Below are 57,671 nucleotides of genomic sequence, written 5' to 3'. Positions count from 1 at the left end.
TTATGGGGATTTTCACAGAAGATGGTCTCTAAAGAAATAATGGAAGTTAAAAAATTTCAGGAGGAGCTTAATGAAGAATACCTGAATGCAAAAACAACACCTCTTCGCGGAGATAATTTCAAGAATTTTAAAGGCCATCCGTTTTTTCAATATGATCCGAAATACAGAGTTATTGCGAGATTAGTGAAAACAAAAAATGCACAACCTTTTGAGCTGCCTACCTCTTCGGGCAAAACAAAATCCTACAGGGAATATGGAAAAGCAACTTTCAGTCTCAATGATAAACCTTATACGGTAGTTTTGTATCAAAGCCTGGATCTCATCAAACAAGAAAAGTACAAAGACTATCTTTTTCTGCCATTCAGGGATGCCACCAATGAAAAAGAAACCTATGGTGGTGGAAAATATATGGACCTGAAAATTCCTGAAGGAGATTCCATTGTTCTGGATTTTAACCAGTCTTATCATCCCTTTTGTGCATATAACGCCTATGATTACAACTGTCCGATTGTCCCGGAAGAGAATAAGCTTCCGGTAGAGATCCGTGCAGGGGTGATGTACGAAGATATTTATCACCACTGATTATGATAAGCTTACAATTTTTTCAACCACAGGACTTTCCTGGAGTTAATTATATGTTGAACAATGATCAGAAGCGCTTCACTGCTACTGCCGGGCAGGCCTTAGAAAATATTAAAAAAAGAGAGACACAAAATGCTTTTCCGGTGACGATCATGGAAGGTGACCGGCCCGCTGGATTTTTTGTTCTGGATTTTGGAAGTGACAAGCTGGAACTTACCGACAATGAAAATGCCGTTCTGATAAGGTCATTATCCGTAAATCCTGCGATGCAGAGAAAAGGAATTGGAAAAGCCGCCATGATGCAGGTGGACGTTTTTGTAAGGGAGAATTTCATACACTGTGATGAAATTGTACTGGCTGTTAATCAGAAAAATGAGTCCGCCTACCATATTTATCTGCAGGCAGGATATTCTTATGAGGGAAAAACAAGACTCGGAAGAAGCGGGCCCCAATACCTGATGACCAAAAAACTTTAATAAAATTTTAGAATCTTAAATTCTCTTCTGCTGATTTGTTTCCCTAACTTTGAGTAACATCAAATAACAAGCTATGGAAATATCACTTCAAAATCAGGTCGCTATCGTGACCGGCGCTTCCAGTGGAATAGGTTCCGGAATTGCAAAATCCCTGGCGGCAGCGGGTGCTACCGTTGTTGTCAATCATTCTTCAGCAAGATCTCAGGACGAGGCAAAAGCCGTTTTGAAAGAAATAACCGATGCCGGCGGGAAAGGGATGACCTACCAGTGTGATGTTTCTCAGGAAGATCAGGTGATCAGAATGTTTCAGGAGGTCATCGCGGAGTATCAAACCGTAGATATTCTCATCAACAATGCCGGAATTCAAAAGGATGCGAAATTCACTGAAATGACTCTGGAACAATGGAATGCTGTAATAGGGGTCAATCTGACCGGCCAGTTTCTATGCGCCCGGGAAGCCATTAAAGAATTTCTACGCAGGGGAATCGACCCTTCACGTTCTGTAGCATGTGGGAAAATTATCCATATAAGTTCGGTTCATGAAATTATTCCCTGGGCAGGGCATGCCAATTATGCCGCCAGTAAAGGAGCTATCAGAATGCTGATGCAAAGCCTGGCGCAGGAATATGGAGCCGATAAAATCCGTGTCAATTCTATATGTCCGGGTGCCATTCAGACGCCGATTAACCAAAATGCATGGAGTACACCAGACGCCCTTCAGTCACTTCTTACCCTGATCCCTTATAACAGAATCGGGCAGCCTCAGGATATCGGAAATCTGGCAGTATTTCTTGCCAGTGACCTTGCAGACTATATTTCGGGTACCAGTATTTTTGTCGATGGGGGAATGACAACCTTTGAGAGCTTTTCTACCGGAGGCTAGGCTTTCCGGACTTGAAATTTTGGGGTCCATGATCTAAGATTCAGGTGAAGCTTTATGATCAATCGATCGATGATTCCTTTTTTACAATGTACAAACAATCTTATCTATGTCAGAAAAAGAAAGAATTTCAGATGTTTTATGGAAAAAATGGGGACCTTACGTCAGTAACCGGGAATGGGGGCTCGTACGTGAAGATTACAGTGACAATGGCGACGCATGGAATTATACCAGTCATGATACGGCAGAAGCCAAAACCTACCGTTGGGGTGAGGAAGGGCTGTGTGGAATTTGCGATGATCTTCAGAGGCTGGTGTTTTCTGTTGGTTTTTGGAACAAAAAAGATGCTATGGTAAAGGAACGGTTCTTTGGACTTACCAATGGCCAGGGAAATCACGGTGAAGATGTAAAGGAGTATTTCTATTACATTGATTCCACGCCTACCCATTCCTACATGAAGATGCTTTACAAATATCCTCAAAATGAATTCCCGTATGATGATCTGATCAAAACCAATGCTGAAAGAAGTAAAGATGAGCCGGAATATGAGCTCATCGATACCGGAATTTTTGATAAAAATGAATATTTTGACATCTTTATTGAGTATGCTAAAGAAAGCGAGCAGGATATTTTAGTACGCTTATCCATTGTCAACAAGTCTGAAAAAGAAGCCTCCCTGATCATTCTTCCCACCGTGTGGTTCAGAAATACCTGGAATTGGGGCTATGATGATTATCAGCCCAGCCTGGCTGCTGAAGAAGCAGACCGAATCATAGTGAGCCACAAAGATCTTGACATTAAAAACGTATACGCAAAGCACTCTTCAAAAACTTTGTTTTGTAATAATGAAACCAACAACAGGAGACTTTACCTTTCTGCCAATGAATCGAGATACACAAAAGACGGAATCAACAGTTTTGTCACCACCGGAAATTCGCAATCCGTCAATCCTAAAAATACAGGGACAAAAGCTTCATTTTTTATCGATGAGAATTTCGCTGGCAAAGAAACGAAGACCTTCGAATTCAGAATTTCAGATAAAGAATTGAAAGATCCTTTCGGGGGTTTTGATAATTCTTTTAGCGAAAGGAAAAAAGAAGCAGAGGCATTCTATGCGGACATCCAGCAGGGAATATCATCTGAAGATGAAAAGCTGATCCAGAGGCAGGCATTTGCTGGGATGCTTTGGAACAAAATGTTTTATCACTACAATGTTGAGAAATGGCTGAAAGGGGATCCCGCTGAGGTTCCTCCACCCAAATCTAGGGAAACCATAAGGAATTTCGACTGGAAGCATCTTAATAATGAACATATTATTTCAATGCCGGACAAGTGGGAATACCCTTGGTATGCTACCTGGGATCTGGCATTTCACACCATCAGTTTTTCACTCATCGATCCGGATTTTGCAAAGCACCAGCTGAAGCTTTTTCTGTTTGAATGGTATATGCATCCCAACGGACAGCTTCCGGCCTATGAATGGAATTTCAGTGATGTGAATCCTCCGGTGCACGCATGGGCGGTTTTCAGGGTATTTAAAATTGATGAATATCTCAAAGAAAAACCCGATCTCGGATTCTTAGAAAGTGCCTTTCAGAAACTGTTGATGAATTTTACCTGGTGGGTCAATAAAAAGGATACCAATGGAAACAACATTTTTGAGGGAGGATTTTTGGGTCTTGATAATATCGGGGTCTTCGACAGAAATTCAGTGCTTCCCAACGGCGAGCAGCTGGAGCAGTCTGACGGGACCAGCTGGATGGCGATGTTTGCCCTTAATATGATGCGGATTGCTCTGGAACTGGCCCAATATAATAATGTATATGAGGAAATGGCCATGAAGTTTTTCGAGCATTTTCTTTCCATTGCCCATTCCCTGGATAATATGGGTGATGAAAAATTCAGTCTTTGGGATGAGCAGGATGAATTCTTTTATGATGCTATCGCTTCCAGTGACGGAACTCATATGTATCTGCGGTTAAGGACGATCGTTGGGCTGATTCCCATGTTTGCCGTTGAGGTCATCGATGATGAAATGATCGAAAACCTTCCCAATTTTAAGAAAAGAATGGAGTGGGTACTGAACAATAAACCCGAGCTGGCCGCATTGGTTTCCAGATGGGAGGTTAAAGGTCAGGATTCTAAGCACCTTCTCTCTTTATTGCGTGGCCATCGGTTGAAAAGGCTGCTGAAAAGGATGTTAAACCCTGATGAGTTTTTGAGTGATTACGGAATAAGGGCTCTCTCTAAAGAATATGAACAAAATCCTTATACTCTGAATCTTAATGATATTGATTATTGTGTAAAGTATACTCCCGCAGAAAGTGACAGTGGACTGTTTGGCGGGAACAGCAATTGGCGCGGACCTGTATGGTTTCCCATCAATTTTCTGATCATAGACAGCCTGCAGCGCTTTTTCTTCTATTACAGCCCCGATTTTCTCGTGGAATATCCTACAGGAAGCGGAAACTATTCCAATCTGGATCAGATCGCTGATGCTTTGAATAAAAGACTGGCTAAAATTTTCCTTAAAGATGAACATGGAAAAAGACCGGTCAACGGGCAGTACGAGAGATTTCAGAATGATCCGGATTTTAGAGATTACATTCTGTTCTATGAATATTTTCACGGAGACAATGGACGTGGAGTAGGTGCTTCGCATCAGACAGGATGGACCGGACTCATTGCAAAAATCCTGCAGCCAAGGTTTTCAAAAAAAGAAATGGCTGAATCTGAAACCGAAATGCCGGAAGATGCCAATAAAAAAGATCAGAAAGATGACCAGTAAAGCCTGAATGTTTCATCATGCGCTTTTGCCTTCATTTTCTTTCTTATCATTCAAAGATTTGCTGTATAATTTCCAGGGATGCAGGAGTTTTGAAGTCAGTGATGTGATAGTGGTAATACACCAAAAGGCTGTCTAGAAACTCTTTCCTTAATGCGGAATGAATCTTTATGGTATAGAAGTTTTCAGTAGTCATGGCTGTTTTCCATATCAGGGAAACTTCTTCACCGAAAAGCTGGTGAGTAGAATGTGTCGTAAAAGTTCCTGTTTCAGGATCCAGAAATTTTCCTTCACTCAATAGTGGAGCAACACCCTGTATTTTTAAAATAACCATTAAAAAAAGTAGGTGAGCCTGATAGTTTTTATGGGTAAGCTCGTTCATAAATGCATCGATACTGAGATAGATGCTGGTATTCTTATTTTCGTATTTAAGGATCTGGCTTAAAAAATCAGAAATAAAAAAAATAACGGTATTTGCCTTGATATCAGTATAAATGTCATGGTTTTTTACCAGTTCGAACCGGGAAACAGAAGATATCCCGTTGCCTTTTATAGGGTTTACCGAGAAACTAAGCTTATTCAATGGCTGCAGCAGGGCTTTCTTTTTATTTTTTTTGGAATAGATTCCCTTTAAAAAATAAGTCTGAAATCCCTCATCTTCAGTAAAGCAATGCATGACTGCATCATTCTCACCATATTTGATAAATGAAAGTAAAAAACCGTTCTGTGAATTCATTAATTGACCACTCCTATTTTGGCTGTCGCTTTATCAGATCCGTCCTCATTGGTCATCAGGACAAAATAAATTCCTGAAGCTACTCTTGTTCCCTTATGATTATTAAGATCCCATTCGTAATAGCCACCTCGCGCCACTGCGGAATGCACTACATTTCCAGCCGCGTCTACAATTCTTATATTCGTTTTTTCTGCAAGCCCTTTAATGGTCACTTTTCCTTTAAAATTGGAATATACGACCGGGTTAGGATAGACCACCACATTTCCAAAATTGGAAGTGACGTCTGCAACATCTCCCTGATACGTTACAATTCCATTATAGGTTACGAAGTATACTTTTCCCGTTTTCTTATCTACTTTGATGTCTGTAACACTGTTGGTAGGAAGTGGTGAGTTTTCTTTTGTGAAATGTTTGATCGTCTTCTGACCATCAGAAGATAAATAATATACGCCTCCTCCGTCTATGGAAACCCACTTGTAGTCTCCAGCGTCCACTTCAATCTGGAGTATGGCAGAATCTCTGAAAAGCTCTTCACCCAGGCCATTCTGTTCTATGATCACGGGGTTGGCCATCGGCTCCGGAGTTTTGATCTCAGCGGCAGCATTTGGTAAAATTCGTAAACCCGCATCGGTTCCTATCCATGCATCACCTGACTTATCAATAGCTATAGATAAGGTTCCTGAAGTTCCTGCAAATCCATTGGATTCCTTCAAGATATAATCTGTATCATCAGAGAGGTTGGTCGCATTTTTGTAATCATACACCCATAAGTTATTGGATCTCGGCAGAGTGGTCCATAGCATATTCTCATATACAATAGGTTTCTGGACACCGGCACTTGACAGATCAAATTTTTTAATAATAAAATCATCAGCTGCTTTATCATAAATACCCATTGATGGCGTTCCGTCATTGAATCCAAAAGAGACAAAGACATTATTCTGACTATCATGAGCGAGACCTACCGGTCTTCTGTAATACGGATTGGCCCCAAGATTATAATATTTTACAAATTCAAAATCTTTATTGCTGGCATTATATTTCATCTTATATACTCCCATTGTAAACAACGTATAGTTTGTGAAGAAAACTTCACTGTTGTCAATAGGATTGATGATGGCATCCAATATGTTGATTTCATTCAGTTTTTTCTCCCGGAAATAAGAAGAATAGATCCATTCTGTTCCGTTGAAATAATAAAACCCCGGCTTTTTAGGATTATCCACAGGGAAATTGTAACGGTCTGATCGTCCTCCGGTGGATACTAATAGTTGGTTATTATCATAAAGATTAATGTTATAGGCAAAATTGAAATAAGGTCCTGAAGGTTTGTAAGTGTTATTTCCTTCGTCCTTTATTCCGGACAACATTGTTCCTCCGAATATTTTTCCTCCGGCCATAATTGCCGTATTGCAGTCTTCCCCAAGACTTATCGCGTTCAAGGATACCCCGTTGGTACCATAGGTGTAAATCCGGTTATCTGTAACAACAATATTGTTAGGGCTTATGACAAGATCATTAATGTTGCCAAAAGTGGTCGGAAGCTGCATTGGGGTTCCGTTATTGTAAATATACGCTGCAGTAGCAGAAGAATACACAAGTTCAGCATCAGAATCAATATGTTTGAATGAACCTGGAACTTCCGTAGTCCAGGTAGAAAATACCGGGAACGTCGTATTTAATTCGTGGCTTTTCAGTCCGGTATTTGTTACAGAATACACCTTGTTTCCAAATATTGTCGCCTCATTGCTGGCTTCATATACCCCGGCTTTCAGAAAAAATGCAGAATCCCCGAATTCTTTTTTCTTTACATTAAATATAGAAACTCCATAGCCTACGGAGATAACAGCCTGATCGCCCGTAATGGAAATGTGGTTAACCTTTTTGTTTCCGTTATATCCGGCTGCAATAGGGATGTCCACGATATATTTAATTTCGTTGGATGTAATCACATCCAGGGAACCGTTTTCGTACCCGATAATTCCTGTTTTGGTTTTCGGATCATAATCAAAAGCGGTAATGCCCACATTATGAAGGCCATTGGCCTTAGACAGTTTTGTAACCTCTCCGCTCGATATGGTATAATAAAATATTCCGTTTTCTGTAGCTGCTATTATTTTTCCATTGTCTTCTTTCATTGCTAAGACATTGTTGTAGGAAAAAAGGTCGGCCCATTTTTTTGAAGAAATGACCTGAGCTTTTGTCAACTGAAAGGCTGCTAAAATACCAAGTGAAATTATAGAGAGTTTTTTCATATTATACGGTTATGCTGCTGTCTATTGCCTGATTGTTCCAGGATATATGCTTTATGTTTTTATTGAGGTCAAAGTAAAAATCTATTCTTCCTAAAAGTAGACCTGCCCATCCCACCTGATTAACCAGAACATTTTTACCCTGTCTGTTGGTGAAAGATTGAGGTTCCGGTAAGAAGGTATGGGTGTGACCGCCTAAGATAACGTCAATGTTTTCTGTGCTGGCGGCTAAAATTTTATCGCTTATTTTATTAGGTTCATCTTTATAATCATATCCGATATGCGACAGACAGATCACAAGATCACACTTCTTTTCTTTTTTCAGAAAATCGGAATAATGCTGGGCAACTTCTATCGGATTTGAATAAACAGTTTCTCCATATTGCTTTTTGCCCACAAGACCATCCAGCTGAATCCCGACGCCGAAAATTCCCACCTTAATCCCGTTTTTATCAAAGATCTTATAGGCAGATGTTTTGCCGTCAAGAACTGTATTTTTAAAATCATAGTTGGAACAGATAAAAGGAAACTTTGCGTTAGGAAGAACCTTTGCAAACCCGTCCAGTCCATTGTCAAAATCATGATTTCCCATGGTAGAGGCATCATATTTCATCATAGACATCAGCTTAAATTCCAGCTCGCCACCGAAAAAATTGAAATATGGGGTTCCCTGAAAGATATCCCCTGAGTCAAGAAGCAGCACATTGCTTTCCTGGCTCCTGATCTGTTGAATTAAGCTAGCCCTTCTCGCGAAACCTCCCTGATTGGGATTTCTCGTATAGCTGGCATCGAAAGGCTCTATTCTGCTATGCTGGTCGTTGGTATGAAGAATAGTGAGCTTATTTGCGGATTGTAAATTAAGAACTTTTAGTTCTTCCGCCATCATCATATTGGGAGCCAAAGCCATTGCTAAAGTTCCACCGCCTATTGCTTTTAAAAAACTTTTTCTATTCATTACTTTTTACCGATAAAATTTAAACGAACGTCTGTAGCTGGAAGTATTTCAGGATTTTTTTTGAAATAGTCAATATAAAGATCCCTTAGTTTGATCCCTGTGGGGATAGATTCTCCTTTGGAAAAGAATTTCATATTATCACCTCCTAGTGCCAGATAGTCGGATGTGGCAATATAATAATCCTTAGCCGTATCAATGGCCTTTCCGTTGATTAAAGACTTTGAAGATTGTCCCTCTTTTGTTTCAATGTATAAATGGGAAACAGGATTATTTACCTGGGTTTTGGCGTAATATTCAAAAAGTCCCACCAGATCTGAGCCTTTCATTTTAACGATAATAAGTTCATTCTCGAAAGGCATTACTTCAAACAGGTTTTTAAGAAGGATATCTCCTTTTCCAATTGTAGTACGGATGCCCCCAATGTTAATTAATGCCGCATCTACGTTTTGCTTCAGATGGGTCTTGGTCCATACATCACCTCCTTCAAACGTATAATCAGCCAAAAGATTACCCAGATTGCTGTTATCACCCTGCTTTGTAAGATCTACATTGGTATGGGAGATCTTCTGGTTCATTTCTTTATCAAGTTTTAGCTTGTAAGGCTCTATAAATTTTACAAACTCCTCATCATTTTTTAGCTCATTATTAATAGAAATATTTTTCTGGGGCTCCACATTGGCAAGCTGCAGCGTGGAAGCTGTTTTGCATGCTGTAAGGGATGCCAAAGCAATTCCTAATAACAAGAATTTATTTTTCATATGTTGCAAATTATTTTTGTAAAGATCATATACAATCGTCTGTTTTTTCATTGTTTTGGTAAACAACTTCAGTCATCCGATTTCACAATATCTTTTTTAGTATATGCAAATATAACTATATGTATAATAAAACATTATTATTTATTACAAATTCTTACCGTAAATCATTAAATTTGACAAAAATAATTTGAACAGATGAGCATTTTAAAAGGAGTAGGTGTTGCTTTGGTAACGCCCTTTAATGAAGATTTATCCGTTGACTTCGACAGTTTGACAAAACTCGTGGAATACAATATTGAAAACGGAACCAATTATTTGGTAGTATTAGGAACTACGGCAGAAGCCGCTACGCTTTCTGATGATGAAAAGAAACAGGTAATTGAGCACATCATTAAGGTAAATAATAAACGTCTTCCTTTAGTATTAGGCATTGGCGGCAATAATACCCTTGAAGTCAAGAAACAGATCGAAGAGGCAGATCTTTCTGCTTTTGAAGCCGTGCTTTCTGTATCTCCATATTATAATAAACCTAATCAGGAAGGCCTTTATCAGCATTATAAAGTATTGGCTTCCACCGGGAAAAAAATTATCATCTATAATGTGCCGTCCAGAACAGGACAAAGCGTAGACGCAGATACGACTATTCGCCTCGCCAATGAATTCCCTAATTTGTTCATGATCAAGGAAGCGGCTCCCAATATCTTACAATATTTTGATATCCTGAGAAAGAAGCCTGAAGGCTTTTCCTTGGTTTCCGGAGACGACGAATATACACTACCGGTAACACTGGCAGGTGGAAACGGAGTGATCTCTGTGATCGGGCAGGGGTATCCCAAAGAATTCTCCACGATGGTACAGCTTGCCTTCGAGGGCAAAGTAAAAGAGGCCTACGAAATCCACAATAAACTGGTGGAGATTACCCGTCTGATTTTTGCAGAGGGTAACCCTTGCGGAATTAAAGTAGTATTGGCTGAAAAAGGAATTATTAAAAACTATCTGAGATTACCTTTGGTTCCTGCTTCAGAGGGGCTTTATGCAAAAATTAAGGCTGAAATGACGAGCATTTAATGTAGAGACGCCATTTGTGTAATGCCTTTTGCAAAGCATAACTGGCTATTTACTATCAAAAATATAGAAAAGTGAAAAGTTTAGTCTTTTCACTTTTTTTAATCATAACAACCTACAAATATGAAATTAATACAAGCGACAGCAGGGGATATCCCCATGATTCAGGAGTTAGCCAGGCGATCCTGGGAAAATGCATATGCAGAGATCCTTTCCCAGGAGCAAATGGATTATATGCTTTCCGAAATGTATTCTGAAAAGGAAATCGGAACCCAGCTTCACAACCCGAATTATCATTACTACCTCATCCAGGATACAGATCATGACGCTTATGAGGGCTTTATTGGATATGAACTTCATTATGAAGAAAAAACCACCAAACTTCACCGGATCTACTTAATTCCTGAAAGTAAGGGAAAAGGTTTGGGCAAAAGAGCTCTTGAGTTTCTGACTGAAAAGGTGGACGAGAGTGGGGATAGCAGAATTATCTTGAATGTCAATAAGTTCAATGCCGCTAGAAACTTCTACGAGGCCCAGGGATACAGGGTTTATGACGAAGGTGTTTTCGATATTGGCAATGGTTTTGTAATGGATGATTACCTCATGGAATTTCTAATTCACAAATAATTGACTTAAAATTTTATAACTTTATCCTGTAATTCTATAACGGGTGATTTGTTTTTTTAAATCATCTTTGCTTCAGAACCAAATCACTTATAATAATACATTCATATGCTTGGTTTCTAGCTTTTCAGCTTTTTATCAGTATATTTTTTTCATCCTTAGTGTTTAAATTCCTGTATGTAAGAATACAGGAGTTTTTTTTTGTGCTAATGAAAATTAAAAAAATAAAGGCTATTTCACATTTAATTGAAATAAATCATTATATTTACTAAAAAATCGGTTTACTTATACTAGGATGAAAATGTATGTAAAATTTGATTTCAATGCCCTTTGCAAAAAGGTGTTGGACGAAAAGCTTAAAGAGCATGGGTTGAAATACCGGTTGCTGAACTTCGGTGAGGTCGAATTCTATGAACCTTTGACACAGGAACAGAATACCCTTTTTAAGAAAAATCTGGGAGAGTACGGTATTGAGATTATAGAAAGCCAAAAGACAGCTTTGGTACAGAAAATAAAAGATGCCATCGTAGAACTTGTTTTTTGTGACGAGATTATCCCCGTAAAAGCATCCATTTATATTTCTGAAAAACTAAATCACAGCTATGGATATCTGTCTAATCTTTTTTCAGAAGTGGCATTTACTTCCATAGAGAACTTTATTATTCTGCAGAAAATAGAACATGCAAAAGCATTGATTATAAGAAATAAGCAGAGCCTTACCGAAATTGCTCATAAATTGAATTATTCAAGTGTAGCACATCTGAGTACACAGTTTAAAAATACAACGGGAATCACGCCCTCCCAGTTTCAAAAAATTATAGGAAAAAGAAGAAGAGCCCAGAGCACAGTAACAAACGTTAAAATGCAGTATGAATAAAGAATTTCTGAACGTAATAGTGGCAGATAACGATGAAAACACTTTAATTTTTTTTAAGAATATATTTAAAGCGCTTAAGATTCCTATAAAAGTTCAATGTTTCAGCAATGGGAAGGATGCGATGGATTACCTGAACAATGAGGACGCTGTCGTTCCGGAAGTTATCTTTATGACATATACACTACCTGGAAAAAGCAGCATAGACTGTGTAGAAGAGATCAGATCGAAAACGAAATTCAGCAATCTCGTAACGGCTGTCTATTCTGAGCAGATTCCGGAAAATGAGATAGAAGAAATTTTTGTAAAAGGAGCCCATATCTATATGAGAAAACCGGATACTTTTGAAGCATTGAAAAAGGTGCTTTCTGAAATTATTACCATCAATTGGCAGTATCATACTTCAGGATTGAATAAAGAGAATTTTATTTTGAAAGTACGATGAATAAATAGTTTTTAAAATTTCATATGCATGAAATAGAATAGTATTTATAGCATACTATTCACACAGAGGTGAAAATTTTATAACTAATCAATGAAATAATATAAAAGGACTGTCGATTAATATTCTGACATTTGTATCTATAAACTAGTGACACAAATTTGATTATATATCTGAAGATACAGATGAATGAGAAAGTAATTGTTTCCACAAAAATTAAATAAATCACGATGTTAGTTAACAAAATGAATTATATTGATTTCCAATTTTAAAGCATAGAAGATCTTTAAACAAAACGGTACAATCATGAAAACTTGAAGTAGTTGGAGATATTTTTATTCGTTTCATTCCCTCATCTCCACCTAAATACAGTTAGTTTTTATAATAAGCAAGTTGGAAAAATAATTCATTTTGTTTTTTATAATTTATTTTAATAGTTAGGGCTTTATACAAGTATATAGATATTTTCACACCACCATAAAAAATAGTAAGCCTAACTATTAAAATAAGTTTTTAAGCAACCCAAAAAGTAATTTCTTCTAAATAACAGTTTTATAAGGGGGCCGCAGGAATTTTTTTCTGCGGTTTTTTTTATGAAATTTTACTCCATTTGTTTTTCCCTTTGTAGTAGCGGATGTAATAATTTTTGATGATAAGATTATCCGGTCTGGAAAGCATAGGATCGGCTTCCAGTATCTTTTCTACCGTATTTTTTGTCGTTTTGATGATTGCTGAATCATGAATAAGATCCAGTCTTTTGAAATCTACCACACCGCTTTGCTGGGTTCCTAAAATATCTCCGGGACCACGAAGCTGCATATCAACTTCTGAAATTTTAAAACCGTCATTCGTTTCCGTCATCGTTTTGATGCGGGTTCTGCTTTCTTTGGATAATTTATCAGAAGTCATCAGAATACAGTAGCTTTGTTCCGCTCCTCTTCCTACACGGCCTCTAAGCTGGTGAAGCTGTGAAAGACCAAATCTTTCAGAGCTTTCAATCACCATCACAGAAGCATTAGGAACGTTTACCCCAACTTCAATAACTGTGGTGGCCACCATTATTTCAGCTTTTCCTGAAGCAAAGTAAGCCATCGCTGCATCTTTTTCGTCCGGTTTCATCTTGCCGTGAAGCATGGTGACATTATAGTCTGAAAAATACTCCATGACATGTTCCAGCCCTTCCATAAGATTTTTATAGTCCAGCGTTTCAGACTCTTCTATCAATGGATACACAAAATAAACCTGTCTTCCTTTTTTGATTTCATCTTTACAGAAATTATACACGTAAAGTCTGTCCTTTTCACGTCTGTGAGCTGTAATAATCGGTTTTCTTCCCACGGGCATCTCATCAATGACGGAAACATCCAGATCGGAATAGAAGCTCATGGCCAATGTTCTCGGAATAGGAGTAGCGGTCATCACAAGGATATGAGGGGGTATCTTATTTTTTGCCCACAATTTTGCACGCTGGGCAACTCCGAATCTGTGCTGTTCGTCAATAATAGCCAGGCCAAGGTTTTTGAACTTCACCTTATCCTCTAATACTGCATGGGTACCTAATAAAATGGATAATGTACCGTCTTCCAGTCCTTCATGAATCACTCTTCTTTCCGCTGTTTTGGTTGACCCAGTAAGAAGGCGGACCGTAATTCCTGTTTTCTCCAGAAGCTCTTTAATCCCCTGGTAATGCTGCTGGGCAAGAATTTCTGTGGGGGCCATCATACAGCTTTGAAATCCGTTATCCATCGCAATGAGCATGGTGAGGAGTGCCACCATTGTTTTTCCTGAACCTACGTCTCCCTGTAAAAGCCTGTTCATCTGAATCGGTTTTTTCATATCCAGACGGATTTCCTTTAATACCCTTTTCTGGGCATTGGTAAGCTCAAAAGGAAGATGTTTTTCATAAAACCCGTTGAAATAATCACCTATAACAGGAAACGGATTGCCATAGGACTGTGTTTTATGATGAAGTTTTTTCAGTCCGTATCCTAATTGAAAAAAGAATGATTCTTCAAATTTAAGTCTGAAATCCGCTTTATCCAAATGTTCCATATCCTTTGGAAAATGGACATTCAGAAAGGCATGCTGTCTGGACATAAACTTAAACGTTTTCATCAGGTAATCCGGAAAATTCTCTTCAATCAAACTGGGAATCTCTTTACATATATTCCTTAAAGCATTTTGAAAAAAACGTTGATTAAGCCCTCTCTTGGTAAGCTTTTCCGAACTTGGATAAATAGGCTTAAGACGCGTGTCACCCTCTTTTTTTTCTTCCGCTTCTATTTCCGGATGAGGCATAGAAAACTGCCGGTTAAACAGATTTATCTTTCCGAAAATATAAACCTCCCTGTTAATAGGAAGCTGTTCTTTAAGCCACTTGGAATACTGAAACCAAACCAGGTCCATACTGCCGGTTTCATCATGGAATTTGGCAGATAGCCTTTTGGTCTTCCCGGTCTGGATTTCCTGAACCTGGGTGATCTTTCCTTTAAGCTGGATCTCCTGGCTGCTTTCTTCCTGAAGCTGCGAAATCTTATACAGTTTACTTTTGTCCAAGTACCGGAGCGGGTAGAAGTTCAGCATATCTTCTACAGTGGATAACCCCAACACATTTTTGATGAGTTTGGCTCTCTCAGGACCTATTCCTTTTACATATTCTATGGAAGTTTCTAAAGTCATTTTTGATATAAGGCCCGGGGTCCGGGGCTTGTAAGTTTTGAATGAAAAAACAAAGGTTCGAATTTCGGTAAAATAAAAAAGACTTCCAAAAAAAAATGGAAGTCTTAGTATATGATAAGTAAATATCAGGCCTGGACCTTTTTTATTAATCTTTGATTTTAGATTTAAACTTTTTCTGGTAATCTTCCCATTGCTCTCTTGTCCGGATCTTTTTGAACAGATCCTTGGAAATCAGTTCTAGGTAGGGTTCCAGTTCTTTAGCAGAAAGCTCTCCCTGCAGAATGGTGATCGGGTCACCATGATCATCCAGAAACACCGTACTTGGGACCGCTCCTACATTCATGTACTGAGTAAACTCATGCAGAGAGTTTCTTCCTTTTTTCTGTTCTGTATTAGGATTGGAAAAGGTTCTTCCAAAAATTTCAACACTGTTTTTCTGCTCCGCATTAAATTTTACAGGATAATAATTTTCGTTTAGAATCTGGGCAATCACAGGGTTTCCATATGTTTTTTTGTCCATGATCTTACATGGACCGCACCAGTCGGCATAAAAATCGATAAGTATTTTTTTGGGATGAGCTTTTTGAGCTTTCAAAGCATCTTCAATCGTCATCCACTTTACCTGAGCAAAGCTGAAGTTTAATAATAATAAGAGTATTATGCTTAAAATTTTCTTCATAATTTGATATTTAAGTAAAAATAAGCATAATTACTTATTTTTTATTTGACATCCTGCATTAATTTTTTCACGAAAGATGATAGCAAAATCAATACCACTCCCGCGATTAATGCATAGATTCCCAGAGTTTTGTATCCGTCGGTGTAAGCAATAAGCTTGCTCATATTGGTATTTCCGGTATTGGATTCAGATAAACTGGCTCCGATTTTTCCCGCCGCAAACTGTCCGAATGCACTGGCTAAAAACCAAAGTCCCATCATCATACCGAACATCTTTTTGGGAGATAGTTTGGTGATGATGGACATCCCAATTGGACCTAAGCACAGCTCTCCAAAGGTGATGACCAGCCAGGTAAAAGTAAACAGGTTCAGAGAAGATTTACCATCAGCACCTGCAAAATATCTTAAACTGTAAAATAAGAAAAAGCCGGCAGCTAGAAATAAGAAGCCGATTCCAAATTTATTAATGGTGTTGGGTTCCAGCTTCTTTTTATTTAGGCCGACCCAAGCTAATCCGATCAGAGGGCTGAAAATTATAATAAAAAATGAATTCGCACTGTTGTTGATCACGTTCGGATCCATACCAAATCCCAATAAGTTGTGCACAAGATTATCCTTTGCAAATAAAGATAATGAGCCACCACTTTGCTCGTAAATGGAATTGAACAGGAAGTACATAAAAATAAAAACAAATGCGGCAACAAGTTTCTTTTGGTAAGGAGTGGTTTGTTTAAGCGTTTCTACTACAAAATAACCTACCGCAGCAATACCAATTAAATACATAAAATAGTCGGTATAGTCGGTGTTTTTAACCATAATGAAAATAAGTGGCATGCTTAATAATGCCCCGATATATACCAAAATCTCACGTGAGGTTCTTTTTGCCTTTGGAAGGATCTGGAGTGGTGAATCACCAATTGGTCCCAGTGTTTTTTTTGTGGCAAAAAATGTTATTAATCCTAAGATCATCACAATAGCAGCTGCCAGGAAGCACCACGACCACGAATGATATTTTCCGAGATATACACAGAGCGCTCCTCCCAAAAGTCCTCCAATATTGATTCCGGCGTAAAAGAGACCATATCCTGCATCTCTTCTGGGGTCATCTTCTTTGTACAGTTCCCCGACCATTGAGGAGATATTCGGTTTGAAAAATCCTGTCCCGATAATAGAGCAGGTAATTCCAAAATAAAAGAAATCATGAGGCGAAAGGGCAATAATCAGGTTTCCAATAGCCATAATAAGTCCTCCAAAAACCAAAGACCTTTTAAATCCCAGGATTTTATCAGCAAAAATACCACCTATAAAGGTAAAGGCATAAATAAAAGCCTGGATGGCGCCATACTGCAGGTTAGCCTTATCTTCCAGCAATCCCAGCTGGTCTACCATGAAAATTGTTAGAACGCCGCGCATTCCGTAAAAACAGAAACGTTCCCACATTTCTACAGTGAATAAGGTCCAAAGCTGTTTTGGATATTTTCCTTTAAAGCTTTGTATTTCTTCTAAAGTTAAGCTCATAATGATATATGATTAAGTTTTAATTAAGGGTTTTTATTTTCCTGATCCAGTTCAAAACGGATTCTGTCCTGGTCAATAATTTGTTTTAATTCTTCTTCTTTTGGGAGGTACAGCAGGTATTTGCTGGCAAATAAATTATTTTTATCATTGAGCACCGAGTACTTTACAATTGTCTCGTCTTTTTCTGAACATAATAGAATTCCAATGGTTGGATTATCTCCTTCACCACGTTTCAGATCATCATACATTCTTACATACATGTCAATCTGCCCGATATCCTGGTGGGAAAGTTCTCCGGTTTTCAGATCAATGATGACAAAGCATTTTAAGATGTAATTGTAAAAAACAAGATCAATATAAAAATCTGAAGTATCCGTAGAAATATGCTGTTGCCGGGCGACAAAGGCAAAGCCTTTTCCAAACTCCAGCAGGAATTTTTGAATATGGTCAATGATAGCGGTTTCAATTTCTCTCTCTGAAAATTGCTCATCTGCTTTTAATCCAAGGAATTCAAAAATATAAGGATCCTTTAAAACACTATGAATGCTTTCATTTGAAGTTTTCTTATGTTCTAGAACTCTTTCATAGGCGAGTGAACTGATTTGTCTTTTTAAATCTCTTACATTCCAGTTGTTTTGGACAGCTTCGTTAAGATAATAATGTCTTTTATTTTTATCATCCTGGCTTGAGAGCAGGCGGTAGTGTGACCAACTCAATTGTTGAGACAATGTGTCAACAATTGGAAAGGAGAGATAAAACTTCCGCATATTGGATAAGTTGGTGTAATCAAACCCTTTTCCAAATTCTAAGGTCAGTTTTTGGGAAAGATTCTTTAACGTGTATTTTCCATATTCGGCACGTTCTTTTCCTTGCTGTTCATCCTCAATAATCAGCTTGCCGATCTGCCAATAGGTAAGCAGTAGAGTAGAATTCGCTATCCGAAAAACTTTTTCGCGCGATTGCCTAATAATTTCCTTTACGGATTGAAATAAAGAATCTTCGGAAATTTCCATCATACGAAAATAAAAAAAACCTCTGACTTGGCAGAGGTTTTATTCTATTTTGTTGGTGCCATTAGTTTACACCATGCATCATTTTCTTTAAAATCGGAGAAATTAATCCTAAGATAACTGCAGCAATACCACAAAGTACTACGAACACCATAAAGAATTCGAATAAATTGTGGATCTCAAAGCCTACAAAAGTAGGATTGTGTAACGGAAGCTGTGCTTTTTCAAACGCAGCGATCTGATCTGCCGTTAAGGTTACTTTTTTATCCAAAACATCCTGAAGATTAACTCCTATTTCCTGAGCTTTCTTAAACTTATCACCCGTTGCCGGGATAAGAGCTCCCAATGAACCTGCCAAGGCATATCCTGCAGCATTAGAAATGAAGAAAACACCATAAAGCAATGAAGCAAATCTCTTTGGAGCCAATTTTCCAACCAATGATAATCCGATTGGTGATAAACAAAGCTCACCACACGTCTGAATGAAATATAATAGCATTAACCACTTGATGGCCAATAACCCTGAATTTCCTAAATCTTTTACGTTGTGTGCAATGATGAAGTAAGAAAGAGCAATTAATGCCAATCCCATCGCTTGCTTAAATGGAGATACCGGCTCTTTTCCTCTTGCTCTCAGCTTATCCCAGCAAAGACTGAAAGGAACAGCTAGTAAGACTACAAAAATACCATTAAAAATCTGAACCATGGAAGGCGGCATATTCCATCCAAAAATATTTCTGTCCGTTTGATTATCCGCAATGAATGTTAAAGAAGATCCTGCCTGTTCAAAAGCTGCCCAGAAAAAGATAATGAAGAACGAAACGATATAGATTACCCAGATTCTCTGTCTTTCAATTTTGTTCTCAGCCGAGGACATGATCAGGAAGGCTAATGAAATACCGGCTGCATAGATGAACGGGTATATAATCCCTTTAATCATTTGCCCCATTTCCATTGAGTTGAACCCTAGTTCTCCCACAAGTAAATATCTGAATACAAAGAACAGAACAACAAATATTCCTACAGTAGCTCCTAAGAAAGCACCTGAAAATTTCGCGGTCTGAGATTCTCCTTCTTCAAAGTCTGCTGTCGAATTATTCTTTGGAAGTCCACCGATAGGTCTTCCTCCCGGTGTTACTACATATTTATTTTTAAGGATAAAGAATGTTACGGTACCGATTACCATTGCAATGGAAGCAGCAAGGAATCCCCACTTGAAAGCGAAAATATCTCTTACTCCGGTGGTCGCATCCTTTACATCTCCCAGGTAAGGGCAGATGAACTGACCTAAAAATGCACCAATGTTGATCCCCATATAGAAAATCGTAAAAGCAGAATCCAGTTTAGATTTCTCTTGTTTTGGATAAAGACTTCCCACCATTGAGGAAATATTCGGTTTGAAGAATCCATTACCGAAAATGATCACAAACAAAGCCAGCCACATAATAAGTTTGGCACTTCCTATGTCTGCTGAGAATGTTGAAGCACTGATGAATAACAAAAACTGACCGATGGCCATCAGTGATCCACCAACGATAATGGCAAATCTGTTTCCGATATATTTATCTGCAATAAAACCTCCTAAAAGCGGCGTTAAATAACACAACGCCAGAAAACCACCATAGATAATTGCTGCATCAGCTTCTTTTATCAATAAGGAATTTACCATGAAGAGCGTCAAAAGTGCCCTCATTCCATAAAAGTTGAAACGCTCCCACATTTCTGTTCCGAAAAGAACCCATAACCCTTTTGGATGTCTGGAATTCTTATTCTCTACAAATTCATCCGGTTTCGGACTCAATGCTTCAATATTATCCATTTATATTGTTAATTTTTGTTAAGACTGACAAATATAGTTTATTTTGGGTTTTTGGCAAGGTTTTAATTTTATTTTTAAATAAAAAAGCTGTGGAATCATTCCACAGCTTGATATTCTTTATAATATTAAGGATTAATGCCCTTTTTCTCGCATGATTTTATTTAATCTTTTTAACATGGAAAGCCCTAAAAGGGTAGCAAATATTAACAATCCGAAATTAACAAGGAAATAATTCATCTTGTTTTCATAGCTGTACCAAGTGCTTGCGAGAATTCCTGAAAGCTTGTTTCCAACAGAATTGGCAAGGAAAAATCCACCCATCATTAACGCTGTAATTCTTGCAGGTGAAAGTTTGGAAACAAAAGAAAGTCCCATGGGAGAAAGACAGAGTTCCCCAATGGTGATGACTCCGTAACTTGCCACAAGCCATAAAGGAGACACCTTTACAGCTCCATTGTCTCCAGCCATTACCGCCAACACCATTACCAGACAGGAAAGGCCGGAAATAAAAAGTCCTAAAACAATCTTGGTAGGCGTTAAAGGTTCTTTACCTTTTCTTCTCAGCAAAGCCCAGAACCCAACAATAACCGGTGTAAGGGCAATTACCCAGAAGGGATTGATAGACTGAAACAATTCTGTATTGTATAAATATACTTTGGTCTCTGGATTTTTTTCAAGAGCACCGCGCTGTTCCTGAGAAATATTTTTAAAATACACATCTTTTCCCATTTCTTTCATAGTCGCTCCTTTATCGTCCTTTTGAGAACGGAACTGGTCGTCATATACAGGAGTTTCTTTACTCTCATAGCTTTTACCATCTACCATATAGATCCCTTCCAATGGCTTTTCAAGAGCGGCAGGAACACTTCGATCCGTATAATAATTCGCCCATCTTGTCAGTGCAGTACCATTCTGTTTGAAAACCGCCCAGAAGAACATACTGATCAGAAATACAGAAAGTAAGGCACCAATCGACGCTTTTTCATCAGGCTTAGCTTTGAAGTATAGGGAGGCATAAAAGTAAATAACAGGAACACAGGCAAATATAAAAGCATCTGTACTGTCGCTGCCAAATAGGTTATCAGGAATAAACCAACCGATTGCTCCGGCAACAATAGCAGGAACGAATACTTTCATCAAAATCTCAGAAAGCTTGGTATCTCCTTCCTGTACAGGTTTCATCTGCGCAGCATGGATATAATGTTTTCTTCCGATTGTGAAAATGACCATACCGATCAGCATCCCGACTCCGGCAGTGATGAATGCTTCACCCCAACCGAATTTATTACGCATGAAAGCCGCAATAATATTACAGATAAATGCCCCGATATTGATTCCCATATAGAATATATTGTATCCGGAATCTTTATTGGCTTTGTAAGGCTCTTCAGAATATAAATTTCCTAAAAGTGTTGAAATCGTAGGCTTGAAGAAACCGTTTCCAATAATAATTAATGCCAGTGACGTATAAAATAAAGGCAGCTCTTTGAAGACTCCCATTCCAATATAACCTGCCGCCATCAGAAAACCTCCGAGATAAATAGATTTGATGTACCCTAAGACCCGGTCAGCCAGAAACCCTCCAATAAACGGGGTAAGATACGTCAGTGCAATGTAAGTTCCGAAAATATCGTCAGCAGTTTTGTCAGGCAGTCCAAGCCCTCCCTTCATACCGGTTGGCTCAATCACATACAGTACAAAGATTCCAAGAATCAGGTAGTACCCGAAACGCTCCCACATTTCCGTAAAAAAGAGATAGGGAAGCCCTTTAGGATGTTTAGTCTTCATATATTCAAATTTCAAATTCCTCAAAAATAAGTTTTTAATTTCAATTGATAAAATAAATAATACAGCCCCAAATGATTAATGAAATAAATATAAAACTCCTTTCAATTTTTTGAAAGGAGTTTTATATTACCGTGATTTTTCAGTTGTTAAAGGCGGTGGCGGGGCAGGAGCCTGAACATTTATTCTTTCAACATATTTTTCTGTCTTTATAGCGACCATTCCATTGATAAAATCCTGCATGTCTTTTTCATAAGAAGCAAATTTTTTTTCCGGAATCCTGGCACTTATTACTGAAAAGTATCGGGTGTCAGGAATAAAGTAGTTTTGCAGTACTACCTCACCGGATTTTTTAGCATAAAACATGATATAAAACATTTCTATGCCATTCACTGTTCTTAATTCTGTCTTTTTGATCTTATAATAACTGGGATTCATTAGAAAATCTGTCAATAGCTGGTCTTTTAAATTTCTTAATGTAGTTCCTTCATCCAATTCAGAACTTCCGAAAGACGCATACAGCTCTTTGTTGGCAAATCCCTGCAATAAAATTTCTCCCAAATGAGACTGTGGCTGCTCTTCCAAGATGATCCATTTTTTTGGATCATAATAAAAACCAGCATCTACTCTTTTACTATGAGCAAGTGATGAAGCTGCTTTTGCTGCGGTAAACTTTTTCTTATTGATCACCGTATTTTCATACAGACTTTCTGTTTCTTTATTCTTGAATTTCCAAGTATGTTCAGACGAAATAATCACCTTTTGATCACCTGCAGTGTACGCTTCCAATGTAGAGAATTTTCCTAGTTCTTCACTCGCAGGCTCCCAGGTTTTATTGGAAAAAAGCATAATTTTTCTTCCATCATCTGTCACTGCTGTCTGTGAGAACAGGGCAGAACAAAACAATAAAAAAAATATATACAGTGCAGGCCTCATCACCTCCTTGCTTATAAATTATTCAGAATGAAATCGGTCATTTTCTGATACAATTGCGGTCTGGTCTGTCCGCCGTAGATTCCGTGGTTTTTATCCGGATAGGCCATGAAATCAAATTGTTTTTTATTCTGAATCAGAGCTTCAGAGAATTCCATAGAGTTCTGGAAGTGTACATTGTCATCAGCTGTTCCGTGAATCAGAAGAAATTTTCCTTTCAACAGATTAGAATATTCTGTAGGGGAATTTTTATCATATCCGTCCGGATTTTCCTGTGGTGTTCTCATGAATCTTTCTGTATATACAGAATCATAATATCTCCAGTTGGTTACCGGTGCTACGGCAATTCCCATTTTGAAAACATCTGCTCCTTTGGTCATGGCTAAGCTGGTCATGTATCCTCCAAAGCTCCAACCGAACATCCCGATTCTGCTTTTATCAATATACGATTGGTTTCCGAACCACTTTGCAGCAGTAATCTGATCTTCAATCTCATATTTTCCAAGGTTCATATAGGTGACTTTTTTGAATTTTGCCCCCTTATAACCGGTGCCACGCCCATCCACACAAGCCACAATATATCCTTTTTGTACCAGATGATTGAACCACATTGCATTTCCGTTATCCCATGAATTGGCAACCTGTTGAGATCCTGGTCCGGAATACTGGAACATGAATAGCGGATACTTTTTATTAGGATCAAAGTTTTTAGGCTTCATGATCCATGCATTCATTTGATCACCCACTGCATTAGGAATCGTGATAAATTCCTTTTCAGCAAAATTGTCTGTTTTTAATTTCTGTAACTGATCATTATTATTCTGAAGTTCTTTTACCGTCTTACCATTTCCATCTTTCAGTACGTAGGTGTACGGTCTCTTCGCTGTAGAAGATGTTTCAATGAAATACTTGTAATTTTTACTGAAGTTGGCAGAATTGTTTCCTTCTGCATTGGAAATCAGCTGACTTTTTCCATTGTCAATATTTACTTTGGAGACAACTTTATTAATGCTTCCCTTTTCAGTGGTCTGTATGTAAATTTCTTTTGATTTCGGATTGAATCCGTAATAATCAGTTACTTCCCAATTTCCTTTGGTAATCTGTTTTTTCAGCTTTCCATCTTTGTCATACCAGTAAAGGTGACGGTTTCCGTCTCTTTCTGAAGCCCAAAGGAAAGAATCGTCTTCCATAAATTCCAAAGTAGGACTGTCTGTATCGATCCACTTTTCATCAGTTTCTGTAAACAACTTTTGAACCGCTCCTGTTTTGGTATTTACTTTCAGGATGTCAGAAGCATTCTGGATTCTTTCGGAAGTGATCAGAACTATTTCATCTGGTTTTGCAGTTTGGAAAACGTTTGGGATATAATAATTTTTAAATGATCCTAAATTCAGTGCCATAGTTTTTCCACTATCCAGGCGGTATAGCTGTGCAGAAACTACTGAGTTTTTCTCTCCCGCCTTAGGATATTTGTAACGCATTTCTGCCGGATAAAGATTTTTTCCATAGATCGGAATATAAATTTCCGGAACCTGGCTCTCATCAGATTTTACATAGACTATGGCATCAGAATTTTTTGTCCATTCATACTGTCTGGCATGTCCGAACTCTTCCTCATACACCCAGTCAGCTAAACCATTGATGATGGAATTCTTTTTACCGTCAGTCGTTATCTGTGTAATTTTTCCTGAAGTAAGATCCTGATAGAACAGATTGTTGTCAGAGATAAAGGCAACTTTGGTAGCATCTGGTGAAAATAAAGGCTCCTGGACAGGTTTTCTGTTATTCAGGGGTGTTATTTTTCCGGTCTTTAAATCTTTGATATCAAATGTTCCCAGGAAAGAATGCCTGTAAATAGGCTGGCTTGCTACCTGCAAAAGAATTTTAGATTCGTCATCTGAAAACGTATAGCCTTCAAACTGTCCGTCCACAATATTTCCTTCCTTTTGAGACGTTTTGTACGAATACTTGGCAATTCCGGTTTGTTCGATAACCAGATAGTTTTCTCCGTTTTTCATAGATGTAATTCCGGCAATGCCTTTGCCACGGTAATATCCTGAATATATTTTATCTAAAGTAATCTCCTGTGCGGATACATTTTGAAATACTGCAGCGACAGTAAGAGTTAAAAGTAGTTTTTTCATTTCTAGCATTAATGGATTTCAAAGATAATAATTTTATTAATTGTATAAAAAAGCTTTTCAAATAAGAGTTTTGGCAAAAAAATTGAATATCTTTAAGTATAATCAAAGCAGAAAATAATTATGGACACGAATGCATACAACCAGAAACTAAACCGATATGAGTTAACCGATAAGATTGTTTATACAGGTTTTTCCAGCTTTCAAGATGCTGAAGAATGCGCAGCAAAAAAAGGAGGCGTGTTGGTAGAAGTAGGATTTAAAGGAGGAAATGATAATCCCGAAATTACAGATGAAGCAGGATTGATAGAAAAGAAACTTCATTACTATGTGTATGCAGGCGATGAATACAAATTTATTCACTCATCTGATCCCGGATTTAGAAAATATGCGGATGAACTGCAGAAAATTAAGGCAAAACAGCTGCAATCCCCACCGGATGAAAGATATTTAGCTAATTTTGAAATTGAGAATGCAGAAGATCCTATTATTGTGATCAAAAACGACCACTTTGAGTCGGTAACGTCGAGAGAACGTTCAAAATATTTGAAAAATGCCAAAGTTTACGAATTAGGGGTATCCCTGCCAAAATCTTAAAAAACATCATCATGAGCAAAACAAAATATTCAGAAAAAGCTCAGGACAAAGTAGGAAAAGTAATGCACGAATTCAAGGAAGGGAAATTGAAATCATCTTCCGGAAAGAAAGTGACAAGCAGAAAACAGGCTGTTGCAATCGGAATTTCTGAAGCAAAAGAGAAAGGATTAAAAGTGCCTGCCAAGAAAAAAAGTAAATAACACCAAATACAAACGCCCGGAAACATTCGGGCGTTTTTTATGGTAAAAAGCGAACGTCAATATGAGTTCGCCTAATTTTGTATAACTATTCCGGCTTGTGATACAATACCTTATAATATTCATCAGCCATTCTATCGCTGTTGAACTGTTCCTTTACATCATTCATAGCGTTGTACTGAATTTTTCTCCACTGATCGGGACGGTCATAATAGGCAGGAAGAATTTCATTTTCAAGAATTTCATATAATGTATTCAGATCATAATTATCCTGCTCGTAGATACTCATATTTAAATAATCAGCTTTAGGGACAACGAAAGAATTTTCTCCGTGCTTTGCAAATTCGGGAATCCAGCCATCATCTGTGGATAAGTTGACAGAACCGTTCATCGCGGCGGTCATCCCTGAGGTTCCTGAAGCTTCTCTTGGAACCCTCGGATTGTTTAGCCATAAGTCGGAACCTTGTTTTAATGATTTACTCAAAGAAAGCTCATAGCCTGTAAGCACAGCCATATTTTTATGATTTTTGCTTTCTTCAACCAAAGTATTAAATGTTGATAGGGCAGAATAGTCCATTGGATAGGGTTTCCCCGCCCAGATAATCTGTACTGGGTACTTCGGATTATTCAGGAGCCTGTAGAATCTTTCTTTATCATGCAGAAGAAGGTCTGCTCGTTTATATCCGGCAAATCTTCTGGCCCATACGATGGTGAAAATATTGGGGTTGAACAGATTTCCGGTCTGATCAGCTACAATACTGAACAGCTTTTTCTTTAAATGTTTTTTGCGGTAATCAAAAACGGTTTCGTCATTTTCATCTTTCGCATTATAAAGAGGCTTATCCGCCCAGTATTTAAATTCCTGTGCGTTGGTAATAGATGTAATTTCACATATCCCCGGATATTTGCTCCACATGGTTCTGGAGACCACCCCGTGGAGTTGCGAAACCCCATTAGCCATTCTGGCCATTTTCAGGGCGCAGAGGGAGTGATTGAACCGGTCGTCCGCTGCTCCTTCGATAGCCTTTACTTCTTCCATGCTGTAACCGGAGAAGTAAGACATGTCATAGCAGAGTCTTACATTATGCTTCTCGTTTCCTGCTTCTTCGGGCGTGTGGGTTGTGAATACCAGCTTTTCACGTACTTTATTCAGGTCACCGTTGTATTTTTTAAGCAGATAAAAAGCTGCCGGAAGTCCATGCGCTTCGTTCAGGTGATAGACCTCTCTTTCAATATTCATTTCATCTAGAAGCTTTGCACCGCCTTTTCCTAACAGGATGTATTGTGCAAGCTTTGTAGATTCGTTGGCATCATAGAGCTTGTGGCATATCGTTTTTGAAACATGATCATTTTCAGGAACGTCTGTTGAAAGAAAGAACATGGGGGCTGTATTGAAAATTTCAGGATCCAGATACCATACCTTTACCCACACCGGTGCACTGTGGATCTCAATCTGAAATTTTATTCCGGTGTCCTCAAGAAAGCTGTACATTTTTCTGGTCCATACCGGCTGCAGGGTCTGGTCGTGGTTTCTCGCCTGGTCGTAATAACCGAATTTCCAGAGAATACCGATCCCGATAAGGTCCTGTTTCAGATTGTATGCGCTTCTCATATGGGATCCTGCAAGAAAGCCAAGTCCTCCCGAATAGATCTTCAATACCTGCTCCAGGGCAAATTCCATAGAGAAGTAGGCTGTTTTTTGAGAATATTGGGGATTGATGTTGTAAGGGATTTTAAAATTCCTGAAATCCATAAATGTGGGTTTGTGTTAGAAGGAGCAAAGGTATAAATTATGAAAATAAACTCTACATTAATTAATCGATAAATTAATTGTAAAAGTAGATATCGGATTGTTTTTTTACTTACCTTTAAGAGTGTAAATTTTTGATTATCAAAAACTTTTAATGTGAAAGCCCACGGCAGCATGTGTTCTTTAATTCAATAAAAAAATCACACATGAAAAAGACATTTTCTGATGAAGACCTGATTAAGAATCTGAGTTTATATTACCTGAACCGGCATTTGAAAAAAAAGCCCATAGAAAAATATCACCGTACAATAGATGAATCTCCGCTGCATGACCGTGAAAAATACAGGAAGAAATCGGAGATTCTGCTCCTGAATTCTTTCATGCACCATTTTCCGGAAGTGAGGTTTGAAAATCTTACCTGTGAGAGCCCTGACTTTATCGCAAAACTCAATGATAAAAAAATTGGTATAGAGCTTACTGAGGTGATCAATCATCTGGAAATGAAAAAGGTGGAAAGTACTTTGAATAAGATATTCCGTCAGGCAGAAATATTATTGGAACAGGAAGACACTACGAAATATCGTGGTGTTTATTTTTTAGAATTCCATCACCATGTAAAATTTGACAGCCTGGAAGAACAGCAGGAAAATATTATCAATATTTATAAGAGCATCAAAAAAAACAAAGGGGTAGGATGTGTGAAAAGTGTGAGAAAATCTTTTCACAGGAGAAATGTTTTCATTACCCATGAATACAGTATGAATCTTTTCGATGAGCTGTGCTCCGAGAAAATCCTGGAGCTTATTGAAAAGAAAAATGAAAAATTTCCTTATTACGATACATCCGTTGATGAGTGTTGGCTGGTTATTGTCTCAGATATGAATTCAATTGCCTCAAGATATACTTTTATCCAGGATAAGGAACATCTCAAAGAAGTCAAAAGTCCATTTCATAAAATTTTTCACCTTGAAAATCTTTGTGGCAATATCACAAGTATAAAATAATCGTTATTTAATGTATAAGTATGTAAAAAATACATGTATTAATTTAAAATAGTTTAAAATTATTTTAAATTCATTATTTGTAATTAAATTATAGGTATATTTGGGTTAAGCTGGTATTCAGCTGATTTAAACTGATTTAACCATTAAACCAAATATCTATGAGAAAAATTTTACTATTTATTCTTGTATGCCTGTCGCATACTTTTTATTCTCAGCAGGATTGTGCCACCGCACTGGCTGTCTGTGGTAATTCCAATATTACGTACAGTCCATCAGGATATGGGACTATTAAAGAAATGGTCAATTCGGGAAGCTGTATAGATGCTACGGGTGAACATAATTCGATCTGGTATAAAATAACAATTGCCACGGGTGGAACACTCACCTTTGATCTGGTTCCGAATAATGCTGATGCCGATTATGACTGGGCTATTTTCGGACCCGATGTTAATTGTGGGAGTTTAGGGTCGCCCATCCGCTGTAATGCAGCAACAGTCATTGGAGTCGGAGCAGATACTGGGTTGAATATGACCAGTACGATTACCAATGCCCTGGGTGGTTCTACTACACCTTATTGTAAATATCTGGATGTGTTGCCGGGTCAGACGTATTATCTATTCATTGACAATTGGGTGAGCAGCACCAGCAGTACTACCGCTCCGTTTTCTTTAACATGGGGCGGAACGGCAACACTCGCTTCACCATTTACAGATCCCAATATTCAGACCTACCCGTTTAATCCTCCCGGAATCCCTGCATTAAATCCCGCAGATCCAAGAGAGGTAGTTATCTGTTCCAGTCCTGTTCTGTTTGATTTTTCTATACTGTCGGCAGACATTATTAATGGAAATCAACATTTTAGCGTAAGTTATCATACCAGCCAGAATGATGCCTTGACGGGAAATAATCCGATCACGACTCCGCAAATGGTAAATACCACGACGGTTTATTATTACAGCATAAGCTATACGGATGCTTCAAATCCTGATAACCCGCTTAATAAATGCAAACAGATCGGAAAATTTAAATTCAAAAATGGCTCTATTACTGCTAAAAATGCAACACTCACGGAGTGCAACAATAATAATGCGGGCACAGCTCTGTTTGACCTTACAACAGCTGATGTGATTGGCAGTGCCACGGTGACCAAGAAATACTATCACAGCATGGCAGATCTCAATGCAGGGCTTAATGAGATTATCAATCCAACTGCATTTGTTTCTGCTGAAGCCATCATTTATGTAAAGGTGATCTCTGAGTTTGGATGTAATGCGGTCGCACAGATTAATCTGAAATTCCATCCGGTCGTTGTTGTAAATGACACCACTATAAGATCGTGCTTTATTGAAGCAAATCCTGCGACGGCATCCTTTAATCTTACCACAGCCATTGTAACCACTCAACCAAATGTTACAAAAAAATACTACCCATCTCTGACGGATGCGGTAGGACAGACCAATGAAATTCTTACCCTGATTAATTATACTGCTCCTAACGGTGTGGTGTATGTCCGAGTTTCCAACAACCAGGGCTGTTATGCGATCGCCAGGATTACATTACTGGTCATTGCTCCCGTATATTCTGATATTCTAAAGGATAAGATCATCTGTGCTGAAGACAAGACGACGCTGGATGCTGGATCTGGATTCAAAAGCTATGAATGGAGTACCGGTGCGACGACTCAAACTATCAATGTCGGAATAGGGATATATTGGGTCAAACTAAAAACCGGTGATTGTATTGCTACACAAACTGTAAAAGTATCTCCTTCTGAGCAGCCTGTGGTTTCAGGCATTGATATTTCAAATAATAGCATTACCATATCTGTGATGGGGGGGCATCCGCCTTATCAGTATTCAATAGATAATATTAGCTGGCAAAGCTCAAATGTCTTCACCAACCTTTCCAGGGGAGATCACAAAATATCTGTAAAAGATGCCTACGACTGTAGTCCCATAGAAATCGTAGTAGTGGTGCCTAATCTTGTCAATGTAATCACTCCTAATGCAGACGGAGTGAATGATGTGATCGACTACTCTGCATTATCCGGAAAACAGAACCTGGTCATGAATATTTTTGACCGCTATGGAACGAAAATTTACCAGGCAGACCGTTTTAATGGGTATCAATGGGACGGAATGCAGGGGGGTAAAAGAGTACCTACCGGAACGTACTGGTATTCCGTAACCTGGAATGAGAATGATAAAACGCATACTCCTTTCAAATTTACAGGCTGGGTATTGGTTAAAAACAGAGAGTAATTTCAAATATATTGAATAGATAAAACCACTTCGTAAGAGGTGGTTTTGTCTTTTAAAAAGTGGTATTTTAGGAAGCAAAATAGGAAGAATGACAGAACTTTTTATAAAACGCTTTGAATATTATAAGTCACTTGGTGACAAGACATTTGAGCAATTGTCTGAAGAGCAGATATTCTGGCAGTATAATGAAGAAAGCAATTCTATTGCTGTTATTGTAAAGCATATTGCCGGCAATATGATTTCCAGATGGACTAATTTTTTGACGGAAGATGGTGAAAAGTCATGGCGTCATCGTGATGGGGAATTTGAAAATACTTTCAAAACAAAAGAAGACGTGCTTGCCTATTGGGAAAAAGGCTGGAAATGTTTTTTTGAAGCGCTTCATCAGATCAATGATGATAATCTGTATACTACGATTCAGATAAGAGGGGAAAAGCATTCTGTTATTGATGCGGTTTTTCGTCAGTTGGCTCATTACCCCTATCACATAGGGCAGGTTGTTTACATTGCCAAAATGATCAGAAACAAAGACTGGCAGACACTTTCTATTGCCAGAAATAAATCTGTGGAGTTCAATGCAGAAATGAAAGATAAATTTTCAGTGGAAGCACAGGACAATGCATCACCAGTTTGTTTTCAAAACAGTCCCGAAGTAAGGGATGAATTTAAACAATAGACTGAATCAATCTTGCATTATTATTAAAATTACTATCTTTGCACCCATAAAATTCAGGAGTAACAAATGTCTACTTTTCACAGAACTGCCGCGTTTCATACACTTGGCTGCAAATTGAACTTTGCAGAAACATCTACTATTGCCCGTCAATTAACAGATGCAGGTTATGATAAGGTGAGTTTTGATGATAGAGCGAATGTGTACGTCATCAATACCTGCTCAGTTACTGAAAATGCTGACCGTGAGTGTAAGCTTCACGTAAAAAGAGCGATGAAGGCTAATCCTGAAGGACTTGTGGTCATTGTGGGTTGCTATGCACAGCTGAAACCTGACGAAATTTCGCAGATCAATGGGGTAGACCTTGTTTTAGGTGCGAAAGAAAAATTCAATATTCTGAGCTACCTGGATGATTTGGAGAAATCTGAAAGTGAGGGAGTTGTCCATTCATGTGAGATCGAAGAAACAGACTTCTTTATCGGAAGTTATTCTATCGGCGACAGAACCAGAGCTTTCCTGAAAGTACAGGATGGCTGTGATTATAAATGTACCTACTGTACGATCCCTTTAGCAAGAGGAATTTCCCGTTCGGATACCATCGAAAACGTGCTCGGAAATGCCACTGAAATTGCAGCTAAGGACATTAAAGAAATTGTTCTTACCGGAGTCAACATCGGTGATTACGGAAAAGGAGAATTTGGGAATAAAAGACATGAACATACTTTTCTTGATCTGATTTCAGAACTGGATACAGTAGAAGGAATTGAGAGAATCCGTATTTCTTCCATTGAGCCTAATCTTTTAAAGGATGAAAGCATCGAACTTGTTTCAAAAAGCAAAAGGTTCGTTCCTCATTTTCATATTCCGCTGCAATCCGGAAGCGATGACATCTTAAAAAAAATGAAACGTCGTTACCTGACTAAACTATACAACGACCGAGTACATAAAATTCGCGAGGTAATGCCTGACGCTGCTATCGGAGTAGACGTTATCGTAGGATTCCCAGGTGAAACGGAGGAGAAGTTTATGGAAACCTATAATTTCCTTAATGAACTTCCAATTACCTATCTCCATGTATTTACCTATTCTGAAAGGGAAAATACAGAGGCTGCTGCCATGGAAGGAGTTGTTCCTGTTGCTGAAAGAAAAAAACGCAATAAAATGCTGAGAATTCTTTCTGAAAAGAAGAAAATGGCATTTTATCAGACCCAGCTTGGAAAGACGCTTCCTGTGCTTTGGGAGCACGAAAATAAAGACGGGAAAATGTTTGGCTTCACAGAGAATTATGTGAGAGTTCAGAAAGACTTTGATCCTGCTTCAGTAAACCAAATCGAACTGCTGAATTTAGAAAAAATCCTGTCAGATGGCACGGTGTCAGTGCAATCTTCTTACCAAAACTTTTTAGCAAAAGCATAGGCTCTTTGCAAAAATTCCACTAAATTTATTTTTAAACTTTAAATACTACATTCATGAGAGATAAGTTTTTATCTTGGGGAATTGTATTAGTAGTGGCTACATGGACGGTAGCCCTGCTGATCAGAGCGCATTACTGGATACCAACGCTGTTATCCGCCATCTATGCATTGGGTGTTTACAATGCTTACCAATCGAAACATGCTATTTTGAGGAACTTTCCGGTACTGGGGTACTTCAGGTATTTTTTCGAAAGTATTTCACCGGAAATGCAGCAATACTTTATTGAAAGGGAAACCGATGGGAAGCCTTTCCCTAGAAACCAGCGCTCTGCTGTATATAGACGTGCGAAGAATTTAAGTGATACCGTAGCTTTTGGGACACAGCTGGAAGTGAATCACAGAAAATATGAAGGAATCAAGCATTCCATTTATGCAAAATCACCTTCAGAAGAGCTTCCCAGAGTATGGGTAGGTGGTGAGCAGTGTACACAACCTTATCATGCATCTTTGCTCAATATTTCTGCGATGAGTTTTGGTGCATTGAGTGATAGAGCCCAGATTTCTTTGAACAGAGGGGCCAAAAAAGGAAATTTCTATCACAACACAGGAGAGGGAGGTATTTCTCCTTATCATATGGAAGGTGGGGACCTTTGCTGGCAGATCGGGACAGGATACTTTGGGTGTCGTGACGATGAAGGAAAATTTAACCCGGATTTGTTCGCAAAATATGCTACACTTCCGAATGTGAAAATGGTAGAGATCAAATTGTCGCAGGGAGCAAAACCGGGCCATGGAGGGGTGCTTCCGGGCGTTAAGAATACACCGGAAATCGCAGCGATTCGTCATGTGACCCCGGGAATGACGGTTATTTCGCCACCTTCTCATACAGCATTCTCTGATGCTGCAGGATTGCTGAGGTTCGTACAGCATCTCAGAGAGCTTTCAGGAGGAAAGCCGGTTGGATTTAAACTTTGTATTGGAGATACCAAAGAATTTGAAGATGTCTGTGTTCAGATGAATGTTCTGAAAATTTATCCTGACTTTATTACGATAGATGGAGCGGAAGGAGGAACCGGAGCTGCTCCTCCGGAATTTTCAGATGGAGTAGGGATGCCTTTGGAACCGGCTCTGATATTTGTCAATAGAACACTTAACAACTATAATCTGCGAAATAAACTAAGGGTAATTGCCAGTGGTAAAGTTCTTACCAGTCTGGATATTTTGAGGGCTGTGGCTATGGGAGCAGATATGTGCAACAATGCAAGAGGATTTATGTTTTCTCTGGGATGTATTCAGGCTTTGAGATGTAATTCCAATAACTGTCCTACCGGTGTTGCCACGCAGGATAAAATGCTGATTAAAGGACTGGATGTTACGGACAAAAGCGAAAGGGTGTATCACTTCCATAAAAATACACTGCATACATGTAATGAACTGATTGCAGCAGCAGGAAGAAGTTCTTATGAAGAAGTAGATGCTACGATGTTTATGAGAGGAGATGAATTTGACCATCTTGCTGATCTTTATTTCCCGGACATTCTGGGTAATGTAAAACAAAAAGCAAGATTCTGACCTGGACAATAGAATATAAAAAAACCGCCTTCGTTTGAAAGGCGGTTTTTTATTGATGTAAATTTCTTGTCTTTATTGATCAGCAGGTCTGTCTGCTCTTCCGTAGATCTGGAAGTTGAAGACAAAAGATCTGTTTCTGTAAGATATTCCTAAATAAGGATAATGAGGATTTCTGGCAAAAGCTGCTCTTGATGGTACGATAATTACCCCTTGCAGGTTATACGGTGCTCCCGGCGATAAGTCATTGAACGCTTTGAATTTCTGCAGGGCTTCTTTGAATCCTGCTATCTCATAATAGCTTCTTTGCTTTGCAGCGTCTGTTGTTGCATCCGTTAATGTTTTCTTTTTTACGTAATAGTACATTGGGTCTATAACTGGGACAACATTTCCATCTATCGTATTCAAAAATGCAGTTTTAGAAGAAAATAAAACTTTTCCTTCACTTTCCATGGCAACATAAGAATCGGCTTTTCCCATGATTTTAATAATATCGTCTGACTTGATTGTCTTTGCATCAGCCGGATCGGGTTGCGCTCCGTTTCTTACAATATAAATAGTTCCGGAAGGCAATGTTTCATAAGGAAGCTCAGAGAGTTTCTTTTGTTTGTCATCAGCAGTGTCTGTAGCGCTGAAGGGGGTTATATTTCCTTGTACATCTAAATAATTCTCATCCATAAACTTTTTAATGGATTGATTGTCATAGTTGTCTTGGGTAGCAATGTCTTCAGGCTCTCTGTACATTTCTACTTCATCATCTTTTTTACATGCTGAAAAACATAGTGATCCCGCAAGGATATATAAAAATATTTTTTTCATTTCAAAAAACTTTAATTACTTTACAGATAATATAACGGCAAAAGTATAAAAAATTATGAGAATAGATAAATTTTTATGGAGCATTCGTTTTTATAAGACGAGAAGTATTGCAGCAGAGGAGATTAAAAAGAACAGGGTTTCTATAGGAACGTCTGCCGTAAAGTCATCTAAGGAGGTAAAAGAAGGAGATGTTATTAAGATCAGAAAGAATCAGATTGATTATAAAATAAAGGTAATCCAGATTCCTAAAAGCAGGATTGGCGCAAAACTAGTGCCTCTCCACATACAGGATGTAACAGATAAAGAACAGTACGAATTGTTAAAACTGCGTAAGATGTCTCAGGATTATTACAGGAATAAAGGAGAGGGAAGGCCTACCAAAAAAGACAGAAGAGAGATGGATGAATATGTGGGAAATGATATCACCGCAGATTTTACAGATTGGGATGACTTTTTCGGAGAAAATGATTCTGAGAATAACGAAAGTGAAGATTAAAATAAAAAAGCTCTAGAGATAGAGCTTTTCTATTATTTCGTTAACGATATCTTCTGGCTCTCGGAAGTCGGTTCCCACACTGAACTGGGCTTTACTGTAAAACTGATTTCTTTCAAATAAGTGTTTGGCAATGAATTCCGGGAGATTTTCATCCTGTATATTGGCAATTATTGGCCTTTTTTCTTTCTGTTTGGAAAGTCTCTCTACCAGTGTTCCTACAGAAGTCCTTAAAAATACACTTTTAGAATTATGATTAATAATTTCCATGTTATTGTAGTATACGGGGGTTCCTCCGCCCAGGCTTAGTACCAGATTCTCTTCAGAAGCCAGAATTTCCTCAAGAGCCTCTCTTTCCAGCTTTCTAAAGTAAATTTCTCCTTTTTTTTCAAAAATTTCAGGAATGGTTAATTTATTTCTCTTTGAAATCTCTTTATCAAGGTCTATGAGTTTAAAATTGATTTTTTCGCTTAATATTTTGGAAATGTGAGATTTGCCACTTCCCATGTATCCGATCAATGAAATTACCATGATTTTTTTTTAAACAAATTTGCGAAAAAGTTTTGAGATAAAGAAAAAAGTCATATCTTTGCACCACTTAAAACAAGGGACATTACTTAAATGAAAGTTGTTTAAAATAAGTGGCCGACTCGGTAGCTCAGCTGGTAGAGCAATACACTTTTAATGTATGGGTCCTGGGTTCGAATCCCAGCCGGGTCACTAGCAAAAAAAATTACTGGATTTTGTAATTTTATTGCCTGCGTGGTGAAATTGGTAGACACGCCATCTTGAGGGGGTGGTTTCCTAAGGATGTGCTGGTTCGAGTCCAGTCGCAGGCACTGCAAAGAATATTTTATAGTTAGGAAATAAATATTTATATTTATTCTTAATTGTGGCCGACTCGGTAGCTCAGCTGGTAGAGCAATACACTTTTAATGTATGGGTCCTGGGTTCGAATCCCAGCCGGGTCACAAGTTTACTGAAAAGTAAATTTTTTTCATATTAATATTTTGTGATTTGGTGTTTCAAAGGCTTCCTTCAGGAGGCCTTTGATTTTTTTATCTAACCCTGACTTTTGCGCCTGATCTAAAAAATTAACCACAGATGTTTGGGGATATTTTCGGAGTTTTTTTTCTAATTGGCTTTCAACCCAATAAGAACTATGAAAAATAGTTGTAAGTATTTTATAATCGACCTAGGATCAGGAGCGTTAATAAACCTTTTAAGGTTCGCCGATTCAAATAAAAAATAAAAAATCAGAGGCAAAATTGATCTTAGTGGATGATTCCAGTCTTGAATTTTTGTATACTTTTGTTTGACTCCGTCGAATCTTCGATTTCAAGGCAAAAGTATAATAGTATAATGATAGGAAAGAAAATCGTTTCTCCACAACTTTTGCGCTTGATCCAAAAAAAAACTCTGACATTTCTATCAGAGTTTGTATGGTCTAAAAATACAATATCTTACTAATCCAGATGCATATTGTCTATCAATCGCACTCCATCTACAACTACTACAATAAAAGCTCTGAAATTTCTGTCTCTATAAAAGAAATCTGTTTCCTGCAGTGTGTTTTCATCTGCGATCAGAAAATATTCCAGCTTCATTCCCTGCTGGTTGTCAAATATATCGGTCACTCTTTCTTTGATTTCGGGTATTGTGACCGTTCTGAACCAATCATTTACTTTCTGTAAGGTCTCAAAAATGATTTTTGAAGCTTCTTTCCGGTCTTCATGTAATCTCTGGTTTCTTGAGCTTAAAGCCAATCCGTTGTCTGCCCGGTAAATGGAAACACCCACTATTTTAACAGGAAGATTTCTCTTTTCCACCATTTTTTTAATAATCGCAAGCTGCTGGAAATCTTTTTCCCCAAAATAAGCGTGATCGGGTTGTACCTGTCTGAAGAGCTCCTCTACTACTGTTCCTACTCCGTCAAAATGTCCCGGTCTTGATTTTCCTTCCATCTCATTTTCCAATCCGTCAAAATCGTAATGCTGGCTTTCTGTCTTTTCTGGGTAAATATCTGCTACTTCAGGAATATAAACGGCATCTACCAGGCCAGACTTTTCCAGGATCAGAATGTCTCTGTTTACATCCCTAGGGTACTTTTCAAGATCCTCAGGATTGTTAAATTGGGTTGGATTTACAAAAATTGAAGAAATAACAAGATCATTCTCCTTTCTTGCCGCTTCATACAGAGAAAGATGACCTTTATGTAAGGCTCCCATAGTAGGGGCAAAGCCAATTCTTTTTCCCATTTCCTTCTGTCTTTCAATGAAATCCTGAAGGACTTTTCTGTTTTTTATAACTTCCATAGTTTATTTTAATACGTATTCAAAAATAGTAAAAATATCACACAATAAAGTGCGATTTTACTACTTTGGAAAAGGGAAGTTTCGTAAAAAAATGTTAATTAAAATAATGTTAGATGTTTTTTTGTAATTTTGCACATTAAAGCATTTTTACAAAAATTAGATAGAAATTTTATGCCGAATCAAAAAATACTGTACATTACTACAGAGATGTATCCTTATCAGGAAGATACAAATATGGCTGCTGTGGTAAACAAAATGGCACTTAAGATGCACAATGAAGGCAATGATGTAAGAGTTTTTATGCCAAGATTTGGACAGATAAGTGAGAGAAAATTCCAGCTTCATGAGGTAATCCGCCTTTCAGGAATGAATATTATTATCAATGACCTTGATCAGCCTTTAATCATTAAAGTAGCGTCTCTTCCGGGGGAAAGACTTCAGGTTTACTTTATCGACAATGAAGAATACTTCAAAAGAAAGCAATATTATTTTGATGATGAAGGAAATCCTTTCGATGATAATGATGAAAGAGCAATTTTCTTTGCCAGAGGTGTTATTGAGACCATCAAAAAACTAAACTGGGTACCGGATGTGATTCATTTGAACGGATGGATGTCTTCTTTTGTTCCGATTTATCTTAAAACATACTACGAATCCGATACCTATTTCAAGGACGCAAAAATCGTTCTTTCCCTATATAATGAGAAAGACGCAGCCCTGGACAAAAAGATTGATGAAAAACTGAAGTTTGATAATATTTCAGGATTAAAAGCGTTAGATAAACCAACCATCAAAAGTTTTGTCATGGAAAGTATGAACTACGTAGATGCTGTAGTGAAAGGGGATGAATTTCTGGATGAAGATCTGGATGAAGCTTTCAATGCAACCTCGACCCAAAAGTCGGAATATCTTGACGTAGATTCTATAAACCAACTTTATTAAAAAACACATTTTTAATGACTCATACTCTTAAAAAGACCTTCGTCGCAGTTTTGCTGGCGATTTTCGGAAGTGCAATCCTTTATAACTGCGAACCGGAAGCAGATTCTCTTGGAGAACAGCTCTTCGATAAAGATGCAGCACAAGGCAATGAAACTCCACATGACCTTATTGCTTACAATATCAATAATAATGATTCGGTCCGAAGTGACGCCTCAAAACTTATCAGTGGATTGAATACTGCAGGGACCTCCATATCGGTAGGTGTTTTGGGTGCCTTCAATGAAGGACAATTCGGTATGCAGAGAGCATCGTATGTGACACAGCTGAGAATGCCTGTAAACAATTTCGATTTCAACGGACCAAAACCAATCGTAGACTCTGTCGTTCTTGTTTTGAGAACTCCTGCCAATACAGCAGATGATATCTATTATATTTCAGACTCCATAAAGGCTCCGGGGGCTTATGATAAAAATAATTTTCCTATCGGTGATGAGCTGGTAAGTGTTTCCATTGAAAAAAAGAGCTACCCCGTACGTAAATACGGAAGAATAGGTGGAGCTTCCAAATCAATGAAGATCAATGTACATGAAGTAACTACCTTCCTGGATACGAATACAGAGGCGTTTACACGTTCCAATGCAAATGTGAGTACCGGTGCTTTACTGGGATCTGCTGTGTTCGACGGAAATGTAAGTACAGTGTCGATTACGAAAAAATCTGATAATACAACGGTGTTTACCGGTAACCTTGGGTTCAGGATGAGACTGGATAAAGACTTCTTCCAGACGCATATCGCGGATAAAAAAGGGAAACCGGAACTTCAGGATGCGGCAAACTTTATCAGGTACTTTAAAGGAATTAAAATTTCTGCAGAAGCTACAGATGGTTACCTGTTCCAGTTTTCACCTAATGATATGGAACTTATCATGTATTATAAATATGACAGAACAACAAATGGTACGGTAACACGTCAACAGGCAAATCTTGATTTTAACCTGACGTCTCCTAATGCACGTATCGGTTTGTATGAATACAACAGAGCTGGATCGGCGGTTTCCACAGCATTGGCTGGCAGCAATCAGGTAAATGGTGATCCGAGACTTTTTGTTCAGGGAATGGGAGGTCCTTCCATTGGGGTAAAAATCCCGGACACGACGATCGACTCACTTAAGACTCTGTATCAGAAAAATAAAGCAGCTATTATAGGGGCCAGAATTCGGGTGTTTGTAGATCCTGCAACGTGGAAGAATACCCACTCAGTGGATGGAGATCGTAAGTTTACTCTTGTTCAGACCTCTCAAAAAGATGGAAAAACTCTGACAGATTTTACTTCAGATGCCAATCTTGGATTTAATATTTACAATTATAATAAAACTCCAGAGTATTATGACTTTGTCGTAACGAAGACCGTTAAAGATATTGTTGAAGGGGTAAAAGATGCTGATGGAAACGTAATCGTTAATAAGCCATTATATATTGCTGCGGGCTCATTCCTGAGAAGTGCACAGGGAGCAGCTGCAGGAGCAAAATATACCACCAGATCAATTGATATGAACAGAACGGTTCTCGTAGGATCAGAGAAGATAAATCCACACAGAATTAAACTGAGGGTTACTTACGGAACAAAAAAATAACACAATTAAATAAACACTAGACAGAATATGTGCGGAATAGTAGGATATACAGGTTTTCAGGACGCTTATGATATTGTTATCAATGGTCTTAGAAGATTAGAATATAGAGGGTATGACAGTGCCGGAATTGTTTTAGAAGGCTCAAACAATAAGCTTGAAGTTGAAAAAACAAAAGGTAAGGTTGATGATTTGGTGAATATTTCGAAAGAACTGAAAGGAACTGCGAAAATCGGAATGGGACACACACGTTGGGCTACCCACGGGGTACCAAGTGACAGAAATTCACACCCACATTTGTCAAATAACGGAAAAATAGCAATCGTTCATAATGGGATTATCGAAAATTATGATACCATTAAAAAGATGCTGAGTGAAAAAGGTTTTACATTCCAGTCGGAAACCGATACCGAGGTATTGGTGAACCTTATCCAGTATTTTATGGATCTTAATCCGGAGATTGATTTCCCAACAGCGGTAAGATATGCCCTGAATGAAGTATATGGAGCGTATGCGATTACCGTGCTTCATGAAGATTATCCGGGAATTCTGGTTGTAGGAAGATTAGGATCTCCTTTAGCCATTGGAATTGGAGATAAAGAATATTTTATTGCTTCTGATGCTTCTCCTTTCGTTGAATTCACAAAAGAGGCTATTTATCTTGAAGAGGGACACATGGCAACAATCTCTCTTGAAAATGGAGTAGATATCAGAACAATCACTGAAAATTCCAAAATTCAACCTGAAATTCAGCAGCTTAAACTGAACCTGGAGCAGATTGAAAAGGGAGGATATGAGCATTTCATGCTGAAAGAAATCTTCGAACAGCCTAAATCGGTGCATGATACGATGAGAGGAAGACTCCTTGTAGATGAAGGCATCATTAAAATGGCCGGAATCTGGGATCACCTGGAGAGGTTTAAAAATGCCAACAGAATCATCATTATCGCGTGCGGAACATCATGGCACGCAGGTCTTATCGGAGAATACCTGATTGAAGAATATGCCAGAATCCCTGTAGAGGTAGAATATGCATCAGAATTCCGATACAGAAATCCAATTATTACGGATAAAGACGTGGTGATTGCCATTTCCCAGTCAGGAGAAACGGCAGATACAATGGCTGCTTTAAAACTGGCTAAAGAAAAAGGAGCATTTATTTACGGAATATGTAATGTGGTAGATTCCTCTATCGCAAGAATTACAGATGCCGGTTCTTATACACACGCCGGTCCTGAAATCGGGGTGGCTTCTACAAAAGCATTTACCGCTCAGCTTACCATTCTTACTTTGATTGCCTTTAAATTAGGAAAACATAACGGAAATCTAGGAAATGCTGACTTTATGAGCCTTATTGCAGAACTTGACGCGATTCCTAAGAGAATTGAAGAAGTCCTGAATACAACTCACGAACAGATTAAAGAAATCGCTAAAGACTTTGTAGAAACTACCAATTTCCTTTATCTTGGAAGAGGATATAACTATCCTGCAGCATTAGAAGGAGCCTTAAAGCTGAAGGAGATTTCCTACATCCACGCAGAAGGATACCCGGCAGCAGAAATGAAGCATGGCCCTATTGCGTTGATCGACGAAAACATGCCGATTGTCATTATTGCACCTAAAAGAGGTCATTATGATAAAATTGTAAGTAATGTTCAGGAAATTAAGGCTAGAAAAGGAAAAATTATCGCTGTAGTGAATAAAGGTGACCGCCAGGTAAGCGAAATGGCAGATTATGTGATTGAAATTCCTGAAACATCAGAATGTTTCTCTCCGATAGTGGCTTCAGTGCCTTTACAGCTGCTTGCTTACTACATTGCTGTATACAGAGGTGCAAACGTAGATCAGCCGAGAAACTTAGCAAAATCTGTAACTGTTGAATAAAAAAATGTTGTAAATAAAATAAATTTAGATTTCTTCCGTTATTTCAAAAAAAATCTTAAAAGTTTCTTAAAAAAATTATATATTTACGGCTTAATTATAAAAATTAACATGAAAAGGATATTTCTTTTATTATTGTCTGCGTCAGTAGCATCGGTATCTTGTTCAGGTGGTGGCAGCTCTTCTGTAGGGAAGCCAGGAACAAAAGGAGAATTGATACCAAGAGAAAAAACGAAATCATTTGTTGCGGAAAGACCATACGGAATGGTTGCAATTCCAGCAGGTTCATTTGTTGCCGGTTTAGCAGACCAGGATCCAACAAATACACCTGAAAAAGCATCATTGAAAACAGTTACTGTTTCATCTTTCTTCATGGATGAAGCTGAAACTACTAATGCAGAATACAGGGTATTCATCAATTACGTAAGAGATTCTATTGCAAGAACTCTATTGGCTGAAGCTGCCGGCGAAGGTGGTGACGAAGGCGGAGGTAGAGGAGCAAGCATAGGAGACTACGCATACCTTGCCAAAAAAGAAGAAAACCTAACCCCTTATCAGGAATATATGGAAGGCCAGGGAGGCCGCGAAGAAGGAAGTTATGATGCCAGCAAAAGATTAGACTGGAAAATTCCATTACACTGGAGCACATCAAAATATCCGGATGTAGAATACGCAGAAGTTTTAGAATCTCTGTATCTGCCGGCCTCTTCAAGAATAGGAAACGAAAGAATTTTAGATGTAAGCAAGCTTAAATATACGTACCGTTGGGGAGATATGGATGCTGCGCTTGCGGATAACGAAAGAGGAGCTAATTACCTGAAAAGCCAGAGTATCGCGATCTATCCCGATACTACGGTTTGGGTAAAGGATTTCCACTTTGCCTACAATGAGCCATTATTTGAGCAGTATTTCTGGCACAAGGCTTATAAAGATTATCCTGTAGTAGGGGTAACCTGGGATCAGGCAAGAGCTTACTGTAACTTCAGATCTAAATTGAAAACTGATTACAACGAAAGTTTAAAAAGAAAAAAACAAAGACCATTGCAGTTCCGTCTTCCTACTGAAATCGAATGGGAATATGCTGCAAGAGGAGGTATGCAAAATGCTACTTACCCTTGGGGTGGTCCTTACCTGATGGATGACAGAGGTTGCTACCTTGCCAACTTCAAGCCAAAAAGAGGTAACTACATGGAAGACGAGAAAAAAGGTACTTATACATATACAGCGCCAGTTAAGAAATTTAAGAAAAATGGGTATGGGCTATTTGATATGGCTGGAAACGTTTCTGAGTGGACATTATCAGCATATAACAATTCTTCATACGGATTCTCTTCTACATTAAATCCTTCTACAAAAGATAAAAAGGATACTAAAAAATCTGTAAGAGGTGGATCGTGGAAAGATATAGGATATGCATTGATGACAGGGGCAAGAGATTGGGAGAGAAAGGATTCTGCAAGAAGCTATATCGGATTTAGAACTGTACAGGACATTCCTGAAGCAGCTGTGAAGCCAAGAAGAGTTAACAGATAACCAGACTATTACTTTCAATAACGATTTTATTTAACATTAAAAAAACTAACTCAATATGTTTAAGACTAAAGATGCTTGGATGAATTTCTTCTATTCATTCGGTGCTGCAATTGTAATTCTTGGAGCTTGGCTTAAAATTACTCACATTACCCTGGGACCAATTAATGGTAATATCGCTCTTACCGTGGGGCTTATTACGGAGGCTATTATCTTTATTATTTTCGCATTCGACCCTCCTAAAACTGAAGAGTCATATGCATGGGAAAATGTTTATCCTGAATTATTAGATAAGCATGCTAATCCCAACCCTTTACATTCTAATGTATCTTCTAAAAATACAAGCGCTATGTTTGCTGAAATGGAAAACTCCCTTTCTAACAAATTAGACAAAATGCTTGAAGATGCAAGGCTGGATGTTCAGTTATTCGAAAGATTAAGAACAGGAATCGATAAATTTTCAAGTTCTGTAGATCAGATCAACCAAACTGTGGATGTTTCTGCTTCTACTCATAAGTATAATGATCAGCTGAATAAAGCTGCTCAGCATATGGAAAGCATGAACGCTTTATATGCAATGCAGTTAGAAAGCGGTAAAAAGCAGTCTGAATTTGCCAACAAGTATGTGGCAGATATGCAGAAATCTGCAGAGCAATCTGAAAAATTCAACCAAGAATTACAAGGTTTAACATCTAATCTTAACAGTTTAAACAGAGTTTATGGTGGTATGCTTACCGCGATGAAGTCTTAATTCCCAACCATTTCTAAATAACTATTTAATCTAAACAAAAAGAAAAGAGAATGGCACAAGGAAAACAGACCCCTCGTCAGAAGATGATCAACCTGATGTATCTGGTGTTCATCGCGATGATGGCCCTCAATATTGATGCAGAAATCATCAGATCATATTATGACTCTACCAAAGCGCTGAACGAAACAAGAAGTTTAACAGAGAAGAAGAACGAAAAGATATTTGAAAGAACACTGGAAGCCAAAGCACAACAGGTTCCGGATACATACGCACAACCTTGGTCAGAATACAAAGTATTGAAAGCTAAGATTGATGCATTAGTAAGTTCTGCGCAAGGTATTAAAGATTTACTGAAAAAGAATTCTGACTTTCATGATAAAGATCCTAAAACAGGAAAAGAGATTGATGTAAGCGAAAATTTTGCTGCATTGAATAATAATGAAGCGACTACAGAATACTTCTTTACTGAAGGCGATGAAAATACCCCTTCAAAAAATGCATTGGAACTGAAAGCTAAAATTGATGATGTAAGAAATTATATCAATACTACTTTCGGAAATAATGCCCAGCTTAAAGATTTAGTAGAAAGAGCAAACAAATCTCTTATTGCAGAATATCCGAAAGGAAAATCTCCAAATGAGAAAACCTGGTTCCAGAATAAATTCTACCATCAGCCACTGATCGCTGCGATCTCCAATTTGGAAATTATCCAAAATGATGCCAGAAATGTTCAGTCTGATGCACTGGCATTACTCCTTCAGGAAAAAGTGGATGCAAGCATCAAATTTACAAGCTATGAGCCAATTGTTTCAGGTCCGGTTGATATCCAGGCTGGTAAGCAGGCTGAAGTAAAAGTAATGTTGGGAACTTATTCTAACAGTAATAAGATCAATATCTCAGGAGTAAGCAGAGTAGAGAATGGTAAGGGAATTATCCCAATCTCTGGCGCTGGAATTGGTGAACATAAATTAGCAGGTACCATTACGTTGACAGATGCTTCAGGTAAGCCGCAAAGCTTCCCATGGACACACACGTATAACGTGATTGCAGGTCCTAGAGAAGTAAAACTTGAAAAAGGATTATTGCTTTCTGCGGACAAAATGAACGTAATGTACAGAGGACTTGAGAATCCGGTATCCGGATCTATATTAGGTGCTGATAATGCTAAGCTTTCATTATCTGCTCCGGGAGCCAGCGTAAGAAATACAGGACCTGGTAAATGGATTGTGAAACCTTCAACAGGTACTACCGTGAAACTGACTCTATCAGGAGTAGATCCTTATGGAAAAACCGTATCTCAGGTATTCGAATATAGAATTAAGAATGTTCCGCCACCGCAAGGTCAGATGAGAGGACAGAATGTATTGTCGATGCCGGCTACTTCTATTCCGAACCAATCTGTACAGGCAGCAATTCCTGATTTCGACTTCCCGGTTTCATTTACTGTTACTCAGTTTATGGTAAGAGTGCCAGGTAGAGCAGCGTTATTGATTCATGGTAATTCATTGAATGATGCAGCTGGACTGATCAAGAATCTTAGAACAGGAGATGTAGTTTCTATTTTTGATATTAAAGCAACAGCACAAGGTCTGGAAGGACAAACGCTTAAAAACATTACTCCTATAATTATTAATGTTCAATAGGACTAAAATTGTAATTTATTATGAAAAAATATATTAGCACCCTTTTAGTAGTAGTTTCGGGATTTGCTTTTTCCCAGACTATTCTGAACGCTTCTTCTCCAGAGGAGTTCAGGCAGATGAGAGCGGAGAATAAACAAAAAGTTGGTGATACTATTATAGATAAAACAGTAAAACCTCTTGAATATGGTTTTGTTGAAGATAAAGATATTCTTAAGAGTATGTTTGTATGGGAGATCATTGATATGAATGACAAAATCAATCAGCCATTCTATTATGACAATCCGGACGGTCTTCTTTCCACGCCTACCAGATCATTATATCAGTTATTGCTGGATGCCGCTTTGAGTGGCAAAATCGAGCAGGTATATGATGACGAAAACTTTACTGTAAAGCTTTCTCCTGAAGGGATTCAGAAAAGACTGGAAAAAGTAACTATCAATGATGCTGCTATCGATATCCTAAACTCCGGAAGACAATTGACGGAGCAGGAGAAAAAAGAATATACCGATGTATTTAAGACGACTACCGATAAAGTAAAAGTTCTTAAAATTATGGGAATGTGGTTTGTAGATAAAAGAGACGGACAAATGAAGTACAGACCTTTAGGTATTGCCGCTATGGGACCGGATCCTGCCGTACAGGGGGTGATCGGACCTGATGGGAAACCTATTGCGAGCAATGACGACCTTATCGATTTATTCTGGATCTACTATCCGAATGCAAGGGATATTTTGGCTAACAATTATGTTTTCAACAGAAAGAATTCATCTGCCGACTTATCTTTCGATGATATCATCAATGCTAGAAGATTCTCTTCGATCATCTATAAGTCATCAAGCGGTTTAGGAGACGGTACAATTAAAGATTATATCCCTAAAGATGCTGACGATCAGCTTGAAGAGAGCGATAGAATCAAATCGCAGATCCTGGAAATGGAAAATGATATGTGGAATTACTAAATTTCACTTGATATTTATACAAAACCTGAGTATTTTTACTCAGGTTTTTTTATTATGCAATCGTCTTTTGTTTATGGCCAATCAATAATCCAGGACGATTGCATATAACCTGGTAAATAAATGAAATTTCACATATGAAAAATGTAGAATATATTATTGTAGGGGACGGGTATGCCGGGCTTTTCTTTGCCCATCAGCTCATTAAGAATAATAAGTCTTTTGTGATCTTCTCTGAAGGAAGAAAAAGTGCCTCTCAGGTCTCTGCAGGAATTATTAATCCGGTGGTGCTGAAAAAATTCACCACTTTCTGGAAAGCCCAGGAACAAATTGATTTCCTTAAAGACAGCCTGAAAGAAATTGAATCCTATACAGGGGAGAATTATTTGATCGATGCGCCCATTCACCGGATTTTTCATGACAAAAACGAGCAGGATCTGTGGCTGAAAAAATCAGCTCATACGGAATTAACAAACTTTCTTGACGAAAATTTCGATCATTTAGAGGTGGTAAAAAATGACTTTCGGACGGGAAAGGTTAGTCAGTCTGCCAGGTTGAATGTTAATGGATTTTTTGCCGGTTTATTTAATTATTTTGAAAAAAATAATCTTTGGGTAAAAGAAAAGTTTGATTACAGCCAACTTCATCCTTTAGAATCCTCTTATAAAGATTTTGTGTTTGGGAATATCATTTTCTGTGAAGGAATGGGGGTGAAAGAGAATCCTTATTTTTCCGGAATTGGGGTCATTCCGAACAAAGGCCACCATATCAGAGTTAAGCTTTCCCAACCGATACCGGATCACATCACCATAAAAAAGAAGCATTTTCTTTTTCCCATGGATAATGGACTTCATTTTTATGGCGGAACTTACGACAGAGAACAGCTTCATCATCATATAGACGAATCTGCAGTTACACAATTAGTAAATGGCCTTTCAGAATTTTATCCTTATGATTTTGAGGTTGCAGAAGTGCATTTCGGATTCCGACCTACAGTAAAAGACCGGCGGCCGATCATCGGAAATCATCGTGACTTCAGGAATTTGCATGTTTTCAACGGTCTTGGAGCCCGTGGAATTCTGAATGGCTGCTATTTTGCCAGGGATCTATTCCGTTGTATTGAAGAAAATATTCCTTTGCAGGAAGAAGTTTCAATGAATAGATTTAATTAAATTCTCCTTAAAATTCATATCTTCGGTAAAAAGCTCCATAATTTATGAACGAAAACATATTAGGAATAGTAGCTGGAGTACTGACTTCAATATCCATGATCCCTCAACTTGTAAAAGTGATCAGAGAAAAAAATGTTGAAGACATTTCTTTGCTTATGCTTTTGGTGCTGATATCGGGATTGTCGCTCTGGGTGTGGTATGGATTCATGAAAGATGAACTTCCGATTATTTTGTCCAACGCATTTGCTGTTCTTGTAAATCTGAGCCTTTTGGTTTGTTATGCAGCTTATAACAAAAAATAAACTTTCATACTCATTAAAAAAGAATCAGGTACAAGAGTTGTGGGGCCCAGGCAAAGGGTTGAGTTAATGTGAATATAAATAATAATATTCGGATTGTACACCAATAACTGTTTAACTCCGTAGAAATAAGATTCATCTACTGAAGGAATAATCTCCGATTTTAACGTATAGAAAAAAAAATTAACCGCAGATTGCACAAATTTCCACAGATGTCGGCTTTCAACCCAATAAGAACTATGAAAAATAGTTGTAAGTATTATTTAATCGACCTAGGAATCAGGAGCGTTAAGAAAATTGATCTTGAATCTGTTAAAAAATTTCCAGTGTTTGAGCATGGCGACCCTATTGAGTCGAAGAACCAATGTTGAATCATGCGAGTTTGGAAATTTTAGGAGGCAAGGTCAATTTTTAGCGGATGATTCCAGTCTTGAATTTTTGTATACTTTTGCTTCAAGGCAAAAGTATAAATAGAAAAATATTCAGTTTCTTCTCACAACTTTTGTAATTGATCCATAAAAAAGACACCTCAAATGATGAGGCGTCTTTATCTATGCTATAAGCAGTCTTACTGTAGGACAAATTTAGCCAAAGGAGCCATTTTTGCCTTATTAAGCGTTAATGTATTTCCATTGACAGAATAGTTGTCTGCCGCTAATATTGCTTTTGTAAACTGATTTTCAATATCCAGATCCTCACAGGCCATCATGGTAGACATTCCCTGGTTGAATTTGATTCTCATCATTTCCGGCTTGATCTCAAAAGTTCCTCCTAATCCATTGCATCCTGCATGTCCTTCATATCTCATTCCGTCCGTTGTAAGTTTGAAATAAGGATTGTTTTTAGGGTTTTTAAGCTGGATAGGCTGTCCGTTCAGCTCCGTAAGTTTCCAGGTTTTCCCTGTAATATCTGTTGGAGTTTTCTGTACAGTCTGTGTTTTACATGAAACAAGAAACACAGCAAGGAAAAGAGCAGATAGGTAATAGTATACGCTTTTCATAATTTTAAATTTAAACATTTGTTTAACATATGCTAATACGATGCCATTTTTGCAGGACCGGATTCTTTTTTGGCCTGTTTAAGATGGAAAAGTACCATATCCACATTCTTTTTAAGGAAGGTCACATTTCCTTTGATCTCAGAGTACTGATACTCTTCATTGGTAGCTGTGTATTCCGGCAATGCATCACTTTTTTTAAGGTCATAAGTTTTGCCGTTTAAATGTACAGTAGCTATATTTTTGGTGTTGTTGATGGTTACTTCTATTTTTTCTCCATAGCTGTCAACATAGACATTCTTGGAAATATCATCTGCATTTTCCGGAACGGCAGCGGTAACAGTTTCGGCCTCTTTACCAGGATGTTTACACGCTGTTGAGGAAAGGACGGCCAATCCCAAAAGGATTGAAGTTAAAAATTTTTTCATAGTGGTAAGTGATTTTAAAGTGTTTCATGAAGTATGGTGTTATACCATATAAAAATACAAATATTTTTGATAAATATGTGTTAATTTTACATAAAATAACAGTAATTTTTAATTTAACAAGCCACGATAGGCTGTGTTATGAATCATAATCGGGAGAAACACAACGAAGAATTTATGATAAGAAAATTGAAGTTAAACAGTCAGATTCAGGCCTTCTAACCGTTGTAAATTCAGTAAAATAATAATTGATTTTTCCATTTTTTCATTTGTTGTTTTAATTTGGCGACAAAAATAATTCAAAAATCAGAGAATAGCAATAACAGGATATTAATAATTCAGAATCATGATAAAGTTTAGTTTTTATGGGTTATTTTTTTGTATTCTATGAATCAGAATGTTAAGAATACTTAAAAAAATAAATCGTCTGCGGTAAGCTGATATCTTTAATCGTTTTTTATATTCCTGTCATGTGTATTCACTAAATGCATTCGCAGGGATCGAAACAGGGCGGTGGGATGAATTGCGTATCGTGCGTGTTTTATTCAGCTTATTTAAAGTATCGTTAAATTTTGTTAATCTGCTATGATGGTATGATATACTAAGTGTACATTTGCCACTTCAAAATGAGAAACTTTATAGTATATCTTTTAACCGGTCTTTTTCTGCTTTTTGTTGTGGAGAGCAGACTGGATGTTAAGACGCTTCGAAATGACTATTCCGGTCATGTTTCTCATCATATGCCTAAAAGAGCGAACCGTCTCAATCAGACTTATGAAAAACTGTCGGTTCAGCAGATGAACGATACTGTTGCTGATAATTCTACTTTAGAACTTGCAGAAAATGATTTCCAGCTGTCAGAGGTATGGCAGGCTGTTGCTGTTTTCGCCAGTGTTTTCAGTTTGGTCTATATTTTTGGGCTGGAAAGCTATAAACGCCTGAAGCCGGATGTTCACGGTTTTGTCTTTGGTTATGCGGCCAAAAGATTTATTCTGGCCCGTTCCATTAGAATCTAAAATTTCACTTTTCCTTTTGTTTTCTGCCCGCTCCGGGTGGGGATGTTTTGCGTTGTGTATGCCGGTAATCATCACACGTGCCTTCTGTATTACCATCTACTTCTATCAAAACATTAACGATTTATACACACTCTAGAATTATGATAAAAAGAGTTGCTTCAGGCATTGCGCTGAGCGTCTTGTTGTTGGCTGTTGGCTGCAATAAGAAAAAAGAAGAAAAAGAAGAGGTTACGGTCTACCCTGTAACATCTCCCATAGTGATGGACACTGTTATTCATAAAGAATATGTTGCCCAGATCCAGTCTGTCAAAAACATTGAGGTCCGGGCACAGGAAAAAGGATTTCTGGAAAGAATATTTGTAGACGAAGGCCAGTATGTACAGGCAGGGCAGACCTTGTTCAGGATTATGCCTAAACTTTACCAGGCCGAATTATTAAAAGCAAAAGCGGAAGTAGAACAGGCGTCCATTGAACTGAAAAATGCCAGTACACTGGCGGGAAACAACATCGTATCTAAAAATGAAAAAGCCATGGCAAAAGCCAAGTTGGATGCTGCCAATGCAGAAATGAAGCTGGCGCAGATCCACCTGTCATTTACAGACATTAAAGCCCCTTTTTCCGGAGTGATCAACAGAATTCCTTTGAAGCTGGGAAGTCTTGTGGACGAAGGTGATCTTCTCACATCACTGTCTGATAATACCAGTATCTATACGTACTTCAACGTATCCGAGCCTGAGTATCTAAGCTATCAGACCCATGCTGCAGACCGCGGCAGCAACCAGGTATCGCTGATTACGGCTAACGGGGAAACTTATCAGCAAAAAGGAGAGATCCAGACCATTGAGGGAGAGTTTGATAACGAGACCGGAAATATTGCTTTCCGTGCCAAATTTCCCAATCCGGACAAGCTTCTGAGAAACGGAGAAACCGGAAAAGTGCAGATGGATATGCCGGTTCATAATGCGTTGATTATTCCGCAAAAAGCTACCTATGAGATTCAGGACCAGAAATATGTATTTGTTATTGATAAAAACGGGACCGCAAGATCAAGAAATATTAAGATTGCCTATGAGCTTCCCGATGTCTATGTTGTAGCATCAGGAATTGCAAAAGGTGATCAGATTCTTCTGGAGGGTGTTCAGAAAGTGAAGGATGATCAGAAAATCAAAACAAAATTCCAGGATCCTGAAAAAGTGCTCCGGTCATTAAAGTTAAAAGCAGAATAGTAGGCTCTAAAGTGAAGTAGTATGTTTAAAAAATTCATCCGCAGACCTGTTCTGTCAATTGTAATCTCTCTGATTATTGTGTTTTTGGGGATTCTGTCGCTGGTAAAGCTTCCGGTAACCCAATTCCCGTCCATCTCACCACCTAAAGTTAATATTACCGCAGAATATCCGGGAGCCAACAATGAACTCCTTATAAAGTCCGTAGTCATCCCCTTGGAAAGAGGTCTGAATGGAGTTCCGGGTATGAAATATATGACCTCTGATGCAGGAAACGACGGCGAGGCTTCTATTCAGATCGTTTTTGATCTGGGGACAGATCCCAACGTAGCGGCAGTCAATGTCCAGAACCGTGTGTCTTCAGTCGTTAATAAATTACCGCCGCTGGTCGTGCGTGAAGGGGTGAAAATTACCCGTGAAGAACCCAATATGCTGATGTACATCAACCTGTACAGTGATGATCCGAAAGCGGATCAGAAATTCCTGTTCAATTATGCTGATATCAATGTGATGTCTGAGCTGAGAAGGGTAAGCGGTGTAGGTTTTGCCGATATTCTGGGAACCCGGGAATATGCAATGCGTATATGGCTGAAACCGGACAGACTCACCGCTTATAATATTTCAGCAGATGAAGTGATGGAAGCCCTCAACGAGCAAAGTCTGGAAGCTTCTCCCGGAAAAACGGGTGAGAGCTCCGGAAAACGATCACAATCTTTCGAATATGTCCTAAAATATCCCGGCCGTTTCAATAATGAGAAAGATTACGGGAATATCATCCTGAAAGCGAAGCCGGACGGAGAATCTGTAAGGCTTAAAGATGTTGCAGACATCGAATTCGGAAGCTCAATGTATGATATCTATTCTACGCTGAACGGTAAGCCTTCGGCTGCCATTACGGTAAAACAATCCTATGGATCCAATGCAAGTGATGTTATTAAAAACGTAAAAGCATTAATGAAGGATCTTGAAAAAAACAATTTCCCTAAAGGCATGCATTACGATATCAGCTATGACGTGTCCAGGTTCCTGGATGCCTCTATGGAGAAAGTGATTCATACCCTGTTTGAGGCCTTTATTCTGGTCGCGATTGTGGTTTTCTTGTTCCTGGGTGACTGGCGCTCTACGCTTATTCCGGCACTGGCCGTTCCCGTCTCATTGGTAGGAACCTTTGCTGTAATGTCTGCATTCGGTATCACCCTTAATATGATTTCGCTCTTTGCGCTGGTTATGGCGATTGGGGTAGTGGTTGACGATGCCATTGTGGTGATTGAGGCTGTTCATGCCAAGATGGAAGAAAAGCATCTTTCCCCGCTGAAGGCTACGGAAGAGGCTATGCATGAGATCAGCGGAGCAATTATTGCAATTACACTGGTGATGGCGTCTGTATTCATTCCGATTGCCTTTATGTCCGGACCGGTGGGAGTATTTTACCGTCAGTTCTCAATTACCATGGCTTCATCCATTATATTATCGGGAATTGTAGCCCTTACTCTTACTCCGGCTCTCTGTGCTTTGATTTTAAGAAATAATCATGGCAAAGCCAAAAAGAAAACTCCGGTAACGCTTTTTCTTGATAAGTTTAATAATCTATTTAATAAAGGGGCAGGGAAGTATGAAGGAATGCTAAAGAAAACGGTAACCAAAAAAGGGATTACACTACCTTTATTATTAGCATTCTGTGCCTGTACATTCTTCCTGAGTAATGCTCTTCCGTCCGGGTTTATTCCGGCTGAAGATCAGGGAATGATCTATGCTATTATCCAGACTCCTCCGGGATCTACTCTGGAAAGAACCAATCAGATTGCCAAGGAACTTCTGAGAGAATCTGAAGATATCGATGGTGTACAATCGGTTTCTTCCCTGGCAGGATATGAGATATTAACAGAGGGTACCGGATCCAATTCGGGGACTTGTCTGATTAACCTGAAAAGCTGGGAAGATCGTAAAGAATCGGCTGCGGAAATTATTGAAAAGCTTGAAGAAAAAGCCAAAAATATCCCGGGAGCCAACATTGAATTCTTCCAGCCGCCTTCCGTTCCCGGTTATGGGGCTGCAGGTGGTTTTGAACTCCGTCTTCTGGATAAAGCAGGGAGTGGAGATTATCACAAAATGGAACAGGTAAGTAATGATTTTGTGAAAGAGCTGAAGAAACGCCCCGAACTGGGGTCGGCCTTTACCTTTTATTCGGCCAGCTTCCCACAGTATATGCTTAAGATAGACAACGATCTTGCCGAGCAGAAAGGGGTGACCATTGAAAAAGCAATGGATAACTTATCCACACTGATCGGCTCCAATTATGAGACCAGCTTCATCCGCTTCGACAGACCATATAAAGTAATTGTACAGGCAGGACCGCAGTACCGTGCGCTCCCTACTGATCTACTGAAACTCTATGTTAAAAACGATAAGGATCAGATGGTTCCCTACTCGGATTTCATGAGACTGGAAAAAGTATATGGACTTTCTGAAATCACCAGACATAATATGTACAATTCTGCTGAGGTGAGCGGAACTCCAGCGCCAGGATACAGCAGCGGACAGGCAATTAAAGCGATCCAGGAAGTAGCAGATAAAACATTGCCAAGAGGTTTTGGAATCGATTGGGCAGGAATTTCCAAAGATGAAGTAAGCCGTGGAAACGAAGCGGTATTTATCTTTCTGGTGTGCCTGGGATTTGTATACTTGATTCTTTCTGCCCAATATGAAAGCTTTATCCTTCCGCTGCCGGTTATTTTATCGCTTCCGACGGGTATTTTCGGAGCCTTTCTATGCCTGAAACTGCTGGGACTGGAAAATAATATTTATGCGCAGGTCGCCATGGTGATGCTTATCGGGCTTTTGGGTAAGAATGCGGTATTGATTGTAGAATTTGCCGTGCAGAAAAAGGCGGAAGAAGGAATCCCGGTAGCCAAGGCGGCGATAGAAGGAGCTGCGATTCGTTTCCGTCCGATTTTGATGACATCATTTGCATTCGTTGCCGGATTGGTTCCGCTGGTGATTGCTACAGGACCCGGAGCTATCGGTAACCGGACTATTGGAACGGCTGCAGCCGGAGGAATGCTCATCGGGACCGTTTTTGGGCTGATGATTATTCCGGGGCTGTATTATATCTTCGGAACCCTAGCAGAAAAGTCACGACTGGCGAGATATGAAGAAGAAAATCCTTTAACAGAACAAACTGAACCTTATGAACATGATGGAAAATTCGAAGACTAAAAATATAATTACTGCAATTGCCTTATCTCTTGTTTTAGCAAGCTGTAAGGCTCCAATGGCGACCGTGATAAAAGATGAGGTGAAGGAGAATATTCCTCAGAACTTTAACCAGGCAGAGCAGCAGGATGCTAATGCCAATAGTGGAACAACACCTTGGAGGCAATTTTTCACTGACCCGAATCTGGTAAGTCTTATAGAAACCGCATTAAAGAATAATCAGGAATTGCTGATCACCCTTCAGGAGATTGAAATTGCAAGAAGCGGAGTGATCGCGAAAAAGGGAAAATTAAGCCCTACCGTATCAGTAGGAATAGGAGCGGGAGTAAAAAAAGCAGGCCGCTATACCAGCGAAGGTGCCGGAGATGCTACCACAGAAATAGAACCGGGCAGGGAAATGCCGGATCCTCTGGGAAATTTTGAGGGCGGGCTGATGGCCAACTGGGAAATTGATATCTGGAAAAAACTAAGAACCGAAAAAGAATCTGCGGTTGCTCATTATCTTTCCACAGTAGAAGGGAAAAACTTTGTGTTGTCTAATCTTATTGAAGAAGTGGCAGACAATTATTATGAGCTGCTGGCTTTGGATAACCAGCTGGACATTATACAGCAGTATATCAAGCTTCAGCAAAGAGCATTGGAGATTTCAAAGATACAGAAGGAAGCTGCAGCGACTACTGAGCTGGCTGTGAAAAAGTTTGAAGCAGAACTGGCAAAATCCAAAGCTTCTGAATATACCATCCGTCAGCAGATTACAGAAAAGGAAAATCAGATCAATGCTTTGTTGGGAAGATATCCACAGTCTATTGTGAGAACCCGGGAAAACTTTATGTCGACAATTCCCCCAACGGTATATACAGGTATTCCGTCACAGCTGCTGGCAAACCGTCCCGATATTAAGCAGGCGGAGCTGGAGTTAAAAGCTTCAAAACTGGATGTGGAAGCCGCAAGAAAAGAATTTTATCCTTCTCTGGAAATCTCGGCAACTTTGGGGCTGGAAGCGTTTAAGCCTTCTTATCTGGTAAAAATGCCGGAATCTATTGCTTACAATCTGGTGGGAGAACTGGCTGGACCACTCATTAATAAAAGTGCCATCAAAGCCAATTTTCAGACGGCGGATGCCAAACAGGTTCAGGCCTTGTATGAATATGATAAAACCGTTCTGAATGCATATCTTGATGTGGCTAACCTGATGTCGAAGATCAAAAATATAGATCAGTATTATCAGTTGAAATCCCAGGAAACAAAAGCCTTGGATCAGTCAATTGATATTGCCAACCAACTGTTCCGCAATTCTAGAGCGGATTATCTTGAGGTACTTCTGAATCAGAGAGATGCACTGGATGCCAAAATGGAACTTATAGAAGCCAAACAGAAGCAGCTGAGCACTGTAGTGGATATCTATAAAAGCTTAGGCGGAGGCTGGAAATAAAAATACATCATAATTCAGTCAATAAACAGTTAATGTTTTGGGGTCAATCTACAGGATTGGCCCTTTTTATTTTTGTTGCGACACGTTTTGTCGTATTAAGGGATTATTTTTGTATGACATAAAAATTAAACCTTGTTAACCTGTATTAAATCATGGAGATAGGGCTGATTAAAAATAGTAAATTTGTAAAAAATTATCATACCAGGTATAAAACTAATAAAATAAGCATGAAACCAAAAAACATCCCACGATATCTGTCCTGATATCTTATAACCTCACTTTAAGGTAAAAAAATAGCTATTATTTAAGAAAAGTTCTATAATAATTTGCAGATTATCAATTAATATTTTGAATTAAAATCATTAAAACAGGATTAATTGTTTAAAAATTTCCTGTAAAATGAATTTTATTTTGTTTAATATATAGTGAATATGGATGGCATATTGACTTGTATTTTTAAAAAGAATTAATTTCC

At 38.5% G+C, this 57,671-nt stretch carries 47 protein-coding genes and 3 tRNA genes (1 of these 50 running past the window's edge); 32 read left to right on the top strand and 18 right to left on the bottom strand.

The features are described from left to right. The 4 genes from DRF67_RS06590 to DRF67_RS06575 all read left to right on the top strand — a co-directional run. A protein-coding gene (locus DRF67_RS06590; RefSeq protein WP_115927517.1) for a DUF1684 domain-containing protein crosses the window boundary here: on the top strand, positions 1-582 show its 3' portion. It extends 36 nt beyond the left edge of the window; 582 of the gene's 618 nt are visible here — the last part of the coding sequence; the start codon falls outside the window, past its left edge; the stop codon is at positions 580-582. Between the two features lie 53 nt (positions 583-635). Next, positions 636-1,058, top strand: a complete 423-nt coding sequence (locus DRF67_RS06585) for a GNAT family N-acetyltransferase (RefSeq protein WP_228435752.1) — start codon at positions 636-638, stop codon at positions 1,056-1,058. A 73-nt stretch (positions 1,059-1,131) separates the two neighbouring features. Then, positions 1,132-1,941, top strand: coding sequence for a glucose 1-dehydrogenase (locus DRF67_RS06580; RefSeq protein WP_115927515.1), 810 nt, complete (start codon positions 1,132-1,134; stop codon positions 1,939-1,941). Between the two features lie 106 nt (positions 1,942-2,047). Then, on the top strand, positions 2,048-4,726 hold the full coding sequence (locus tag DRF67_RS06575; RefSeq protein ID WP_115927514.1) for an MGH1-like glycoside hydrolase domain-containing protein: 2,679 nt from the start codon (positions 2,048-2,050) through the stop codon (positions 4,724-4,726). A gap of 46 nt (positions 4,727-4,772) precedes the next feature. Here DRF67_RS06575 and recO read toward each other — a convergent pair whose 3' ends face one another. Genes recO through DRF67_RS06555 form a run of 4 tightly spaced genes read right to left on the bottom strand, consistent with a single transcriptional unit; the run spans position 4,773 to position 9,424 of the window. Next, the gene (recO, locus tag DRF67_RS06570) at positions 4,773-5,459 is read right to left on the bottom strand and encodes a DNA repair protein RecO (protein WP_115927513.1); all 687 of its coding nucleotides are present in this window, start codon (positions 5,457-5,459) and stop codon (positions 4,773-4,775) included. Continuing rightward, positions 5,459-7,714, bottom strand: coding sequence for a type IX secretion system anionic LPS delivery protein PorZ (gene porZ / locus DRF67_RS06565; protein WP_185142069.1), 2,256 nt, complete (start codon positions 7,712-7,714; stop codon positions 5,459-5,461). Before porZ ends, recO begins: the two co-directional genes overlap by 1 nt. A gap of 1 nt (position 7,715) precedes the next feature. Next, positions 7,716-8,666, bottom strand: a complete 951-nt coding sequence (locus DRF67_RS06560) for a bifunctional metallophosphatase/5'-nucleotidase (RefSeq protein WP_115927512.1) — start codon at positions 8,664-8,666, stop codon at positions 7,716-7,718. Further along, on the bottom strand, positions 8,666-9,424 hold the full coding sequence (locus DRF67_RS06555; protein WP_115927663.1) for a 5'-nucleotidase C-terminal domain-containing protein: 759 nt from the start codon (positions 9,422-9,424) through the stop codon (positions 8,666-8,668). Before DRF67_RS06555 ends, DRF67_RS06560 begins: the two co-directional genes overlap by 1 nt. A 195-nt stretch (positions 9,425-9,619) precedes the next feature. On the opposite strand from DRF67_RS06555, the gene dapA reads away from it, so the two are divergent. The 4 genes from dapA to DRF67_RS06535 all read left to right on the top strand — a co-directional run bounded on the left by dapA (position 9,620) and on the right by DRF67_RS06535 (position 12,432). Then, a complete protein-coding gene (dapA, locus tag DRF67_RS06550) occupies positions 9,620-10,492 on the top strand; it encodes a 4-hydroxy-tetrahydrodipicolinate synthase (RefSeq protein WP_115927511.1) in 873 nt (290 codons plus the stop codon). A gap of 120 nt (positions 10,493-10,612) precedes the next feature. Then, positions 10,613-11,116, top strand: coding sequence for a GNAT family N-acetyltransferase (locus DRF67_RS06545; RefSeq protein ID WP_115927510.1), 504 nt, complete (start codon positions 10,613-10,615; stop codon positions 11,114-11,116). A 292-nt stretch (positions 11,117-11,408) separates the two neighbouring features. Continuing rightward, the gene (locus tag DRF67_RS06540; protein ID WP_115927509.1) at positions 11,409-11,990 is read left to right on the top strand and encodes a helix-turn-helix domain-containing protein; all 582 of its coding nucleotides are present in this window, start codon (positions 11,409-11,411) and stop codon (positions 11,988-11,990) included. Then, a complete protein-coding gene (locus DRF67_RS06535) occupies positions 11,983-12,432 on the top strand; it encodes a response regulator (RefSeq protein WP_115927508.1) in 450 nt (149 codons plus the stop codon). The genes DRF67_RS06540 and DRF67_RS06535 overlap by 8 nt, the downstream gene beginning before the upstream one ends. 588 nt (positions 12,433-13,020) lie before the next feature. On the opposite strand, the gene recG is transcribed toward DRF67_RS06535, so the two are convergent. The 8 genes from recG to DRF67_RS06495 form a co-directional block, all read right to left on the bottom strand. Beyond that, positions 13,021-15,108 (bottom strand): ATP-dependent DNA helicase RecG, encoded by a 2,088-nt coding sequence (gene recG / locus DRF67_RS06530; protein ID WP_115927507.1) that lies wholly within the window; start codon positions 15,106-15,108, stop codon positions 13,021-13,023. Positions 15,109-15,253: 145 nt separating this feature from the next. Further along, positions 15,254-15,787: a thioredoxin family protein gene (locus DRF67_RS06525; protein WP_115927506.1), complete on the bottom strand. Its 534-nt coding sequence runs from the start codon at positions 15,785-15,787 to the stop codon at positions 15,254-15,256. A gap of 41 nt (positions 15,788-15,828) precedes the next feature. Next, complete coding sequence (locus DRF67_RS06520) at positions 15,829-17,304, bottom strand: peptide MFS transporter (protein ID WP_115927505.1); 1,476 nt, start codon at positions 17,302-17,304, stop codon at positions 15,829-15,831. 23 nt (positions 17,305-17,327) lie between these two features. Beyond that, on the bottom strand, positions 17,328-18,320 hold the full coding sequence (locus DRF67_RS06515; protein WP_115927504.1) for a PDDEXK nuclease domain-containing protein: 993 nt from the start codon (positions 18,318-18,320) through the stop codon (positions 17,328-17,330). Positions 18,321-18,378: 58 nt separating this feature from the next. Then, the gene (locus tag DRF67_RS06510; protein ID WP_115927503.1) at positions 18,379-20,133 is read right to left on the bottom strand and encodes a peptide MFS transporter; all 1,755 of its coding nucleotides are present in this window, start codon (positions 20,131-20,133) and stop codon (positions 18,379-18,381) included. 132 nt (positions 20,134-20,265) lie between these two features. Then, positions 20,266-21,921, bottom strand: coding sequence for a peptide MFS transporter (locus DRF67_RS06505; protein WP_115927502.1), 1,656 nt, complete (start codon positions 21,919-21,921; stop codon positions 20,266-20,268). A gap of 126 nt (positions 21,922-22,047) precedes the next feature. Beyond that, positions 22,048-22,767, bottom strand: coding sequence for a hypothetical protein (locus DRF67_RS06500; protein WP_123912711.1), 720 nt, complete (start codon positions 22,765-22,767; stop codon positions 22,048-22,050). 98 nt (positions 22,768-22,865) lie between these two features. After that, entirely contained in the window at positions 22,866-24,995 is a 2,130-nt protein-coding gene (locus DRF67_RS06495; RefSeq protein ID WP_115927500.1) for a S9 family peptidase, read from the bottom strand. 120 nt (positions 24,996-25,115) lie between these two features. On the opposite strand from DRF67_RS06495, the gene DRF67_RS06490 reads away from it, so the two are divergent. Together DRF67_RS06490 and DRF67_RS06485 are read left to right on the top strand one after the other, a co-directional pair. Further along, positions 25,116-25,589: a hypothetical protein gene (locus tag DRF67_RS06490; protein ID WP_115927499.1), complete on the top strand. Its 474-nt coding sequence runs from the start codon at positions 25,116-25,118 to the stop codon at positions 25,587-25,589. An 11-nt stretch (positions 25,590-25,600) separates the two neighbouring features. After that, on the top strand, positions 25,601-25,789 hold the full coding sequence (locus DRF67_RS06485; RefSeq protein WP_047382380.1) for a DUF6496 domain-containing protein: 189 nt from the start codon (positions 25,601-25,603) through the stop codon (positions 25,787-25,789). An 85-nt stretch (positions 25,790-25,874) separates the two neighbouring features. Here the strand turns inward: DRF67_RS06485 and glgP are convergent, their stop codons facing one another. Further along, on the bottom strand, positions 25,875-27,539 hold the full coding sequence (gene glgP / locus DRF67_RS06480; RefSeq protein ID WP_115927498.1) for an alpha-glucan family phosphorylase: 1,665 nt from the start codon (positions 27,537-27,539) through the stop codon (positions 25,875-25,877). Positions 27,540-27,742: 203 nt separating this feature from the next. Here glgP and DRF67_RS06475 point away from each other — a divergent pair, with 203 nt between their 5' ends. The 5 genes from DRF67_RS06475 (at position 27,743) to DRF67_RS06455 (ending at position 34,461) form a co-directional block, all read left to right on the top strand. Continuing rightward, on the top strand, positions 27,743-28,540 hold the full coding sequence (locus DRF67_RS06475; protein ID WP_115927497.1) for a hypothetical protein: 798 nt from the start codon (positions 27,743-27,745) through the stop codon (positions 28,538-28,540). Between the two features lie 158 nt (positions 28,541-28,698). Beyond that, entirely contained in the window at positions 28,699-30,801 is a 2,103-nt protein-coding gene (locus tag DRF67_RS06470; RefSeq protein WP_115927496.1) for a T9SS type B sorting domain-containing protein, read from the top strand. Between the two features lie 88 nt (positions 30,802-30,889). After that, positions 30,890-31,477 (top strand): DUF1572 family protein, encoded by a 588-nt coding sequence (locus DRF67_RS06465; protein ID WP_115927495.1) that lies wholly within the window; start codon positions 30,890-30,892, stop codon positions 31,475-31,477. A 66-nt stretch (positions 31,478-31,543) separates the two neighbouring features. After that, the gene (gene mtaB, locus DRF67_RS06460) at positions 31,544-32,890 is read left to right on the top strand and encodes a tRNA (N(6)-L-threonylcarbamoyladenosine(37)-C(2))-methylthiotransferase MtaB (RefSeq protein WP_115927494.1); all 1,347 of its coding nucleotides are present in this window, start codon (positions 31,544-31,546) and stop codon (positions 32,888-32,890) included. Between the two features lie 53 nt (positions 32,891-32,943). Continuing rightward, the gene (locus DRF67_RS06455; protein WP_115927493.1) at positions 32,944-34,461 is read left to right on the top strand and encodes an FMN-binding glutamate synthase family protein; all 1,518 of its coding nucleotides are present in this window, start codon (positions 32,944-32,946) and stop codon (positions 34,459-34,461) included. 72 nt (positions 34,462-34,533) lie between these two features. On the opposite strand, the gene DRF67_RS06450 is transcribed toward DRF67_RS06455, so the two are convergent. After that, positions 34,534-35,277 (bottom strand): hypothetical protein, encoded by a 744-nt coding sequence (locus DRF67_RS06450; RefSeq protein WP_115927492.1) that lies wholly within the window; start codon positions 35,275-35,277, stop codon positions 34,534-34,536. Between the two features lie 55 nt (positions 35,278-35,332). Here DRF67_RS06450 and DRF67_RS06445 point away from each other — a divergent pair, with 55 nt between their 5' ends. Next, on the top strand, positions 35,333-35,773 hold the full coding sequence (locus tag DRF67_RS06445) for an RNA-binding S4 domain-containing protein (RefSeq protein WP_115927491.1): 441 nt from the start codon (positions 35,333-35,335) through the stop codon (positions 35,771-35,773). A 12-nt stretch (positions 35,774-35,785) separates the two neighbouring features. Here DRF67_RS06445 and DRF67_RS06440 read toward each other — a convergent pair whose 3' ends face one another. Beyond that, positions 35,786-36,301 (bottom strand): shikimate kinase, encoded by a 516-nt coding sequence (locus DRF67_RS06440; protein WP_115927490.1) that lies wholly within the window; start codon positions 36,299-36,301, stop codon positions 35,786-35,788. 116 nt (positions 36,302-36,417) lie between these two features. On the opposite strand from DRF67_RS06440, the gene DRF67_RS06435 reads away from it, so the two are divergent. The 3 genes from DRF67_RS06435 (at position 36,418) to DRF67_RS06425 (ending at position 36,741) form a co-directional block, all read left to right on the top strand. Further along, positions 36,418-36,490: transfer RNA gene (locus DRF67_RS06435), tRNA-Lys, on the top strand. Between the two features lie 36 nt (positions 36,491-36,526). Continuing rightward, positions 36,527-36,609, top strand: a tRNA-Leu gene (locus tag DRF67_RS06430). A gap of 59 nt (positions 36,610-36,668) precedes the next feature. Then, a tRNA-Lys gene (locus tag DRF67_RS06425) sits at positions 36,669-36,741 on the top strand. Positions 36,742-37,236: 495 nt separating this feature from the next. Here DRF67_RS06425 and panC read toward each other — a convergent pair. Further along, positions 37,237-38,085, bottom strand: coding sequence for a pantoate--beta-alanine ligase (gene panC / locus DRF67_RS06420; protein ID WP_115927489.1), 849 nt, complete (start codon positions 38,083-38,085; stop codon positions 37,237-37,239). 171 nt (positions 38,086-38,256) lie between these two features. Here panC and DRF67_RS06415 point away from each other — a divergent pair, with 171 nt between their 5' ends. The 9 genes from DRF67_RS06415 (at position 38,257) to DRF67_RS06375 (ending at position 48,893) form a co-directional block, all read left to right on the top strand. Continuing rightward, a complete protein-coding gene (locus DRF67_RS06415) occupies positions 38,257-39,027 on the top strand; it encodes a glycogen/starch synthase (RefSeq protein WP_115927488.1) in 771 nt (256 codons plus the stop codon). A 14-nt stretch (positions 39,028-39,041) separates the two neighbouring features. Beyond that, positions 39,042-40,661 (top strand): DUF4270 family protein, encoded by a 1,620-nt coding sequence (locus DRF67_RS06410; RefSeq protein ID WP_115927487.1) that lies wholly within the window; start codon positions 39,042-39,044, stop codon positions 40,659-40,661. Between the two features lie 27 nt (positions 40,662-40,688). Further along, positions 40,689-42,542, top strand: coding sequence for a glutamine--fructose-6-phosphate transaminase (isomerizing) (glmS, locus tag DRF67_RS06405; protein WP_115927486.1), 1,854 nt, complete (start codon positions 40,689-40,691; stop codon positions 42,540-42,542). 108 nt (positions 42,543-42,650) lie between these two features. Continuing rightward, positions 42,651-44,072 (top strand): T9SS ring complex lipoprotein PorK/GldK, encoded by a 1,422-nt coding sequence (gene porK, locus DRF67_RS06400; protein ID WP_115927485.1) that lies wholly within the window; start codon positions 42,651-42,653, stop codon positions 44,070-44,072. A 55-nt stretch (positions 44,073-44,127) separates the two neighbouring features. Beyond that, a complete protein-coding gene (gene porL, locus DRF67_RS06395; protein ID WP_115927484.1) occupies positions 44,128-44,820 on the top strand; it encodes a type IX secretion system motor protein PorL/GldL in 693 nt (230 codons plus the stop codon). Between the two features lie 50 nt (positions 44,821-44,870). Continuing rightward, a complete protein-coding gene (gene porM, locus DRF67_RS06390; protein ID WP_115927483.1) occupies positions 44,871-46,463 on the top strand; it encodes a type IX secretion system motor protein PorM/GldM in 1,593 nt (530 codons plus the stop codon). 20 nt (positions 46,464-46,483) lie between these two features. Continuing rightward, complete coding sequence (gene porN / locus DRF67_RS06385) at positions 46,484-47,422, top strand: type IX secretion system ring subunit PorN/GldN (RefSeq protein ID WP_115927482.1); 939 nt, start codon at positions 46,484-46,486, stop codon at positions 47,420-47,422. A gap of 134 nt (positions 47,423-47,556) precedes the next feature. Then, a complete protein-coding gene (locus DRF67_RS06380; protein WP_115927481.1) occupies positions 47,557-48,591 on the top strand; it encodes an NAD(P)/FAD-dependent oxidoreductase in 1,035 nt (344 codons plus the stop codon). Between the two features lie 44 nt (positions 48,592-48,635). Then, positions 48,636-48,893 carry a SemiSWEET transporter gene (locus DRF67_RS06375; RefSeq protein WP_115927480.1) on the top strand — a complete coding sequence of 86 codons (258 nt, stop codon included), beginning with the start codon at positions 48,636-48,638 and terminating at the stop codon, positions 48,891-48,893. A 565-nt stretch (positions 48,894-49,458) separates the two neighbouring features. Here DRF67_RS06375 and DRF67_RS06370 read toward each other — a convergent pair. Then, a complete protein-coding gene (locus DRF67_RS06370; protein WP_115927662.1) occupies positions 49,459-49,890 on the bottom strand; it encodes an META domain-containing protein in 432 nt (143 codons plus the stop codon). Positions 49,891-49,922: 32 nt separating this feature from the next. Then, positions 49,923-50,315, bottom strand: a complete 393-nt coding sequence (locus DRF67_RS06365) for a hypothetical protein (protein WP_115927479.1) — start codon at positions 50,313-50,315, stop codon at positions 49,923-49,925. Positions 50,316-50,938: 623 nt separating this feature from the next. On the opposite strand from DRF67_RS06365, the gene DRF67_RS06360 reads away from it, so the two are divergent. The 4 genes from DRF67_RS06360 to DRF67_RS06345 all read left to right on the top strand — a co-directional run bounded on the left by DRF67_RS06360 (position 50,939) and on the right by DRF67_RS06345 (position 57,196). Beyond that, positions 50,939-51,328: a hypothetical protein gene (locus DRF67_RS06360; RefSeq protein ID WP_115927478.1), complete on the top strand. Its 390-nt coding sequence runs from the start codon at positions 50,939-50,941 to the stop codon at positions 51,326-51,328. A gap of 143 nt (positions 51,329-51,471) precedes the next feature. After that, the gene (locus DRF67_RS06355; protein ID WP_115927661.1) at positions 51,472-52,554 is read left to right on the top strand and encodes an efflux RND transporter periplasmic adaptor subunit; all 1,083 of its coding nucleotides are present in this window, start codon (positions 51,472-51,474) and stop codon (positions 52,552-52,554) included. A 21-nt stretch (positions 52,555-52,575) separates the two neighbouring features. Beyond that, positions 52,576-55,767 carry an efflux RND transporter permease subunit gene (locus DRF67_RS06350; protein ID WP_115927477.1) on the top strand — a complete coding sequence of 1,064 codons (3,192 nt, stop codon included), beginning with the start codon at positions 52,576-52,578 and terminating at the stop codon, positions 55,765-55,767. Further along, positions 55,739-57,196: a TolC family protein gene (locus DRF67_RS06345; protein ID WP_115927476.1), complete on the top strand. Its 1,458-nt coding sequence runs from the start codon at positions 55,739-55,741 to the stop codon at positions 57,194-57,196. Before DRF67_RS06350 ends, DRF67_RS06345 begins: the two co-directional genes overlap by 29 nt. The last annotated feature ends 475 nt before the right edge of the window (positions 57,197-57,671 follow it).

Source organism: Chryseobacterium pennipullorum, from assembly GCF_003384725.1.
Taxonomy (GTDB): Bacteria; Bacteroidota; Bacteroidia; order Flavobacteriales; family Weeksellaceae; genus Chryseobacterium; species Chryseobacterium pennipullorum.
The sequence above is the reverse complement of the archived record's forward strand: the minus strand, read 5'-3'. Positions and strand labels throughout refer to the sequence as shown.

What these genes read in the sequence shown, in the direction of transcription:
- glgP (WP_115927498.1), bottom strand. Translation starts at nt 27,539, where the DNA reads ATGGATTTCAGGAATTTTAAAATCCCTTACAACATCAATCCCCAATAT.
- DRF67_RS06475 (WP_115927497.1), top strand. Translation starts at nt 27,743, where the DNA reads ATGAAAAAGACATTTTCTGATGAAGACCTGATTAAGAATCTGAGTTTA.
- DRF67_RS06575 (WP_115927514.1), top strand. Translation starts at nt 2,048, where the DNA reads ATGTCAGAAAAAGAAAGAATTTCAGATGTTTTATGGAAAAAATGGGGA.
- DRF67_RS06375 (WP_115927480.1), top strand. Translation starts at nt 48,636, where the DNA reads ATGAACGAAAACATATTAGGAATAGTAGCTGGAGTACTGACTTCAATA.
- DRF67_RS06515 (WP_115927504.1), bottom strand. Translation starts at nt 18,320, where the DNA reads ATGATGGAAATTTCCGAAGATTCTTTATTTCAATCCGTAAAGGAAATT.
- porZ (WP_185142069.1), bottom strand. Translation starts at nt 7,714, where the DNA reads ATGAAAAAACTCTCTATAATTTCACTTGGTATTTTAGCAGCCTTTCAG.
- DRF67_RS06510 (WP_115927503.1), bottom strand. Translation starts at nt 20,133, where the DNA reads ATGGATAATATTGAAGCATTGAGTCCGAAACCGGATGAATTTGTAGAG.
- DRF67_RS06585 (WP_228435752.1), top strand. Translation starts at nt 636, where the DNA reads ATGTTGAACAATGATCAGAAGCGCTTCACTGCTACTGCCGGGCAGGCC.
- DRF67_RS06350 (WP_115927477.1), top strand. Translation starts at nt 52,576, where the DNA reads ATGTTTAAAAAATTCATCCGCAGACCTGTTCTGTCAATTGTAATCTCT.
- DRF67_RS06360 (WP_115927478.1), top strand. Translation starts at nt 50,939, where the DNA reads ATGAGAAACTTTATAGTATATCTTTTAACCGGTCTTTTTCTGCTTTTT.
- DRF67_RS06455 (WP_115927493.1), top strand. Translation starts at nt 32,944, where the DNA reads ATGAGAGATAAGTTTTTATCTTGGGGAATTGTATTAGTAGTGGCTACA.
- DRF67_RS06555 (WP_115927663.1), bottom strand. Translation starts at nt 9,424, where the DNA reads ATGAAAAATAAATTCTTGTTATTAGGAATTGCTTTGGCATCCCTTACA.
- DRF67_RS06535 (WP_115927508.1), top strand. Translation starts at nt 11,983, where the DNA reads ATGAATAAAGAATTTCTGAACGTAATAGTGGCAGATAACGATGAAAAC.
- DRF67_RS06500 (WP_123912711.1), bottom strand. Translation starts at nt 22,767, where the DNA reads ATGCTTTTTTCCAATAAAACCTGGGAGCCTGCGAGTGAAGAACTAGGA.
- porK (WP_115927485.1), top strand. Translation starts at nt 42,651, where the DNA reads ATGAAAAGGATATTTCTTTTATTATTGTCTGCGTCAGTAGCATCGGTA.
- DRF67_RS06415 (WP_115927488.1), top strand. Translation starts at nt 38,257, where the DNA reads ATGCCGAATCAAAAAATACTGTACATTACTACAGAGATGTATCCTTAT.
- DRF67_RS06485 (WP_047382380.1), top strand. Translation starts at nt 25,601, where the DNA reads ATGAGCAAAACAAAATATTCAGAAAAAGCTCAGGACAAAGTAGGAAAA.
- porN (WP_115927482.1), top strand. Translation starts at nt 46,484, where the DNA reads ATGAAAAAATATATTAGCACCCTTTTAGTAGTAGTTTCGGGATTTGCT.
- recO (WP_115927513.1), bottom strand. Translation starts at nt 5,459, where the DNA reads ATGAATTCACAGAACGGTTTTTTACTTTCATTTATCAAATATGGTGAG.
- recG (WP_115927507.1), bottom strand. Translation starts at nt 15,108, where the DNA reads ATGACTTTAGAAACTTCCATAGAATATGTAAAAGGAATAGGTCCTGAG.
- DRF67_RS06540 (WP_115927509.1), top strand. Translation starts at nt 11,409, where the DNA reads ATGAAAATGTATGTAAAATTTGATTTCAATGCCCTTTGCAAAAAGGTG.
- DRF67_RS06505 (WP_115927502.1), bottom strand. Translation starts at nt 21,921, where the DNA reads ATGAAGACTAAACATCCTAAAGGGCTTCCCTATCTCTTTTTTACGGAA.
- glmS (WP_115927486.1), top strand. Translation starts at nt 40,689, where the DNA reads ATGTGCGGAATAGTAGGATATACAGGTTTTCAGGACGCTTATGATATT.
- DRF67_RS06490 (WP_115927499.1), top strand. Translation starts at nt 25,116, where the DNA reads ATGGACACGAATGCATACAACCAGAAACTAAACCGATATGAGTTAACC.
- porM (WP_115927483.1), top strand. Translation starts at nt 44,871, where the DNA reads ATGGCACAAGGAAAACAGACCCCTCGTCAGAAGATGATCAACCTGATG.
- DRF67_RS06520 (WP_115927505.1), bottom strand. Translation starts at nt 17,304, where the DNA reads ATGAGCTTAACTTTAGAAGAAATACAAAGCTTTAAAGGAAAATATCCA.
- DRF67_RS06365 (WP_115927479.1), bottom strand. Translation starts at nt 50,315, where the DNA reads ATGAAAAAATTTTTAACTTCAATCCTTTTGGGATTGGCCGTCCTTTCC.
- DRF67_RS06560 (WP_115927512.1), bottom strand. Translation starts at nt 8,666, where the DNA reads ATGAATAGAAAAAGTTTTTTAAAAGCAATAGGCGGTGGAACTTTAGCA.
- DRF67_RS06380 (WP_115927481.1), top strand. Translation starts at nt 47,557, where the DNA reads ATGAAAAATGTAGAATATATTATTGTAGGGGACGGGTATGCCGGGCTT.
- DRF67_RS06495 (WP_115927500.1), bottom strand. Translation starts at nt 24,995, where the DNA reads ATGAAAAAACTACTTTTAACTCTTACTGTCGCTGCAGTATTTCAAAAT.
- DRF67_RS06580 (WP_115927515.1), top strand. Translation starts at nt 1,132, where the DNA reads ATGGAAATATCACTTCAAAATCAGGTCGCTATCGTGACCGGCGCTTCC.
- DRF67_RS06440 (WP_115927490.1), bottom strand. Translation starts at nt 36,301, where the DNA reads ATGGTAATTTCATTGATCGGATACATGGGAAGTGGCAAATCTCACATT.
- DRF67_RS06410 (WP_115927487.1), top strand. Translation starts at nt 39,042, where the DNA reads ATGACTCATACTCTTAAAAAGACCTTCGTCGCAGTTTTGCTGGCGATT.
- porL (WP_115927484.1), top strand. Translation starts at nt 44,128, where the DNA reads ATGTTTAAGACTAAAGATGCTTGGATGAATTTCTTCTATTCATTCGGT.
- DRF67_RS06445 (WP_115927491.1), top strand. Translation starts at nt 35,333, where the DNA reads ATGAGAATAGATAAATTTTTATGGAGCATTCGTTTTTATAAGACGAGA.
- dapA (WP_115927511.1), top strand. Translation starts at nt 9,620, where the DNA reads ATGAGCATTTTAAAAGGAGTAGGTGTTGCTTTGGTAACGCCCTTTAAT.
- DRF67_RS06450 (WP_115927492.1), bottom strand. Translation starts at nt 35,277, where the DNA reads ATGAAAAAAATATTTTTATATATCCTTGCGGGATCACTATGTTTTTCA.
- DRF67_RS06345 (WP_115927476.1), top strand. Translation starts at nt 55,739, where the DNA reads ATGAACATGATGGAAAATTCGAAGACTAAAAATATAATTACTGCAATT.
- DRF67_RS06525 (WP_115927506.1), bottom strand. Translation starts at nt 15,787, where the DNA reads ATGAAGAAAATTTTAAGCATAATACTCTTATTATTATTAAACTTCAGC.
- panC (WP_115927489.1), bottom strand. Translation starts at nt 38,085, where the DNA reads ATGGAAGTTATAAAAAACAGAAAAGTCCTTCAGGATTTCATTGAAAGA.
- DRF67_RS06470 (WP_115927496.1), top strand. Translation starts at nt 28,699, where the DNA reads ATGAGAAAAATTTTACTATTTATTCTTGTATGCCTGTCGCATACTTTT.
- mtaB (WP_115927494.1), top strand. Translation starts at nt 31,544, where the DNA reads ATGTCTACTTTTCACAGAACTGCCGCGTTTCATACACTTGGCTGCAAA.
- DRF67_RS06370 (WP_115927662.1), bottom strand. Translation starts at nt 49,890, where the DNA reads ATGAAAAGCGTATACTATTACCTATCTGCTCTTTTCCTTGCTGTGTTT.
- DRF67_RS06465 (WP_115927495.1), top strand. Translation starts at nt 30,890, where the DNA reads ATGACAGAACTTTTTATAAAACGCTTTGAATATTATAAGTCACTTGGT.
- DRF67_RS06545 (WP_115927510.1), top strand. Translation starts at nt 10,613, where the DNA reads ATGAAATTAATACAAGCGACAGCAGGGGATATCCCCATGATTCAGGAG.